At 72.5% G+C, this 57,671-nt stretch carries 50 protein-coding genes (2 of these 50 running past the window's edge); 35 read left to right on the plus strand and 15 right to left on the minus strand.

The features are described from left to right. On the minus strand, positions 1-1,022 hold the 5' portion of the coding sequence (locus IW245_RS37615) for a COG1470 family protein (RefSeq protein WP_197007821.1). 229 nt of this gene lie to the left of the window's left edge; 1,022 of the gene's 1,251 nt are visible here — the first part of the coding sequence; the start codon lies at positions 1,020-1,022; its stop codon lies off the left edge, out of view. 153 nt (positions 1,023-1,175) lie between these two features. Between IW245_RS37615 and IW245_RS37620 the strand changes: the two genes are divergently transcribed. Genes IW245_RS37620 through IW245_RS37635 form a run of 4 tightly spaced genes read left to right on the plus strand, consistent with a single transcriptional unit; the run spans position 1,176 to position 5,274 of the window. Further along, positions 1,176-1,805, plus strand: a complete 630-nt coding sequence (locus IW245_RS37620) for a helix-turn-helix transcriptional regulator (protein ID WP_231399065.1) — start codon at positions 1,176-1,178, stop codon at positions 1,803-1,805. Beyond that, positions 1,805-2,464, plus strand: coding sequence for a Pvc16 family protein (locus IW245_RS37625; protein ID WP_197007822.1), 660 nt, complete (start codon positions 1,805-1,807; stop codon positions 2,462-2,464). The genes IW245_RS37620 and IW245_RS37625 overlap by 1 nt, the downstream gene beginning before the upstream one ends. Continuing rightward, a complete protein-coding gene (locus IW245_RS37630) occupies positions 2,461-4,518 on the plus strand; it encodes an ATP-binding protein (protein ID WP_233472984.1) in 2,058 nt (685 codons plus the stop codon). The genes IW245_RS37625 and IW245_RS37630 overlap by 4 nt, the downstream gene beginning before the upstream one ends. A gap of 42 nt (positions 4,519-4,560) precedes the next feature. Further along, positions 4,561-5,274 carry an eCIS core domain-containing protein gene (locus tag IW245_RS37635; RefSeq protein WP_197007823.1) on the plus strand — a complete coding sequence of 238 codons (714 nt, stop codon included), beginning with the start codon at positions 4,561-4,563 and terminating at the stop codon, positions 5,272-5,274. A gap of 65 nt (positions 5,275-5,339) precedes the next feature. Here IW245_RS37635 and IW245_RS37640 read toward each other — a convergent pair whose 3' ends face one another. Both IW245_RS37640 and IW245_RS37645 read right to left on the minus strand, forming a co-directional pair. Continuing rightward, positions 5,340-6,143: an MOSC domain-containing protein gene (locus tag IW245_RS37640; protein ID WP_197007824.1), complete on the minus strand. Its 804-nt coding sequence runs from the start codon at positions 6,141-6,143 to the stop codon at positions 5,340-5,342. A gap of 70 nt (positions 6,144-6,213) precedes the next feature. Next, positions 6,214-7,776, minus strand: a complete 1,563-nt coding sequence (locus IW245_RS37645) for an FAD-binding oxidoreductase (RefSeq protein ID WP_231399066.1) — start codon at positions 7,774-7,776, stop codon at positions 6,214-6,216. Positions 7,777-7,793: 17 nt separating this feature from the next. On the opposite strand from IW245_RS37645, the gene IW245_RS37650 reads away from it, so the two are divergent. Next, positions 7,794-8,378 carry a TetR/AcrR family transcriptional regulator gene (locus IW245_RS37650; protein ID WP_197007825.1) on the plus strand — a complete coding sequence of 195 codons (585 nt, stop codon included), beginning with the start codon at positions 7,794-7,796 and terminating at the stop codon, positions 8,376-8,378. Continuing rightward, on the plus strand, positions 8,375-9,883 hold the full coding sequence (locus tag IW245_RS37655; RefSeq protein ID WP_197007826.1) for a glycerol-3-phosphate dehydrogenase/oxidase: 1,509 nt from the start codon (positions 8,375-8,377) through the stop codon (positions 9,881-9,883). The genes IW245_RS37650 and IW245_RS37655 overlap by 4 nt, the downstream gene beginning before the upstream one ends. Before the next feature lie 17 nt (positions 9,884-9,900). On the opposite strand, the gene IW245_RS37660 is transcribed toward IW245_RS37655, so the two are convergent. The 3 genes from IW245_RS37660 to IW245_RS37670 form a co-directional block, all read right to left on the minus strand. Beyond that, entirely contained in the window at positions 9,901-12,564 is a 2,664-nt protein-coding gene (locus IW245_RS37660; protein ID WP_197007827.1) for a WD40/YVTN/BNR-like repeat-containing protein, read from the minus strand. A 134-nt stretch (positions 12,565-12,698) separates the two neighbouring features. After that, entirely contained in the window at positions 12,699-13,523 is an 825-nt protein-coding gene (locus IW245_RS37665) for an SGNH/GDSL hydrolase family protein (RefSeq protein WP_233472983.1), read from the minus strand. 103 nt (positions 13,524-13,626) lie between these two features. Then, complete coding sequence (locus tag IW245_RS37670; protein WP_197007828.1) at positions 13,627-14,454, minus strand: GDSL-type esterase/lipase family protein; 828 nt, start codon at positions 14,452-14,454, stop codon at positions 13,627-13,629. A gap of 283 nt (positions 14,455-14,737) precedes the next feature. Here IW245_RS37670 and IW245_RS37675 point away from each other — a divergent pair, with 283 nt between their 5' ends. The 3 genes from IW245_RS37675 to fxsT are packed head-to-tail and all read left to right on the plus strand — an operon-like array spanning position 14,738 to position 21,952. Next, the gene (locus tag IW245_RS37675) at positions 14,738-16,780 is read left to right on the plus strand and encodes a VMAP-C domain-containing protein (RefSeq protein WP_197007829.1); all 2,043 of its coding nucleotides are present in this window, start codon (positions 14,738-14,740) and stop codon (positions 16,778-16,780) included. 13 nt (positions 16,781-16,793) lie between these two features. Then, the gene (locus IW245_RS37680) at positions 16,794-17,804 is read left to right on the plus strand and encodes an AAA family ATPase (RefSeq protein WP_231399069.1); all 1,011 of its coding nucleotides are present in this window, start codon (positions 16,794-16,796) and stop codon (positions 17,802-17,804) included. After that, positions 17,801-21,952 carry an FxSxx-COOH system tetratricopeptide repeat protein gene (fxsT, locus tag IW245_RS41915; protein WP_197007830.1) on the plus strand — a complete coding sequence of 1,384 codons (4,152 nt, stop codon included), beginning with the start codon at positions 17,801-17,803 and terminating at the stop codon, positions 21,950-21,952. Before IW245_RS37680 ends, fxsT begins: the two co-directional genes overlap by 4 nt. On the opposite strand, the gene IW245_RS37690 is transcribed toward fxsT, so the two are convergent. The 3 genes from IW245_RS37690 to fxsA are packed head-to-tail and all read right to left on the minus strand — an operon-like array spanning position 21,859 to position 25,047. Continuing rightward, positions 21,859-23,679 carry an HEXXH motif domain-containing protein gene (locus IW245_RS37690; RefSeq protein ID WP_197007831.1) on the minus strand — a complete coding sequence of 607 codons (1,821 nt, stop codon included), beginning with the start codon at positions 23,677-23,679 and terminating at the stop codon, positions 21,859-21,861. The genes fxsT and IW245_RS37690 overlap by 94 nt on opposite strands. Then, positions 23,676-24,872, minus strand: a complete 1,197-nt coding sequence (locus IW245_RS37695; protein ID WP_197007832.1) for an FxsB family cyclophane-forming radical SAM/SPASM peptide maturase — start codon at positions 24,870-24,872, stop codon at positions 23,676-23,678. Before IW245_RS37695 ends, IW245_RS37690 begins: the two co-directional genes overlap by 4 nt. 7 nt (positions 24,873-24,879) lie before the next feature. Further along, positions 24,880-25,047: an FxSxx-COOH cyclophane-containing RiPP peptide gene (fxsA, locus tag IW245_RS37700; RefSeq protein ID WP_197007833.1), complete on the minus strand. Its 168-nt coding sequence runs from the start codon at positions 25,045-25,047 to the stop codon at positions 24,880-24,882. 309 nt (positions 25,048-25,356) lie between these two features. Here fxsA and IW245_RS37705 point away from each other — a divergent pair, with 309 nt between their 5' ends. From IW245_RS37705 to IW245_RS37735, 8 genes are all read left to right on the plus strand, one after another. Next, positions 25,357-26,511 (plus strand): trypsin-like serine protease, encoded by a 1,155-nt coding sequence (locus tag IW245_RS37705; RefSeq protein ID WP_233472982.1) that lies wholly within the window; start codon positions 25,357-25,359, stop codon positions 26,509-26,511. 478 nt (positions 26,512-26,989) lie between these two features. Further along, positions 26,990-28,273, plus strand: a complete 1,284-nt coding sequence (locus IW245_RS37710) for a helix-turn-helix domain-containing protein (protein ID WP_197007834.1) — start codon at positions 26,990-26,992, stop codon at positions 28,271-28,273. Next, on the plus strand, positions 28,270-28,884 hold the full coding sequence (locus IW245_RS42510; protein ID WP_197007835.1) for an HAD family hydrolase: 615 nt from the start codon (positions 28,270-28,272) through the stop codon (positions 28,882-28,884). Before IW245_RS37710 ends, IW245_RS42510 begins: the two co-directional genes overlap by 4 nt. A 243-nt stretch (positions 28,885-29,127) precedes the next feature. Then, positions 29,128-30,204 (plus strand): alpha-hydroxy acid oxidase, encoded by a 1,077-nt coding sequence (locus IW245_RS37720; protein ID WP_233472981.1) that lies wholly within the window; start codon positions 29,128-29,130, stop codon positions 30,202-30,204. Further along, entirely contained in the window at positions 30,201-31,493 is a 1,293-nt protein-coding gene (locus IW245_RS37725) for an aminotransferase-like domain-containing protein (protein WP_233472980.1), read from the plus strand. Before IW245_RS37720 ends, IW245_RS37725 begins: the two co-directional genes overlap by 4 nt. Positions 31,494-31,559: 66 nt before the next feature. Continuing rightward, positions 31,560-31,694, plus strand: a complete 135-nt coding sequence (locus tag IW245_RS41920; protein ID WP_267920042.1) for a hypothetical protein — start codon at positions 31,560-31,562, stop codon at positions 31,692-31,694. Positions 31,695-32,034: 340 nt separating this feature from the next. Next, positions 32,035-32,187 carry a hypothetical protein gene (locus tag IW245_RS37730; protein WP_197007836.1) on the plus strand — a complete coding sequence of 51 codons (153 nt, stop codon included), beginning with the start codon at positions 32,035-32,037 and terminating at the stop codon, positions 32,185-32,187. A gap of 83 nt (positions 32,188-32,270) precedes the next feature. Then, positions 32,271-33,503, plus strand: coding sequence for an ATP-grasp domain-containing protein (locus tag IW245_RS37735; RefSeq protein WP_197007837.1), 1,233 nt, complete (start codon positions 32,271-32,273; stop codon positions 33,501-33,503). Positions 33,504-33,590: 87 nt separating this feature from the next. Here the strand turns inward: IW245_RS37735 and lipP1 are convergent, their stop codons facing one another. Further along, the gene (lipP1, locus tag IW245_RS37740) at positions 33,591-34,529 is read right to left on the minus strand and encodes a LipP1 family hormone-sensitive lipase (protein ID WP_504739611.1); all 939 of its coding nucleotides are present in this window, start codon (positions 34,527-34,529) and stop codon (positions 33,591-33,593) included. Positions 34,530-34,914: 385 nt separating this feature from the next. On the opposite strand from lipP1, the gene IW245_RS37745 reads away from it, so the two are divergent. The 11 genes from IW245_RS37745 to IW245_RS37795 all read left to right on the plus strand — a co-directional run bounded on the left by IW245_RS37745 (position 34,915) and on the right by IW245_RS37795 (position 45,743). Further along, positions 34,915-36,324 carry a class I adenylate-forming enzyme family protein gene (locus IW245_RS37745; protein WP_231399071.1) on the plus strand — a complete coding sequence of 470 codons (1,410 nt, stop codon included), beginning with the start codon at positions 34,915-34,917 and terminating at the stop codon, positions 36,322-36,324. 46 nt (positions 36,325-36,370) lie between these two features. After that, positions 36,371-36,619 (plus strand): acyl carrier protein, encoded by a 249-nt coding sequence (locus tag IW245_RS37750; protein WP_197007839.1) that lies wholly within the window; start codon positions 36,371-36,373, stop codon positions 36,617-36,619. A 35-nt stretch (positions 36,620-36,654) separates the two neighbouring features. Further along, positions 36,655-36,849 (plus strand): hypothetical protein, encoded by a 195-nt coding sequence (locus IW245_RS37755; RefSeq protein WP_197008907.1) that lies wholly within the window; start codon positions 36,655-36,657, stop codon positions 36,847-36,849. 112 nt (positions 36,850-36,961) lie between these two features. Further along, a complete protein-coding gene (locus IW245_RS37760) occupies positions 36,962-38,053 on the plus strand; it encodes a beta-ketoacyl-[acyl-carrier-protein] synthase family protein (protein WP_231400777.1) in 1,092 nt (363 codons plus the stop codon). Further along, the gene (locus tag IW245_RS37765; protein WP_197007841.1) at positions 38,050-38,526 is read left to right on the plus strand and encodes a beta-ketoacyl synthase chain length factor; all 477 of its coding nucleotides are present in this window, start codon (positions 38,050-38,052) and stop codon (positions 38,524-38,526) included. Before IW245_RS37760 ends, IW245_RS37765 begins: the two co-directional genes overlap by 4 nt. Beyond that, positions 38,523-40,148 carry a class I adenylate-forming enzyme family protein gene (locus tag IW245_RS37770; RefSeq protein WP_197007842.1) on the plus strand — a complete coding sequence of 542 codons (1,626 nt, stop codon included), beginning with the start codon at positions 38,523-38,525 and terminating at the stop codon, positions 40,146-40,148. The genes IW245_RS37765 and IW245_RS37770 overlap by 4 nt, the downstream gene beginning before the upstream one ends. 73 nt (positions 40,149-40,221) lie before the next feature. Beyond that, positions 40,222-41,490 carry a beta-ketoacyl-[acyl-carrier-protein] synthase family protein gene (locus IW245_RS37775; protein WP_197007843.1) on the plus strand — a complete coding sequence of 423 codons (1,269 nt, stop codon included), beginning with the start codon at positions 40,222-40,224 and terminating at the stop codon, positions 41,488-41,490. Between the two features lie 159 nt (positions 41,491-41,649). Next, positions 41,650-42,720 carry a 4-hydroxyphenylpyruvate dioxygenase gene (gene hppD, locus IW245_RS37780; RefSeq protein WP_197007844.1) on the plus strand — a complete coding sequence of 357 codons (1,071 nt, stop codon included), beginning with the start codon at positions 41,650-41,652 and terminating at the stop codon, positions 42,718-42,720. A gap of 17 nt (positions 42,721-42,737) precedes the next feature. After that, positions 42,738-43,649, plus strand: a complete 912-nt coding sequence (locus IW245_RS37785; RefSeq protein ID WP_197007845.1) for a phytanoyl-CoA dioxygenase family protein — start codon at positions 42,738-42,740, stop codon at positions 43,647-43,649. Positions 43,650-43,791: 142 nt separating this feature from the next. Then, positions 43,792-44,775 carry a thiamine pyrophosphate-dependent dehydrogenase E1 component subunit alpha gene (locus IW245_RS37790; RefSeq protein WP_197007846.1) on the plus strand — a complete coding sequence of 328 codons (984 nt, stop codon included), beginning with the start codon at positions 43,792-43,794 and terminating at the stop codon, positions 44,773-44,775. Further along, on the plus strand, positions 44,775-45,743 hold the full coding sequence (locus IW245_RS37795; RefSeq protein WP_197007847.1) for an alpha-ketoacid dehydrogenase subunit beta: 969 nt from the start codon (positions 44,775-44,777) through the stop codon (positions 45,741-45,743). The genes IW245_RS37790 and IW245_RS37795 overlap by 1 nt, the downstream gene beginning before the upstream one ends. A 53-nt stretch (positions 45,744-45,796) precedes the next feature. Here the strand turns inward: IW245_RS37795 and IW245_RS37800 are convergent, their stop codons facing one another. The 3 genes from IW245_RS37800 to IW245_RS37810 are packed head-to-tail and all read right to left on the minus strand — an operon-like array spanning position 45,797 to position 49,298. Then, positions 45,797-46,474, minus strand: a complete 678-nt coding sequence (locus IW245_RS37800) for an SGNH/GDSL hydrolase family protein (RefSeq protein WP_197007848.1) — start codon at positions 46,472-46,474, stop codon at positions 45,797-45,799. Further along, a complete protein-coding gene (locus tag IW245_RS37805; protein WP_197007849.1) occupies positions 46,471-47,757 on the minus strand; it encodes an MFS transporter in 1,287 nt (428 codons plus the stop codon). Before IW245_RS37805 ends, IW245_RS37800 begins: the two co-directional genes overlap by 4 nt. A gap of 17 nt (positions 47,758-47,774) precedes the next feature. Continuing rightward, a complete protein-coding gene (locus tag IW245_RS37810; RefSeq protein ID WP_233472979.1) occupies positions 47,775-49,298 on the minus strand; it encodes an AMP-binding protein in 1,524 nt (507 codons plus the stop codon). A 340-nt stretch (positions 49,299-49,638) separates the two neighbouring features. Between IW245_RS37810 and IW245_RS37815 the strand changes: the two genes are divergently transcribed. The 7 genes from IW245_RS37815 (at position 49,639) to IW245_RS37845 (ending at position 55,974) form a co-directional block, all read left to right on the plus strand. Beyond that, on the plus strand, positions 49,639-50,856 hold the full coding sequence (locus IW245_RS37815) for a cytochrome P450 (RefSeq protein ID WP_197007851.1): 1,218 nt from the start codon (positions 49,639-49,641) through the stop codon (positions 50,854-50,856). A 53-nt stretch (positions 50,857-50,909) separates the two neighbouring features. Further along, on the plus strand, positions 50,910-51,335 hold the full coding sequence (locus IW245_RS37820) for an OsmC family peroxiredoxin (protein ID WP_197007852.1): 426 nt from the start codon (positions 50,910-50,912) through the stop codon (positions 51,333-51,335). Positions 51,336-51,379: 44 nt separating this feature from the next. After that, entirely contained in the window at positions 51,380-52,753 is a 1,374-nt protein-coding gene (locus tag IW245_RS37825) for an MFS transporter (protein ID WP_197007853.1), read from the plus strand. After that, positions 52,750-53,697, plus strand: a complete 948-nt coding sequence (locus IW245_RS37830) for a TolB-like translocation protein (RefSeq protein WP_197007854.1) — start codon at positions 52,750-52,752, stop codon at positions 53,695-53,697. The genes IW245_RS37825 and IW245_RS37830 overlap by 4 nt, the downstream gene beginning before the upstream one ends. A gap of 30 nt (positions 53,698-53,727) precedes the next feature. Further along, complete coding sequence (locus IW245_RS37835) at positions 53,728-54,369, plus strand: DivIVA domain-containing protein (protein ID WP_197007855.1); 642 nt, start codon at positions 53,728-53,730, stop codon at positions 54,367-54,369. Between the two features lie 62 nt (positions 54,370-54,431). Continuing rightward, positions 54,432-55,607 (plus strand): aminotransferase class V-fold PLP-dependent enzyme, encoded by a 1,176-nt coding sequence (locus tag IW245_RS37840; RefSeq protein WP_197007856.1) that lies wholly within the window; start codon positions 54,432-54,434, stop codon positions 55,605-55,607. 4 nt (positions 55,608-55,611) lie between these two features. Next, the gene (locus IW245_RS37845; protein WP_197007857.1) at positions 55,612-55,974 is read left to right on the plus strand and encodes an ArsC/Spx/MgsR family protein; all 363 of its coding nucleotides are present in this window, start codon (positions 55,612-55,614) and stop codon (positions 55,972-55,974) included. Positions 55,975-55,979: 5 nt separating this feature from the next. On the opposite strand, the gene IW245_RS37850 is transcribed toward IW245_RS37845, so the two are convergent. Beyond that, a complete protein-coding gene (locus IW245_RS37850; RefSeq protein ID WP_197007858.1) occupies positions 55,980-56,912 on the minus strand; it encodes a LysR family transcriptional regulator in 933 nt (310 codons plus the stop codon). 91 nt (positions 56,913-57,003) lie between these two features. After that, positions 57,004-57,671, minus strand: the 3' portion of a protein-coding gene (locus IW245_RS37855; RefSeq protein ID WP_231399072.1) for a GDSL-type esterase/lipase family protein. 463 nt of this gene lie beyond the right edge of the window; only the last 668 of its 1,131 coding nucleotides appear in the window; the start codon falls outside the window, past its right edge; it ends in the stop codon at positions 57,004-57,006.

Below are 57,671 nucleotides of genomic sequence, written 5' to 3' on the forward strand. Positions count from 1 at the left end.
TCGCCCTGCGGCGCCTGGAAGATCATGTCGGTGACGCTCAGTGACGTCTTCGCGCCGAGGGTCAGGGGCGTTCCGGAGGCGGTGGCGCCGTTGGCGGCGAGGTTCTCCAGCCGGAACCGGTAGTTCGCGTGCACGGTGGCCGGGGGCTGCACGGGCGGCGGGGGCGGCGGTGGTGAGCCCTCGGCCTTCGCCTTGGCCTCCTTGGCGACCTGCTCGGCGTTGTCGGCCTTCTCCGCGACCTGGGTCAGCGGCGCCCTCACCGACTCCTTGGCCGTGGACTTCACAGCCGGCTTGAGCAGCAGGAACCAGACGGCGGCCCCGGCCAGGACCAGGGCGAGCGCGCCGGCGACCAGGCGGGCCAGGGTCCGGGAGAACACCGGGTTCTGCACGATCGCGCCGTCGAGCGCGATCGGCCGGGAACCGTCGTCGGCGGTGACCGTGACCTGGAAGGGGTGCGTCACGGGCTGCCCGCGCCACAGCCGGCTGTTCGCGCGCACCACGACCCTCGCGAACACCGCCTGGCCGGGGGGCACCGTGAGGATCGACGGCCGGGGCGAGACCAGCAGCTTGCCGTCCGGGTCGCCGCCGGCCACCTGGACGGTGACGGGCACGTTGCCCCGGTTGTCGACCGCCAGCTCGTGCCGGGCGCGCCGGCCCTGCGAGGTGCGCGGGGTGAGTTCGGCCCCGGTGTCGGTGAACGGGAGGACGTGCAGCACGCCCTCGGGGGCGACGGCGGACCCGGGGTGTTCCGTGGGCAGTACCCGGACGGCGAAGGGCAGCTCGCCGGCCGGTACGGACCCCGAGCGGGGCGGGTGGAAGGAGACCACGACGACGGTCTCCGCACCGGGGTAGAGGCTCACTACCGCCGGTTCGACGGCGGCGAAGGGCGCGGCGTCGCCGACGACCTCGAACCGGTACTCCTCGACGACGTCGCCGTTGTTGCGCAACGTCAGTTCGCAGGTGGTCTGCGAGCCAGGGGCGACTTCGAGCATGGTGGATGTCAGTACGGCCAGGGTCGTCATGATCACGAGGTTATGAACCGTTTTGGCGAGCCGGTACGGGCGACCGGGAACACTTTCGGGCATAAGTTCTGCCCGTTGACCCCACGTTGACTGGACGCTGAGGGGCATCGGTCATGCTCTCCCCAGGTGTCCCTCTGGCACGGGGAGCAATTCATGTTGATCAGTAGAATCCCGGTGTACCTGCACGCCGTCGACCCGATCTCGCACGCGGGTGTCGCCGGCCAGTTGCGCCCCCGCCCGGAGATCCAGATCCTCGGCGAGGCGGAACTCGATCTGGCGAAAGTAGCACTGATGGTCGTCGACACGGTCGACGACGAGGTTCTGCGCCTGCTGCGCAGCCTCCGGTGCGGCGGCGTGCACCAGCTCGTCGTCGTCGCCCGGCAACTCGCCGACTCCGACCTCGTCTCGCTCGTCGAGGTGGGCGTCGGCGGCCTGATCCGGCGCTCCGAGGCCACCTCGGACCGGCTGGTCTCGGTGATCATGAGCGCGGCGGCCGGCGAGGGCGTCATCCCGCCGGACCTGCTCGGCCGGCTGTTGTCCCAGGTCGGCCAGGTGCAGCGCCAGGTGCTCGGGCCGCGCGGCCTGACCTTCTCCGGGCTCGCCGAGCGCGAGATCCAGGTGCTCAAGCTCGTCGCCGACGGCCTGGACACGGCGGAGATCGCGCTCAAGCTGTCGTACTCGCAGCGCACCGTGAAGAACGTGCTGCACGACATCACCAGCCGGCTGCACCTGCGCAACCGGTCGCACGCCGTGGCGTACGCGCTCCGGCACGGGCTGATCTGATGATCCACGAGGTGGACGACGGGCTGCGCAGGCTCCTCCGCGAGGAGGCGCTGCGCGGCACCGAGGTGGAGATCGCGCTCGACGCGCCCACGAAGGACTGGGCGGCCCGGCGCAACGCGCCCACCGTGAACATGTACCTCTACGACATCCGCGAGGACATGCGCCGCCGGCAGCGGGGCATGCTCAACGAGTACGGCGGGGACGGGAACGTGGCGGCCCGGCACGCGCCGCCCCGGTACCTGAAACTGTCGTATCTCATCACCGCGTGGACCCAGCGGCCCGAGGACGAGCACCGGCTGCTGTCGAACCTGCTCGTCTGCCTGCTGGGGCACGAGGCGCTGCCGGCGGCGGTGCTCAGCGGGTCGCTGGTGGCCTTCGGGCTGCCGGTGCCGCTGACGTGCGCGCTGCCGCCGCCGGAGGACCGGGCGTTCGCCGACGTCTGGACCGCGCTCGGTGGCGAGCTGAAGCCGTCGTTGGACGTGGTGATCAGCGCGCCCGTGGACCCGGGTCGCCGGTTCCCGGTCGGGCCGCCGGCCGAGGGCGGAATGCTGCTGAAGATGGGTGGGGACAGTGTCGGGCACGAGGTGCCGGCGGACGCGACGCCGGGGGAGCCGAGGGTGGCGATGATGCGGTCGCGGCAGGGGAAGGGGACGACGTGAGCGCCACCTCCGGGCCCGCCTCCGCGTCGGGCCTCGTGCCGGGCCCGGTGCCGGTCGATGACGGGCTCGCCCAGCTGCTCGCCCTCCTCGCCGGCCTCGAACAACGCGTCCGGGTGGCCGTCGCGGCCCGCCGCGCCGCCGACCCGGCCCCCGACGACCCGTTCCGCGGCCTCTACCTCTCCGACGAGGCCATCGACGCCCTTCTCGACGCCCGCCGCGACCCGTGGCCCGCCGACGGGCCCGGCCCGACGCACGGTCGGCTCGCCGCCCTGGTCACGGCCGCGGCCCTCGAGCCGCTCGACGGGGAACTCCTCCTCGTCGCGCTCGCCCCCGACGTGGACAGCAGGTTCGAGCAGTTCTACGGGTACCTCAACGACGACGTCACCCGGCGGCGGGCCAGCGTCGGGCTCGCGCTCCGGCTGGCCGGGCTCCCCGAGGGGGCCGGCGCGGGCCGGGCCCGGTTCGACGCGGGCGCCCCGCTGCTCACCGCGGGCCTGCTCGTCGTCGAGGAGCCCGACCGGCCGCTGCTGTCCCGGCAGCTGCGGGTGCCCGACCGGGTGGTCGCGCACCTGCTCGGCGGCGACCTGCTCGCCCCTGCGCTGACCGGGCTGCTCGCCGACGCGCGCCCCGAGCCCCTGCTCACCGCCCAGCCCGACGCCGTCCGGCTGGGGCGGGCGCTGTCGGGCGGGGCTCTTTTGGCGTACCTGCGGGAACGCGGCGGCGGCTCCGGTCAGGCCCTGGGCGTGGCGGCCCTCGCCGCGGCCGGCCGGCCGGCGCTCGCCGTGGACGCCGCCCGGTACGCCGCGGGCCCGGCCGGCACCGCGCTGGTCCGCGAGGCGGTCCTGCGCGGGGCCGGTGTGGTGTTCGGGCCGGTCGACGGCCACGACCCGACGGAGCTGCTCGACCTGTTCGACCGGGTCGGGGTGCCGCTGCTGCTGTACGGCACGGTCGGTTGGGACCCGCGCTGGACGCACCGGCCACCGCTCAACATCACCGTCGAGGCCGTGTCGGCCGCCCTGCGCGCGGAGCTGTGGCGCACCGCCCTCGACGGGGCCGCGCTCGGCGACGGGGTGGATCCGGCCGCCGTCACCGCGCACTTCACCCTCGGTCCGCCCCAGATCCGCAGGGCGGCGCGTGCGGCGACCCTGGCGGCGTACGGCGACGACGGCGTGGTGCGGCCCGAGCACCTGCGGCACGGCGCGCGCAGTCAGAACGCCGCCGGCCTCGAACGCCTCGCCCGCCGGATCGAGCCGGCCGTCGGCTGGGCCGACCTGGTCCTGCCGCCCGCCGTCACCGGCCAGCTCCGCGAGCTCGCCGGCCGGGCCCGGTTCCGCGACCGGGTGCTCGACGAGTGGCGGATGCGGCCCGGCGGCGGGCGCGGCCGGGGCGTGACCGGGCTGTTCGCCGGGGACTCCGGTACCGGGAAGACCATGTCCGCCGAGGTGATCGCCGGGTCGCTGGGCCTGGACCTGTACACGGTGAACCTGGCGACGGTCGTGGACAAGTACGTGGGCGAGACGGAAAAGAACCTCGAACGGATCTTCACCGAGGCCGCCGGGGTGAACGGGGTGCTCCTCTTCGACGAGGCAGACGCCATCTTCGGCAAGCGGTCGGAGGTCCGCGACGCGCACGACCGGTACGCCAACATCGAGTCCGCCTATCTCCTCCAGCGGCTGGAGACGTTCGACGGGCTGGCCATCCTCGCCACGAACCTGCGGGCCAACCTCGACGACGCGTTCACCCGCCGGATCGACATCGTGGTGGACTTCCCGCTGCCGGAGGCCGAGCTGCGCCGCGCCCTGTGGGACGGCTGCCTCGGCCGGCTCGCGCCGCGCGGCGCCGACCTGGACCTCGACTTCGTGGCAGGCGCGTTCGAGTTGGCCGGCGGGCACATCCGGTCGGCGGCGATCACCGCCGCCTACCTCGCGGTCGAGGCCGACCGGCCGGTGGCGATGGCCGACCTGATCGGGGCGGTGGCCCGCGAGTACCGGAAGCTGGGTCGGCTCTGCCTGGAGCGCGAGTTCGGCGGCTACCTTGCCCTCTTGGGCACCTGACTGTGCCCGCCAGTCGGCCGGGACCTGGGGCATCCTGAGGGCATGCGTGGGCATGAGCACGACGTCGAGGAGAGCGCCCGGCCACGGGGCGACCGGAGCACGTCAGAGGACACCGACCTGCTGGGGCGCGCCGCCGCGGCCGGCCGTCCCGACGTGCTCGGCGCCGCCGGGCTCCTCGGGTTGCAACGGGTCGCCGGCAACGCGGCGGTCGGGGACGTGGTCGACGAGTCGCCGGTGCACGGGGTCGTCAACTCCGGCGGCGGGACCGGCCTCGACCCGGACACCCGGGGCGACATGGAGTCCCGGTTCGGCCAGGACTTCGGGGACGTGCGGGTGCACACCGACGGCGCGGCGCACGACTCGGCGAAGGCCGTCAACGCGCAGGCGTACACGGTGGGCTCGAACATCGTCTTCCAGCGCGGCATGTACGACCCCGGGTCCAGCCAGGGTCGGCACATGCTCGCGCACGAGCTGACCCACGTGGTGCAGCAGCGCAACGGGCCGGTGGACGGCACGGACGTCGGTGGCGGGGTGCGGGTCAGCGACCCGGGGGACCGGTTCGAGCGCGAGGCGGTGTCCAACGCCGACCGGCTGATGTCCGGGCCGGCCCCGACGACGGCGGAGGCTCCCGCCGGGGGCGGCTCCGTGCAGCGGCACGCCGAGGAGGACGCCGACGTCCAGCGGATCGAGGACGGGGCCCCGGCGGTGCAGCGCGAGGAGGAGGCCGGCGTGGAGGAGGAGGAAGCCCCGGCCTGAGGACCGAAAACCCCTTCATGCGATTACGGAGGGGCCCGACCCGGGCCCCGTCGGCCCGACCCGCCCTACTCCAGCGTGACGCGGTCGCCCACCCGCACCGGACCGGGCTCGACCACCTTCAGATAGATCCCCATGCAGGCCAGTTTTCCCAGGTCCAGCACCTGGACCCGGTGCTCGGCCGCCACGGTCCGCATCACCGACGGGTCGGCAGGCAGGTCGCCGTGGGCCAGGGTCGGCACCACGCACCGGGGCGTGGGCACGAGGACCTCCAACCGCGCGGTCGACCCGATCCGCACGGTACGGCCCACCCACTCGTCCTCGGGGAACCCGGGACCGTCCGCCGCGACGACCAGGTTCGGCCGGAACCGGGCGGCGTCGCCGGGATACCCGACCTCGGCGAGGCTGGCCGTGCTGACCAGGTGCACCGGCCCGAAGTCGAAGAACGTCCCGGCCGCCGTCCGCCCGGTGGTGATCGCCGCGCCGGTGCCGTCGACCACCGCCCGCGCCGGCCGGTCCTCGACCTCGGGCACGGCGCGTTCGAGGACCCCGACGGCTGGCGGGACCGCCGACAGAGCCACCGGTCGGCCGAGCAGGGTCGACAGCCGGGCGTCGAGTTCCGGCGCGCCGGCGGCGTGTTCCGTGCCGTCGGGGAGCCGGACCCGGGTGGCGCCGTCGACGGTGTTGGCCGTGCAGGTCAGTAGCTGGCCCCATTTGCGGGGGTGCTTGGCGCTGCACACGGTGTCGCCGGCCGTTGCGGCGTAGACGCGGTCGCCGGCCAGTCCTCGCGGGGTGAGCTCGCCTGCGGGGAGCCGCTCGCCGAGCATGGACTTGACCGGGTACCGGCGGATCTCCAAGATCGTTCCCGTCATGGGGCGATCCTGCCACGGGGACGGACCGTGCGACGAGCCTGTTTCGCGGCCCGGCCGCCGCGCGGGTCGATCAGGGGATCAGGACCCCCGGGTTCAGGATCCCGGTCGGGTCCAGGGTGGACTTGACCGCCCGGAGCACGGCCACGCCCAGCGGCCCGACCTCGTCGGCGTACCACGGCTTGTGGTCCCGGCCGATCGCGTGGTGGTGGGTGATCGTCGCCCCGGCCGCCGCGAGCGCGTCGCTGGCCGCCCGCTTGGCCGCGTCCCACTGGGCGAGCGGGTCGGGGCCCTGCGCGGCGGTGACCGTGAAGTACAGCGAGGCGCCGGTCGGGTACACGTGCGAGATGTGGCACAGCACCAGCGGCGGGGTGTCCTGTTCCACGAGCGCGTCGACGAGGGCCTCGCGGACCGTCTCGTACACCGTCGGCAGGGTCGACCAGAAGCCGGCTGTCTCCAGGGTCTCCACCAGCGCGCCGGCGTCGAGCAGCGCGTCGCGCAGGTACGGCGCCGCGAACCGGCCGGCCGCCCACGCGTCGCCCGGCCCGGTGCCGAGCGGCTCGCCGCCGAGCGCCCGCAGCCGGTCGGCGGCGAGGGACTGGCGGGCCGCGACGTCGTCGGCGGTCCCCTCGAAGCCGATCAGCAGCTGACAGCCGCCGGCCCCCGAGCCGAGAGCGCCGGGCCGGGACAGGCCGATCGCCGTCTCGTACTCGTCGGACAGCCGCAGCACCGTGGGGGCCGGGCCGTCCTGGGCGACCGCGCGCATCGCCGCCGTGCCCTCGGAGAAGTCCTCGAAGGTCCACGCCTCGTAGTGCCTGACCTCCGGCACGGGGCGGATCCGCACCGTGAGCTCCGTGAGGATGCCGAACGCGCCCTCGGAGCCGAGCAACAGCTGGCGCAGGTCCGGGCCGGCCGCCGAGCGCGGGGCCCGGCCGGCCTCGATCGTGCCCGTGGGGGTGGCCGCCCTCAGGGCGACGACCAGCTCGTCGAACCGGCCGTAGCCGGCGGAGGACTGGCCACTGGACCGGGTCGCGGCGAACCCGCCCAGCGTCGCGTACTCGAAGCTCTGCGGGAAGTGGCCCAGCGTGAAGCCGTGTTCGGCGAGCAGCCGCTCGGCCTCCGGCCCCCGGACGCCCGGCTCGAACGTCGCGGTCCGCGACACCGGGTCCAGGCTGACCAGGCGGCTCATCCGGGACAGGTCGACGGCGAGCACGCCGGCGAAGCCCTCGCGGTCGGCGACCAGGCCGCCCACCACGGAGGTGCCGCCCCCGAAGGGCACGACCGCGAGGCGGTGCTCGACGGCGACGGCCAGCAGGTCCAGCACCCCCTGGTGGGAGTCGGGCCGGGCCACGGCGTCGGGTGCGTCGGCGGCGTCGCCGGACCGGATCCGGAGCAGGTCCGGGGTCGACTTTCCGCGCAGGTGGGAAAGCCGGTCGGCGTGGGATGTGCTCACGTCGCCGAGCAGGGCGAGCACATCCGCCGGGATCCGGCAGGGCTCCAGCGGCAGGTCGGCGGGGATCGGCGCCCCGGGAGCCTCGACGCCCAGCGCCTGGCCGAGCAGGCCCCGGATGGAGTCGGACAGGGTCGCCGCGCGGTCCGGGTCGCCCCAGCCGCCCCAACGCATGGTCGTATTCATGAGTTACACTGTGACACATGACGTCCAGTCGTAACAACCCGACCCGCGCGGACGAGGACCTCCTTCTCGACGCCGCGCGCGACCGGATCACCGCCGTCGGCCTGCGCCGGGCCACCCTGACCGACATCGCGCGGCGTGCCGGGGTGTCCCGGATGACCATCTACCGGCGGTGGCCGGACATGGCGGCCCTGGTCGGCGACGTGATGACCCGCGAGTGGGTCGGCCTGATCGGCGCGGTCGGCGCGGCCGCGACCGGGGCGCACACCCGCGAGCGCCTGGTCACCGGCGTCGTCGAGGGGGTGCGCACGATGCGCGAGCACCCGATGTTCCGCCGGATCGTCGACCTCGACCCCGAGGTCCTGCTGCCCTACCTCGTGGACCGGCGCGGCGCGAGCCAGGACGCGATGCTCGCCCAGATCTCCGCCGGCGTCGTCGCAGGCCAGGCCGACGGCTCGGTCCGGGCCGGCGACGTGGCGGTCCTGGCCCAGTCGGTGCTGCTCACGCTCCAGTCGTTCGCGCTGTCAGCGCCCATCATGGGCGGGTCCATCGCCGCGCTCGACGCGGAGCTGGCGACCCTCCTCGACCGGTACCTGGCGCCGTGAACACCTCGCTGAACCGGGCCCGGCGGGCGGCGGAGCTCGCGGCCCTCGACGAGGTGGACGTCCTCGTCGTCGGGCTCGGGGCGACCGGGGCCGGAGCCGCCCTCGACGCCGCCTCCCGGGGGCTGCGGGTCGCGGCCGTCGACACCCACGACCTCGCTTTCGGTACGAGCCGGTGGAGCTCCAAGATGATCCACGGCGGCCTGCGGTACCTGGCCCAGGGCCAGCTCGGCGTCGCCTACGAGAGCGCCGTCGAACGCGGCACCCTGCTCACCACCACCGCCCCGCACCTGGTGCGGCCGCAGCCGTTCGTGCTGCCGCTCACCCCGGACGTGAGCGCCGGCAAGGCCGCCGTCACCCGGATCGGCCTGGGGCTCGGCGACGGGCTGCGCCTGCTCGCCGGCACCCCGGGCCGGGTGCTGCCCCCGCCCCGGCGGATTTCCGTCGCCGAGACCCTGCGGCTCGCCCCCGGGCTGCGGGCCGAGGGGCTGCGCGGCGGCCTGCGGCACTGGGACGGCCACGTTGTCGATGACGCCCGGCTCGTCGTCGCCCTCGCCCGCACCGCCGCCGGGCGCGGCGCGTCGATCCTCACCCGGTGCCGGGCGCTGTCCCTCGGCCCGGTGTCCGTGCTCCGCGACGAACTCACCGGCGACACCTTCGAGGTCCGGGCCCGCGCGGTGATCAACGCCGCCGGGGTCTGGGCCGGCCAGCTCGACCCGACGCTGCGGCTGCGGCCATCGCGCGGCGCGCACCTCGTCCTGCCGTCGGCGCTGCTGGGCGACCCGACGGCCGCGCTGAACATCCCGGTGCCCGGCGAGCGGTCCCGGTATGTGCTGGTGCTGCCCCAGGGCGACGGCCGCACGTACGTGGGCCTCACCGACGTGCCCGTCGACGGCGACCCGCCGGACGTGCCGGTGCCCTCCGCCGAGGAGGTGGCGTTCCTGCTCGACGCCGTCCGGGCGGTGTTCGCCACCCCGATCGGCGAGACGGACGTGATCGGCGCGTTCGCCGGGCTCCGGCCCCTGCTCGCCGCCGACGGGCGCACCGCTGACCTGTCCCGCCGGCACGCCGTCCGGGTGTCGCCGAGCGGGGCGGTGACGATCGTGGGCGGGAAGCTGACCACGTACCGGCGGATGGCCGCCGACGCCGTCGACCGGGCTGTGGGGCTCGCCGGGCTGCGGTGCGGGCCGTGCGTGACCCGCCGGCTGCCCCTGGTGGGGGCGGGAAACCCGGATGACGGGTACGACGTCGGTGCCGGTGCCGCCGACCCGTCGGTCCCCGCCCGGCTCGTGGCCCGGTACGGCACCGAGGCCGCGCTGCTGGCCAGGGGCGACCTGACCCCGGTCGCGCCAGGCAGCGACGTGACCCGGGCGGAGCTGGACTGGGGGGTCCGGCACGAGGGCGCCCTCGACGAGGGCGACCTGCTGGACCGGCGGACCCGGATCGGGCTGGTGGACGGGGACCGGGCGGCGGCGCTCCCGGCGGCCCGGGCGGCGCTGGCAGCCTGACCCGGGCCCCGCTCCCGCTACGGCTCCAGGGCCACGCTGTCGTACACCGTGGTCGACAGGTCGTTGGGGTTGCTGTCGGCGTGACTGGTCAGCGCGACCGTGTACGCGTGCCCGGCGACGACCGGCGCGCTGATCCGGGTGAACGCCGACTGGGTCGCGCACGTCTTCGGCAGCACCGTCGTCGTCCCCCCGGTGGTGGTGTCCGTCAGGATCACCGTCGCCCAGTCCCACTGCACGGTGTCGGGGCAGGTCATCCGGTACCACACGGCGAGGGTCGCCGAACCGGTCGGCACCGTGAACGTCTGGGTCAGCGTCGAGTCGCTGTTGACCGCCCCGAGCTTCGCCGCGAACGCGCCGGCCTGCACGGGGGAGCCGACCGCCGCGCCGGTGCCGGTCACCGACCAGCCGGCCAGGGTGCCGGTCTCGAAGCCGCCGTTGGTGAGCGTGCCGCCGCCCGTGGTCAGCGGTACCCGGTAGATCCCCCGGCCGAACGTCGCGGCGAACACGGCTCCGGTGCCGGCGTGGTACTCGAGGTCCGTCACCGGCGCCAGCGGCAACCCGCTGCCCAGCCGGGACCAGTTCCCGGACCGGCCGGCGGCCGTGAACACCCCGACGTCGGTGGCGGCGAGCAGGGTGTCCCCGGGCGCGACCACGAGGTCGTTCACCGGAGCCGGCGGAAGGTTGCCGGTGATGTTCTGCCAGGTCGTACCCCCGTCGGCGGTCGTCAGGACCTGGGGGGCGTTGCTCCCGGAACGGTAGCCGGACAACGTCACGTAGGCGCGGGTCCCGTCGATCCTCACCCGGGAGACCCAGGGCTGGCCGGACAGGACGAGCCGCCAGGTGGCCCCGCTGTCGGCGCTGGTCCAGACCCGGCCGTCGTCGGTGCCGGCGTAGATCGCGGCCCCGCTGGCGGCGACCGTGGTCAGGGTGCCGAACGGGTAGTCGGGGTCCCGGCCGGGGCCGCCGGTCAGGTCGGGGCTGACCACGGTGAAGGACTGGCCGCCGTTCGTGGACCGGTTGAGCCGGTTGCCGCCGAAGTACACGGTGTTCGGGTTGTCGGAGGCGAACTCCATCGGCGTGAACCAGTTGTAGCGGGCCGACGTCGCGGCCCCCAGCGACTGCATCGACGTGCCGCCGTTCGTGGACCGGCCGCAGGAGCCGTTCTGCGAGCACGCGAACACGTTGTTGGCGTTGGTCGGGTTGATCAGGGTCTGCTCGCCGTCGCCGCCGTAGAAGGAGTTCCAGCCGGTGCCGCCCCAGGTGCGCAGCGAGCCGTTGTCCTGGGCGCCGCCGGAGATCCGGGTGGCGTCGGTGGCCGCGACCGCGACGCTGTAGAACTGGGTGAACGGCTGCACCGTGCCCTTGGTCCACCCGCCGCCGGAGTTGTCCGACCGGTACGCGCCGCCGTCGTTGCCCTCGTACACCCGGCCGGCCACCTTCGGGTCCCAGGCCATCGCGTGGTGGTCGGCGTGCAGGCCCGACGCGGACTTCCAGGAGCCGCCGCCGTTCGTCGACTCGCGCACGTCCACCCCGGGCACGAACACGTGCTGGGCGTTGGCCGGGTCGACCCACACCTTGCCGGTCCACCACAGCGAGCCCCCGGCGGCGGGCAGCGCCGTGGTCGCGAAGCTGGCGCCGTTGTCGGTGGAGGCGTAGAAGCCCTTCTCGCCGCCGAAGGGGCCGTATGTGGAGGTGACCACGTAGACCTTGCCGGTGCTCGCCACGCCCACGCCGATCCTGCCGAGCTGGGCGCTGGAGTCCAGCCCCACGGTGTCGCCGGGGCTCTTCGCCGTCACGTTGGCCAGCCGCGTCCAGGTGGCCCCGCCGTCGGTGGAGCGGTACAGGCCGGAGCCGGTGCCGCCGTACCTGCGCAGGTCGGGCTCGCGGAGCCGGTCCCACATCGTGGCGTAGACCCGGTTGTGGTCGCTCGGGTCCACGACGACGTCGACCGCGCCCGTGGTGCCGTTGGCCCCGGTGAGCACCCGCTGCCAGGTCGCGCCGGCGTCCGTGGAGCGGTAGACGCCCCGGTCGCCGCCCGACCGGAACAGGGAACCGGTCGCGGCCACGAAGATCCGGGCCGGGTCGGTCGGGTCCACGCTGATCGCGCCGATCGTGGCCGAGGCGGGCAGGCCGACGTTGGTCCAGGTCACGCCCCGGTCGGTGGAGCGGTAGACGCCGTCGCCCTCGTACGTCATGCTGCCGCCGCCGGGGTTGGCCTCCCCGGTGCCGGCGTAGAGGGTCCCGTCGCCGGCCGCCGCGACCGCGCCGATCGCCTGGGGGTTGTCGGCCGGCCACAACGGCTGCCAGGTGCCGCCCTTGTCGGTGGAGCGCCAGACGCCGCCTGTGGCCGCGCCCAGGTAGACGGTGTCGGCGAGCGCGGGGTCCACGGCGAGCCCGGTCACCCGGCCGCCGACGTTGGTGGGGCCCTGGGTGGTCCAGGCCGGCCCGACCGTGGGGAGTGCCCGCGCCCGGGCGGCAGCCCGGAGCAGTGCCTGCCGGGGGAGGCCGTGTCCGGCGGAGGTGTCCTGTCTGGCCTTCCACTCGCCGGGGGCCTGCGGGCCGCACCACTGTTCGCAGTCTTCCTCTGCGAGGGTGTGGGCGGCCGGTGTGGCGGCGGCCGGGAGCGTTCCGGCGAAGGTCAGACCGCCGGCGAACAGGAGCAACGCGAGAATCCGACGCACCGGACACCTCATCTCATAGAGATTCGTCGATGCGTGAGTATGTGAGGCCCCACCGGGCGAAATCAAGATGGTTGGCATGATCCGTGCGGAACCGGTCACGGCCCGCCAAGGTCACCCCTGGCGGGCCGGCCGGACTACCAGCCGAAGCCGGCGGCGTACGTCGTCTCCGCGAGCACCCGCTGGCCCTCGGCGTTCGGGTGGAAGTAGTCCCAGGTCGAGACCTGCGACAGCTGGAACGGGTAGTTGAACACCGCGTTGCCGTCGAACTTGCACAGCGAACCGTACGCCGCGCAGGCCTGGGCGAGCTGGGCGTTGTAGTCGGCGACCCGCTGGCGGACCCGGTCGCGCCGGGCGACGTCCGCCGCCGCCGTCGAGGTCGGGTTGGCCAGCAGCGACTGGCAGATCCCGAACGTCGACCAGGCGGTACGCGCCGAGCCGCTGTCCTTGCCGACCTGCCACAGCCGCTTGACGTCCGGCACGCTGGCGATGAAGACCGAGGAGTTCGGCACGCCGGACTTCAGCGTGGCCAGCGCGGCGTCGAGCTGGGCCCGGTAGGTGGCCACCGGGGTCATCGCCGACTCCGAGGAGGTGCAGGCGTCGTTCGCGCCCATCAGGATCGTGACGTACCCCGCGCCCTGGGAGACCGCCGAGCCCGCCTGGCCGTTCAGGTCGGCCATCTTGGCGCCGGTCTTGGCGTCGTTGAACCAGTTCCCGTCGATGTCCGGGTTGACGGTGTCGATCCGGTCGTAGTGCGACTCGATGTAGCCGTCGATCCCGGTACTCCACGAGCGGCGCGTGCAGTCGCTGTACCAGCCGCAGGCGTTGAAGCCGCGCGTGATCGAGTCGCCGAGGCTGGCGATCGAGGTGGGCGCGGGCGGCGTGGCGTACGCGGCGGCCGGTGCCGCGACGGCCATCGTGACCGCCGCGGCGAGGACGACGAGGAAACGCGTGGATCTCACTGGGCCTCCTGGGGTGCGAGTCCACTGTGTTCAGTGGGCTTCCGCACGATATGGCCCGGTGGGGATCAATAGCGATGCCCTGAACGGAAATTCACCTGGTTGCCTACCAGCCGAAACCGGCCGCGTAGGTCACCTGGGCGAGCACCCGCTGGCCCTCGGCGTTCGGGTGGAAGTAGTCCCACGTCGATACCTGGGAGAACAGGAACGGGTAGTTGAACACCGCGTTGCCGTCGAACCTGCACTGGGATCCGTACGCCGCGCACGCCTGGGCGAGCTGGGCGTTGTAGTCGACGACCCGCTGGCGGACCCGGTCGCGCCGGGCCACGTCGGCCGCCGCCGTGGACGTCGGGTTGGCGAGCATCGACTGGCAGATGCCGCCGACCGACCAGAAGAACCGGGCGCTGCCGCTGTCCTTGCCGATCTGCCAGAGGCGCTTGAGGTCGGGGACGCTCAGCAGGTACACGTAGGCGCCCGGTGTTCCGCTCTTGATCTTCGCCAGCGCGGCGTCGAGGTTGGCCCGGTAGGTCGCGGTCGGGGTCATGCCGGCCTCGCTGCTGGCGCACGCGTCGTTCGCGCCCATCAGGATCGTCACGTAGCCCGCGCCCTGGGACACGGCCGTGGCGGCCTGGCCGGGCAGGTCCGCGCTCGCCGCGCCGGACACCGCGTCGTTGTAGTTCTTCCCCGTGATGGCCGGGTTCACGGCCTTGATCCGCAGGTAGTGGCTGTTGACGGTCGCGTCGGCGCCGGTGGACCAGGACTTGTCCGTGCAGTCGCTGTACCAGCCGCAGGCGTTGAACCCGCGGGTGATCGAGTCGCCGAGGCTGGCCATCGAGCCGGGCGGCGGGGGCGGGGCGGCGACGGCGGCGGACGGGCTCGCAAGGGCGACGGTGGCCGCGACGGCGAGGACGGCGAGGTGACGAGTGAGTTTCACTGTGCCTCCCAGAGGGGTGCCCACTGTGTGGAGTGGTTACCGCACGGTAATACAACGTATAGATCAACGGCAATGGCTCGTGTCGCGCCTCCGACACGGCGGGTGGTGATCGGCCCATCGGGACCGTACTATGTGGGGACTGGCATCTTTGGGAGGTTTCGGGTGCTTGACCTGGTGCGATGCGAGTTCGAGTGCGGATCGTCGATCGACGCGTCACCGGCCATGGCATCGGCGGAGGGGCATGTCCAGGTGTGTCCCACCTGGAAGAAAGTCGTGCGGTAGCGTGTCGGCGCCGCGGCGCGACACCTGGCGGGTGCGGATCCTGGGCGCCGACGGCCGGGTGTGCGGGGGTGGCGTGCTCGTCGCCGACGACCTCGTCCTGACCTGCGCCCATGTCGTGACGGCCGCGCTGCGCGCCGATCCCGGGCCGGCGCTGCCCCGGTCGTCGGTGCTGGTGGACTTCCCGGCGTACGGCGGGCAGTCCCGCCAGGCCTGGGTCACGGCCGGCGGCTGGTTGCCGATCGCCGCCAACGGCTCCGGTGACCTCGCCGTCCTCAAGCTCCAGGGCCCGGTGCCGGCCCAGCCGGCCACGATCGGGAGCTGGTCGCAGGTCGCCGACAACGCGGTGCGGGTGTACGGGCATCCGCGCGCGCTCCCCGAGGGCGTGTGGGCGAACGCCACCCTGAGCGGCACCGGCGGCCCCGGCGGGGAGCTGGTCCAGCTGATCGGCCGGCTGGAGGGGCGCAGGATCGAGCGCGGCTTCAGCGGCTGCGGGGTGGTGGACTCGGGTACCGGCGCCGTGATCGGGATCCTGGTCAGCGCGGACAGCTCCGAGGGCTCGCGCAACGCGTGGATGCTGCCGATGGAGCTGGCCCGTCGCCTCGCCCCGCTCGCCGGGCCGGCCGACGACCGGGAGGAGCCCCGCGACTACCTCGACGAGCTGCTGCACGAGCTGCTGTCCGTGCCCGGCCTCGACGACCGGGTGAATCGGGGTTTCCTGGTCGACGAGCTCGAACGCGAGCTCGACCGCCGGGTCGAGTTCACCAGCAGCGACCACGCGGCCCGCGACCTGCTGCAACTGCTGCGCGGCTGCCTGGCCGACCCCGACGACGAGGCACTCGACGCGCTGGTGCGGGCGCTGCGCCGGCTGTACCGGGGGCACCCCGCCGTCCACCGCCTCACTGAACTGGCCCAGGAGCGCCCCCTGCTGCTCCGCCAGGAACGCCAACGCCTGATCCGCACCCTCGGCCGGCTCAGTCCCGACCTGATCACCCGGGCGGTGCGCAGCGCGCTCGGGCCGCTCGGCGTCCGGCACGGGCTGGACCCCGCGGACCTCGGCGGGGTCGTCGACGAGCTGGCCGAGCTGGGCCGACCGCTGCTGCTGTTCCTGCTCCGGGTCGCCGAGCAGTCCGAGGTGACCGTGGCCGACGACCTGCGCGAGCACTACGTCCGGTGCGCCCGGCGGCTCGGGATGAGCGACCGGGAGATCGACCGGCTCCGGGTGTCCGAGCCGTTCCAACCGGCCAGCCCGCGCCGGTCCTACGTGGTCGTCGAGCTGCACGAGTACTTTCCGAACCCGGAGAAGTACCTGCTCGCGGTGTGGTTGCAGCACGACACCGGCGGCGGCGACCGGCCGCTGCGCACCGGGGACGGCGAACCGCTGGGCCTCGACGAGCTGCCCGGCAAACTCAGCGAACTGCTCCGGGAGCTGGCGTCGGCGAGCCTGGAGGCGCTCGGCGAGCTGACCATCGAGTTCGTGCTGCCCGACGAGTTGCTCAGCCACCCGGTCGACCAGTGGGAGGTGACCCCGATGGGGTTCTCCCGGGAGCTGGGGATGGAGTACCCGGTGGTGGTCCGCAGCCTGGAGCGGGTCCGCAACTCCCTCACCCGGGGCCGGTGGAGGCGCCGCTGGTCGTGGCTGCAGCGCAACGGCGCGCACGACTCCGCCGTGCAGTGGCTGCACCTCGGGGCCGTCGACCAGGCCATGCTCCTGGCCGACCTGCGGATCAGCGGCGACGACCACCCGGTGTGCCTGGTGCTGTGCGGCCAGCCGGGGACGGACGAGGCGCTGAAGAAGGCGGTCGGCGCGGTCCTGGAGGCAGGGGTGCCGGCGGTGCTGTGGTGCCGGGACGCGCGGACCGCGAGCCGGTTCGAGGAGGAGACCACGGCGATGCTCGGCGGCCGGGAGGTGCTCGACCTGCCGATGATCGTGCTGCGGCACCGGCAGGACGCCGTCCGCCGCGGCCGGCCCGCCGAGCACCTCGGGCTGCACCTGTCCCTGTTGTGGGAGGACGCCGAGCGGCTGCCGCCGGCGGGCCTCCGGTGAGGAGAGAGGGTCGATGACGCAGACACCACGCGAGGCGCCGGACGGGTCCGAGCGGGACTGGCGGATCTACCGGGGCAACGGTCGGCCGCATACCGACATCGACCAGCTGCCCGCCCCGCCGCGCTGGCGGCAGTTCGACGGCGGGCCGCTGGTCGCCGACAGCGCGCCGCAGGACGCGGCGGAGGCGGGGGAGCGGGCGACGTCGTACCAGGCGGGCGACGACGTGATCGAGATGGTCAACGCCGCGCTGTACCTGCGCCGGCCGCTGCTCGTCACCGGCAAGCCCGGCACCGGCAAGTCGAGCCTCGCGCACAGCGTCGCCTACGAGCTGGGCCTGGGCCCGGTGCTGTACTGGCCGGTGACCAGCCGCACCACCCTCGCCGACGGCCTGTACCGCTACGACGCCATCGGCCGCCTCCAGGACAGCGGCGCCGACGCCCCCGACATCGGCCGCTACCTGAGCCTCGGCCCGCTGGGCACCGCGCTGCTGCCCCGCCACCGGCCCCGGGTCCTCCTCGTCGACGAGCTCGACAAGAGCGACATCGACCTGCCCAACGACCTGCTCAACGTGTTCGAGGAGGGCAGGTACGAGATCCCGGAGCTCACCCGGCTCCCCGCCGACCAGGCCGAGGTCGACGTGATGACGGCCGACGGCGTCGACCGGGTGCGGGTGACCCGCGGCAGGGTCAAGTGCCGGGCGTTCCCGATCGTGGTGATCACCAGCAACGGGGAGCGCGAGTTCCCGCCGGCCTTCCTCCGCCGCTGCGTGCAGCTGACGATCGCGCCGCCGGACAAGGACAAGCTGCTGCGGATCGTGACGGCGCTGCTCGGTCCGGAGGTGGCCGCCGACAGCGACGAGCTGGTCAACGCGTTCCTGGAGCAGCGGTACCGCAGCGAGGTCGCCACCGACCAGCTGCTCAACGCGATCTACCTGGTCACCTCGGGAATCCGGCCCCCGGAGGCCACCCGCGAGCGGTTGCGGGCCGCGCTGCTGCGACCCCTCGACCAGACGGGCACGGGATGATCGAACGCCTGATGGCGGCGCTGGACGCCGCGGCGCTGGAGCTCACGCCCGTGGAGGTCGCCGAGACCCTGTGGTTGGCCGAGTTCCTGCCGGAGGGCCATGCCCTCTGGCGGTCCCGGCCCGCCGTGGAGGAGCCCCCGCGACCCGTCGCCGAGAAGATCAGCCACACCGAACCGAACGTGCCCCGGATCCGGGAACCCGTCGGGATCCCGCCGCAGCCGAAGGGGCCGGTGCCCCGGCGCGGCGACTGGGGACAGGCCGCCGGGCTGTACCCGCCCGGGGACGGCCAGTCCCCGCAGGACTCCCCGGTGCTCACCACCCGGGTGCCGGCCGTCCCGGCGCTGCCCGGCGCGCTGGAGATCTCCCGCGCGCTGCGGCCACTGCGCTGGCGGGCGGCGTCCCCGTGGGAGGAGGCCCTCGACGAGGAGGCCACGGCGGAGGCGAGCGCCGCAGCCGGCCACGGGAACTGGCTCCTGCGGTACGCGGCGGCCCCGACCCGTTGGCTCGACCTGGCCCTGGTCGTGGACGCCGGCCCCTCGATGGCGGTGTGGCAGCGCACCGTGGTGGAGCTGCGCCGGGTGTTCGAGCGGCTCGGCGCGTTCCGGGACGTGCGGACGTGGTACGCGCACCCGACCGGCGACGGCCTCGCGCTCGGGCCGGACCCGGGGCGGGGCACGGCGGCCCGCAGCCCCGAGGAGCTGGTCGACCCGACCGGCCGCCGGATGGTGCTGCTGGTCAGCGACTGCGTGGGCCCTGCGTGGCGGAGCGGGGAGCTGGCCGGCTGGCTGGAGCTGTGGTGCCGGTCGGGGCCGGTGGCGATCATCCAACCGTTGCCGCAGCGGCTGTGGGACCGCTGCGCGCCGGAGTTCCACCGTGCGCACGTCACGGCGGGCCGGCCCTGGGCGGCCAACGCCGCGCTCGAGGTGCGGCTGCGCGCCACCGGGGAGTCCCCGAAGGGACTGCCGGTCCCGGTGCTGGAGCCGGAGGCGAGCTGGCTGGGACCGTGGGCGTCGCTGGTGTCCGGCACGAGGCGCGGCGGCATGTGGGGCGCGACCGTGTACACCGGCGCCCAGGTGCGCACCGCCGAGCCGGAGGCCGGCCCCCAGCTGCCGGCGCTGGAGCGGGTCGCGGCGTTTCGGGCCACGGCGTCGCCGACGGCGTACGAGCTGGTCCGGTGCCTGTCCGCCACCTCGCTCAACCTGCCGGTGATGCGGCTCGTCCAGAACCTGATGCTGCCCAGGTCCCGGCCCCAGCACCTGGCGGAGGTGCTGCTCGGCGACCTGATTCGGCCCGACCCCGCCGCCGGCGGCCACGTGGCGGAGGAGGTCGGCTACGAGTTCGGGCCCGGGGTGCGCGAGGTGCTGCTGGAGACCCTGAACCGGCGGGACCGGCTGTACATCAACACCCGGGTCTCCGAGTACGTCATGAGCCACCTGGGGTCGACGCTGGACTTCCCCGCCCTGCTGACAGGGGCCGTCAGTCCCGGGACCATCGACGACCGCAGCCGCCCGTTCGCGACCGTGACCCACACGGTGCTGCGGAGCCTGGGCGGCCGATACACCGACATCGCCGACCGGTTGGCGGCGGCCCTGTCGGAGTCACTGAACCTCACCATCACGGACAACAGGGATGGCGTCATGACGGAGCAGGAGCCCGCCGCGGAGCAGCCGGCGGTCTGGGGCAGCAGCATCCCGCCCCGCAACCCCAACTTCACGGGCCGGGTGGAGCTGCTGGTGGGGCTGCGCGACCAGCTCACCAGCAGGACCACGGCCCTGTTGCCGCACGCGCTGCACGGCCTCGGCGGCGTCGGCAAGACCCAACTGGCCGTCGAGTACGTCTACCGGTACGCCTCCAGCTACGACCTCGTCTGGTGGGTGTCCGCCGAGCAGCCGGCGCTGGTCCGCCAGTCCCTCGCCGCGCTCGCCCCGAAGCTGGGCATCGCGCAGAGCGAGGACGTGACCCGCACCCTGGAGGCCGTCTACGACGCGTTGCGCACCGGCCGGCCGTACCGGAACTGGCTGCTGATCTTCGACAACGCCGACCAGCCGACCGACCTGCAGCAGTTCCTGTCGATCCCGGGCGGGCACGTCCTGATCACCTCGCGGAACTGGAGCTGGACGGGCTTCGCCTCCACGGTCGAGGTGGACGTGTTCAGCCGGGCGGAGAGCGTCGAGCTGCTCCGCCGCCGGCTGCGCACCGTGTCGGCGGAGGACGCCGGCCGGCTCGCCGAGGCGCTCGGCGACCTGCCGCTGGCCCTGGAACAGGCGGCCACCTGGCAGGCGGCGACCGGCACCCCGGTGGACGAGTACCTGGACCTGTTGTCCGAGCGGGTCGGCGTGCTGCTGTCCGAGGGGCTGCCCGGCAACTACCCGACCCCGGTGGCCGCGACCTGGGGCGTGGCCTTCGACCGGCTCAACGACCGCTCGCCGGCCGCGGCGCAGCTCCTGGAGCTGTGCGCCTTCTTCGGCGCGGAACCGATCTCGATCCGACTGGTACGCGCCGGCAGGTTCGCGAACCTGCCGTCCCCGCTGGACGCGGTGGTCCGCGACGACATCGCCCTACGCGGCGCGATCCGCGAGATCGGTAAGTACGGCCTGGCGAAGGTCGACGCCGGCCGCAACAGCATCCTGATCCACCGGCTCGTGCAGGCTGTGCTCCGCGACCGGCTCAGCCCGGCGGAGCGCGACGCGTACCTGGCCAGGGCGCACGAGCTCCTCGCGGCGGCGAGCCCCGGCGACCCGACCGACGACCCCTCGGACTGGCCCCGGCACGTGGAGCTGGCCCCGCACGTCATGCAGGCCGGCCTGATCGGCAGCGAGTCGGAGGAGGCCCGCAAGGTCGTGCTGGACCAGATCCGGTTCCGGTACGTGCGCGGCGACTACGAGAGCAGCAGGGTGCTGGCGGAGACGGCGTACGAGGACTGGCGGGTCCGGCTCGGCCCCAACGACCAGCAGACCCTGGTCTGCGGCCGGCACCTCGCCAACGCCCTGCGTTCGGTGGGCCTGACCGCCAGAGCCCGCGAGGTGAACCACGAGGTCCACACCCGGGCACTGGCGACGCTGGGGCCCGACCACGAGCACACGTTGATGATCGCGACGAGCGTGGGCGCCGACCTTCGGCACGCCGGGGCCTGGTCGGAGGCGCTGGCCCTCGACGAGGACACCTTGGAGCGGCACAAGCACACGTTCGGCGAGAACGACCCGAACACGCTGCGCGCCGGCAACAACCTGGCTGCGGGGCTGCGGCTCCTGGGCCGGTACCAGGAGGCGCGGGCCATCGACCAGGCGGTGGTCGACGGGCGCAGGGAGGTGCTCGGCCTCGACCACCCGGACACCCTGTTCTCCGTGAGTTCGCTATCGCGGAACCTCTTCGGGCTCGGCAGATACCAGGAGGCCCGCGACATGCAGCAGCCGGTCATCGCCACCCTGCGGGGCCGGCTCGGTCCCGACCACGCGAACGTGCTGATCCCGACGCGGATCCACTCCGTGACGCTGCGCTGGCTCGGCTCCTACGAGGAGGCCGCGACGATCGACGAGGAGACCCTGGAGCGCTACCGCCGCAAGTACGGCGACGACCACTACAACACGATCTCCACGATGATGTCCTACGCCAACTCGCTGCTGCTGCTCGACCGGTTGGGCGAGTCCCGGGACATGGGTGAGGACGCCCTGGCCAGGTTCCGTCGGCTGTTCGGGGAACAACATCCCTTCGTGTACGTGTCGATGACCAACCTGGCCGCGACCCTGCGCGCGCTGGGCGACTACGCGATGGCCCGCCGATTGGACGAGCGGGCCCTGGCCGGCCTGCGGAACTCACTGGGCGAGGGGCACCCGCACACCCTGTGCGCGGCCGTGAACCACACGAACAACCTCGCGCTGAACCGGGAGTACGCGGCGGCCCGCGAGCTCGGCGAGGCGACGTACGCCCGGATGCTGGCCGCCGGCGGCCGGGAGCATGCCGAGACGCTCGCGTGCGCGCAGAACCTGGCGATCGACCTGCGCTCGACCGGCGACCGCAACCGGGCCCGCCAGCTCGCCGACGAGACGGCGACCCTCTACCGGGAGGTGCTCGGGGCCGCGCATCCGGTCACGCAGTCGGCCGTGTCGGGCAAGCGCGCGTTCATCCTGGTGGAGCCGCCGGCGTTGTGACCAGCGGACATCCAGCGCAGCACCGCCAGCGGATCCGGACCGGTCTCCGCCGGCCGCCGCAGCGCGCGGTGCACCGCGAGGAGCAACTCGGGCGTCGGGCACGTCTCGCCGGCCGCGTGGCCCTCGGCGAGAACCATTCCGGCCCAGTGCTCGACCCGTTCCGGGTCCTCGCGCAGCAGGTCCCGGTAGCCGGCGGCGGCGACGGGGTAGTCGGCGCGGGCGTGCGCCAGGTCCGCGGCCGTGGCGCCGGGGACGAGGCGTGCCTGTTCCGCCGGGTCGACGCTGAGGCGGACGAAGCGGCCCGGGTCGGCGATCCTGAGCCCGGTCAGATCCAGACGCACATTGTGTACGAGCGCACGGCTCGTGCTCGGCACGGTCTCGGTGTCGACCGCCGCCCGCTCGGGCCAGTCCTCCCCCCGCGCGTACCGGGCCGCGAGCGCCGCCACCGCCACGCGGTCGGGCCGCAGGTTGCGGAGCCGCCAGCCGATCTGGTGGTCCTCGGCGGCGTCTGCGGCGAGTGCCTTCGCCGCGTCGGGGACGGGCTCCTCGCTCCACCACCGGCCCATGGTGTCGCGCATCCCGGCGAGCACGGTGCGACCGTCTTCCGTCAGCCGACCGGTCGCCAGAACCTCCAGCACCCGGCTGACCCGTTCGCGCCACCGGGCGAACTCGAACTGCGCGTACAGGCCGCCGGTCGACCTGCGGACCCGCCAGAAGTCGGCGACCCCGAGAAACGCGTAAGCGCCGTGCAGCAGGCCGTCGAGCGGGCGCGGGTCGTCGCGCCACGGGGCGTAGTACAGGGACGTGTCGTGCTCGTGCAGCGGGATCAGGTCCATCAGTGCGCCGAGCTTGGCGTGCTGGAACTCGTGCACCACCGCCACCGCCAACCCCGCCGCGTCCGCCGGCGGGCTGAGCAGCACCGCCCCGAACGCGTCCATCGACGTCGCGTTGACCCCGTGGCTGTTCCCGTCGGCGCGCAGGGGCACCAGGGTGCGCAGCCCGGCGGCGATGGCCTCCGCGTACGGCCGGTGGTCGGCGACCAGCATGTCCCAGCCGGCGTGCAGCCGGTCCTGCCAGCTGGCCACCTCGTCGGCGGTCAGCCGGGGGGCCGCCCCGAGGCCGTGCAGATCCCGGTACGGGTCGAGGTCGTCGAGCGCGAGGTGCACCGTCAACCCGCCGGCCGTGGCCCGCAACCGCCACACCGCCTCGACCCCGTCGCCCGTGCCGGCCGCATGGGCCGAGCCGGATGCACCCGGTCCGGTGGAGTCCTCCGCCATCGTGGCCAGGACGGCCACGTCGGCCCCGGTGACCGTCCCCGCGGGGCGCCGTCCCAGCGTGGGCAGGTAGGCCACACCGTCCCGCCCGGGGACGTCGATCCGGAAGTCCAGCCCGGCGCGGTGCGCGGCGACGGCGGCGACGGCCGCGGCGTACCGGGCGTCCGCGGGGTCCAGGGCGCCGCGGCGCCGGACGCAGTGCGCGGCCCAGGCTCCGACCCCCGGCTCGGCGAGCAGGTCCGTGACCGGGCCGGGTGCCGCCTCGTGCGCGGTGGTGAGCAGCTCGAACGCCGCCGGCGGCAGCAGCGGGGCCAGGACGTGCAGCTGGAGCAGCCGCTTGCTGATCTGCCCGTCGAGCAGGTGACGCACGGTCCCGGCGTCGCCGTGCCCGGCGGCGAGCAGCCCGAAGTCCCGTCTGGGCAGCCGATGGGTCGCGGTGCCGGTGGTGGTCATGGCGTCCTCGTCAGGGCACGTAGGTCGGCCCGGAGCCGGCCGCTGATGTGGTCGATGAGCCGGCGCATGTCCGCGCAGTACACCGAGGGGTTGCGGAAGCCGCTGCCCGCCCGGTACCGGTGCGGGTAGCACCCCCCGCCGCACACGTCCCGCACCGGGCACCCCATGCAGGTGGCCGACAGCGCGTCCAACCCGATCTGCCGCGCGACCATCGCCGGGTGCCGCAGGGCCGCGTCGAACGGGTGGTCGAGCACGGACAGCCCGGTGTGCGGCGCGCCGTGGTAGGCGGCCTTGAGCGTGTCGACCTGTTCCACGGCGCCGTCGGTGTCGATCACCACCACCCCGGACGGGCTGAGGCCCACGACCTCCGTGCGGCTCGGCCGGCCGAGGACCAGCCGGATGATCTCGTCGAACAGCCGGATGTCGGTCTCCCAGCGCGGGGCGTCGTACCAGCGGTCGAACACCGCGATCAGCCAGTCGGCGTAGGGCGTGCTGGCGTCGGCGGGCCGGCGCGGCGGCGGGGAGCTCCAGGTGCCGTGCGGCAGGAGCAGGTCGATCGCCGGGGGCCGGTGGGACGCGAGCGCCTCGTAGGTGCCGACCGGGTCGTTGGAGAGATCCACTGTGCACAGGAGTCCGGCGAACATCCCGGGGCGGGCGGCGAGCCGGGCGAGCGCCGCGACGACGGCGGCGTGGCTGCCGCGCCCGCTCGCGTACCGCCGGTGCCGGTCGTGCGCCACCTCGTCGCCGTCGAGGCTGAGGCCGACCCGGTAGCCATGCGCGGCGAGCGTGTCGAGCAGGGGGTCGGTGAGGAGCACCCCGTTCGTCTGGACGCTGAGCTCGACCCCGGTGGCCGGCGGCAGCGCCGCGCGCAACGCCGTCGACGTCCGGACCAGGGTGTCCGCCCCGGCCAGCAGCGGCTCGCCGCCGTGCAGGACGACCCTGACGGACTGCAGCCCGTGCGCGCGGACGTGCTCGCCGATCCGGGCGCAGGTGCTGTCGATGATCTCCGGAGACATGACCGTGGGCTTGTCGCGCCAGGTGGTGTCGCCGAGCTCGTAGACATAGCAGTAGTCGCAGGCGAGGTTGCACCGACTCTGCACCTTCACCACGAACTGCTGGAAGGGCGTGGGACGCCAGCCGCTCGCCTCCAGCGCCGCGACGTCGAGGTGCTCGGGCCACTCGGTCAGCAGCATCGGTGCGTCAGATGGCGGACTGGAACCCGGCGATAGCGTCCTGGGGTCTGTCGGCGTCGTCGAGCAGTCTGCGCAGGGACCGGGCGAGCACCGTGTCGTCCAGCTCTCTCAGATGGGACAGGCGCACCTGGGTGAGATCGAGCAGGTCGGACTCGCGGTCGCTCGTGGCGTCCATCGGCAGAGCACCCTTCCCCGGTCTCGAGGGGGACCGCGCGTGAGGAAAAACCCAAAAAGGGGAGTCTAGCGCCGCGTCGGCCCTTGCTCAACATCCGGCACGCCCACCCTAGTCGCCGGCTCGACGCCGCACTGTCGTGTACTCGACGTCTCTTGTGGACGAAACCCTGTCAGGAGTGTGAACGCGGAGTAAAAGTGATCGATAGTTTTCTATTGTCTGTGATCTTTGGCGTCGCTATGTTCCAACCAACCGCCAGGCGGTCGGCCGACCCCCGGCCAGGCCGGCAGCGGTGGAATGAGGGAGGATTCCGTGGCACTAGCACTGCGCATCATGTCCCGTCTCGGCATCGCGGCCGTGACGGGAGTTCTCCTGGCGGGTGCCTTCTCGGCACCGGGCCAGGCCGCTGACCCGACCCCCACTGTCGTCGGAGGCACCCAGGCCGCCCAGGGCGAGTTCCCGTGGATGGTCCGGCTTTCGATGGGGTGCGGCGGCGCCATGTACACCGAGCAGATCGTGCTGACCGCGGCGCACTGCGTCAGCGGCACCGGCGCGAACACCAGCATCACCGCCACGTACGGCGTGGTCGACCTGCAGTCGACCAGCGCGATCAAGCGCACCTCGAAGTACGTCCTGCAGGCCCCCGGCTACAACGGCACGGGCAAGGACTGGGCGCTGATCCAGCTGGCCTCGCCGATCACGGGCGCGTCGCTGCTCAAGCTGAACACCGACATCGCCAACGACAACGGCACCTTCGACATCATGGGCTGGGGCGCGGCCACCGAGGGCGGCGGCCAGCAGCGCTACCTGCTCAAGGCCAGGGTTCCGTTCGTGGACGACACCACGTGCAAGGCCTCCGGCGGCAGCTACAGCGGGCTGGTCGTGGCCGAGGAGATCTGCGCGGCGTACCCGCAGGGCGGCACCGACACCTGCCAGGGTGACTCCGGCGGCCCGATGACCAAGGTCGTCAACGGCGTGCCGGTGCAGATCGGCATCGTGAGCTGGGGCGAGGGCTGCGCGCGGGCCGGCAAGCCGGGCGTGTACACCCAGGTCTCCAACTTCGCCGCCGCGATCAAGGCGGCCGCAGACAGCATCGGCGGCACCGTCCCGCCCGGGGGCTGCGGCAAGTCGTTCACCAACGCCACCGACGTGGCGATCCCGGACAACACCACGGTGACCAGTTCGGTGGCGGCCAGCGGCTGCACCGGCAACGCGTCAGGCTCGGCCACGGTCGCCGTGGACATCAAGCACACCTACCGGGGTGACCTGGTGATCCGGCTGATCGCGCCGGACGGCACCAGCTACCTGCTGGAGGACTTCCCGAACGGCGACAGCGCCGACAACGTCCTCAAGACGTACACGGTGAACCTGTCCAGCGAGGTCGCCAACGGCACCTGGAAGCTGTCCGTGCAGGACACGGCGTCGGCGGACACCGGCAAGATCGACAGCTGGACCCTGACGGTCTAGCTCTCCGGCGCCGCCGCGGCCCAGGTCCCCGGGTCGCGGCGGCGCCCTTTCCGCAGTCCGACGCCTGCACACCGGGTACGGCCCTGGGCACCGGCGCGGAGCGGGCACCCAGCCCGGGCCCGCCCCGAAGGGTGCACCGAGGACCCGGCGCCGGCCCCGCGACCCACCCCGACCGCCGACCCCCAGGCCACGGACACGTCCTGACGACCGTCGACCCCAGCCGCGGACGCGCCCTGACGACCGCCGGCCCTCCGGCCCCGGACACGCCCTGATAGGGGCGCAGTCGCCGACCCTCTGTCATCCGACGTCCACGCCCCCGGCCCCTGCCAGGGCGGAATGTTGATGCTACTGCACCGTAGCGATCATCCGTCCCTTCTGAGTAGCGTCTTCCTTACGATCCGTGTTCCGGAAGTAGGCCGATGTTGGTCCGGTGTTGGTCGGCCGGCATCGACCGGTAGGTGAAGACGCGAGGTCCACGATGGATGGTGAGACGTTCGGTCAGGCGCTGCGCCGGCTGCGCACCCAGGCGGGGTTCTCCCTGCGCCAGCTCGGGGCCGCGACCAGCTTCGACTACACCTACATCGCGCACGTCGAGCACGGTCGCCAGCCGGGTTCGCTGCGCCTGGCGGAGCGCTGCGACCGGGCACTGTCGGCCAACGCGGAGTTGATCTCCATCTATCGCGGTCACGTGTCCGGCGCGGATAGAATTCCCGGGAGCAACGTCGGCGACTGGAGTGAGATGCTGCGGCGCACGTTCGTCATCGGAGCGGCGGCCACGGCCGCCGGGCTCGCCGACATCGATCCCGCGCTCGTCCGGCCGGAGTCCGGGCAGCGGGTCGGCGCCGAGGCCCTCGAACACCTGCGGGACGTGGCGGCCGGCTACCGGCGGTCCTACCGTTCCGTGCCCTCCTCCGAGCTGGTGCCCGCGGCCCGGGCCCACCTCGACCTGGCCGTGTCGCTGCGCCCGGCGGAGCAGCCGCCGGACATCCGGGCGGCCCTGGTGCGCACCATCGGGGAGATGGCCGCGCTGACCGGCGTCCTCCTGATGATGGACCTGGGCTGGCAGGAGGCGGCCCTGCCCTATCTGGACCTGGGCTGGCGCGCGGCCCGGGCCCTCGACGACCCCGAGCTGCAGGCCGTGGTGCTCGGCGGCAAGAGCTTCGCCGTCTCCTACGGGGCCGGCCGGCACCGCGACGGCCTGGAGTACGCGACGCTGGCCTGCGAGCTCGCCGCCACCGGAGCCTCGTGGGAGACCCGGGCCTGGGTGGCGGCGGTGGCCTCGGAGCGGTGCGCGTCCCTGCGCGACGAGGCGGGCTGCCGCGAACACCTGGCCCGGGCCCGCAACGCCCTGGACCGGGTGCCCGACGACGAGACGGCCTGGCTCGGGCTCGGCGGCTTCAACCACGACAAGCTGCTCGCCTACGAGGGCGGCGACCTGGTCCGCCTCGGCAGGTACCGGGAGGCGGAGCCCCTGCTGGACTCCGCGATCGAGCGGTTCGACGACTCGATGGCCCGGCACCGGTGCACGGCGCTGCTCGACCGGGCCGAGGCCCGGTTCGGGGCCGCGGAGGTCGACGGGGCGTGCACGGACGCGCTGGCGGCGCTGACTCTGGCGTCGCGGGTCCAACACGCCCAGAACCTGAGCCGGCTCGACCGGCTGTCCCGCCGGGCCCTGGCCACCGGGGCGGCGTCCGGGCGTTCTTTACGCCGGGAGCTGATCGCCGTCAAGGCCGAATCCCTCGCAGCGAAGGGCGACCCGTGACGGCACCGCCGAGCGCACTGATCCTCGACTTCGGCGGGGTGCTCACCACCGACTTCTGGGCCTGCCTGCGGGCGTTCGAGCAGCGCGAGGGGCTGGCCCCGGGCGCGCTGGTCGACCTCGTCACCCATGACCCGGCCGGCCACCGGCTGATCTGCGACCTGGAGCGGGGTGCGATCGGGCAGGCGGTCTTCGAGCGGCGGGTGGGCGACCGGCTGGGGGTGGACCCGGCCGGGCTGCTGGCTCGGATGGCCGCCGACCTGCGCCCCGACAAGGAGATGCTCGACCTGGCCGCCGAGTTGCGGGCCGGCGGCGTCCGGGTGGCGGTGCTGTCCAACTCGTGGGGTTCGGACTACTTCGACCCCTACGCGCCGTGGCAGCTCGACGACCTGGCCGATGTGGTGGTCATCTCCGACCGGGTGGGCCTGCGCAAACCGGACCCCCAGATCTTCACGCTCACCGTCGAGCGGCTCGGCGTGCCGGCCGGGGCCTGCGTGTTCGTCGACGACATCGCCGCCTACCTGGTCCCGGCCGCGGCCTTCGGCATGCGCGTCCTGCACCACACGGACACCGCCCGGACCGTCCCGGCGCTGCGCGCGGCCTTCAACCCCTGACAACCTCCGACGGTTACGACACGCACCTGATCCGATAGCGTCGGCACCGCCCCGCGCGTCGGTCACCGGATCTGTCGTGCAAGGTCCCGCCCCGTGTGTTCGGGCGTGGCACACGGCCTAGACCAGCGCGAACGCCCCGCCGCGCACCAACGCACGACAGATCAGGCGAAGAGCCACCGGTGCGCGACTGGCCATTGGTCCTGGGTGGACACCCGGTTAGATTGACTCCCCAGAGGAGGCCACGTGTCCATACTGCGCGTTGAGGACTACCAGCCGATCGCCCGTGATCGGCTCACTCCCGAGGTCTGGGACTTCGTGGAGGGCGGCAGTGGTGCCGAGCGCACCCTGGCCGCCAACCGGCAGGCGTTCGAGGACATGACGCTGCGCCCCCGGGTACTGGTCGACGTGTCCGACCCCGACCCGGGCACCGCCCTGTTCGGCACCCCGCTGGCCACGCCGGTCGGGGTGGCCCCGACGGCGTACCACCGGCTGATGCACCCCGACGGCGAGCTGGCCACGGCACGCGGAGCCGGCGCCGCCGGTGCCCTGTACGTGGTGAGCGTCTTCGCCAGCCAGCCGCTGGAGGAGATCGCGAAGGCCGCGACCGGCCCGCTGTGGCTCCAGCTCTACTGGCTGCGCCGCCGCGACGCGCTGGTCGCGCTGGTCGAGCGCGCCGAGGCCGCCGACTTCCGGGCGCTGGTGCTCACGGTCGACGCCCCGCGGATCGGCCGCCGGCTGCGCGACGCGCGCAACGGGTTCGCGATCGACCCGGACGTCCGCGCCGTCAACCTGGACGCCGCGCTGACGGCGACGAGCCACGAGCGTTCCGAGGGGTCCTCGGCGTTGGACCGGCACGCCGCCGAGGAGTTCGACCCGACGATCACCTGGGCGGATCTGGCCTGGCTGCGGGCCAGGACCCGGCTGCCGATCGTGCTCAAGGGCATCCTCACGGCCGAGGACGCCCAGTTGGCCCTCGACCACGGGGTCGACGCCGTCGTGGTGTCCAACCACGGCGGCCGGCAGCTTGACCAGGCCCCGGCCAGCCTGCACGCGCTCGGCGAGGTCGTGGCCGGGCTCGGCGGCCGGATGCCGGTGCTGGTGGACGGCGGGGTCCGCACGGGCACGGACGTGTTCTGCGCCCTGGCCCTGGGCGCCAGCGCCGTGCTGCTCGGCCGCCCGGTGCTCTGGGGCCTGGCCGCCGACGGCGCGGACGGGGTCGCCGGTGCGCTCGACCTGGTGACGGCGGAGCTGGTGCACACGATGACCCTGACCGGCCGCCCGCGCCTGTCCGACATCGACGGAACGGCGGTGGCCCGGTGAGGATCAGTCGCGAGTCCCTGCACGTGTCGATCTCGGACCCGGTGTCCGCGTCGATGAACTTCCTCAACGAGGTCGCCGGCCGGTTCCCGGACGCTGTCTCCCTCGCCGCCGGCCGGCCGTACGAGGGCTTCTACGACGTCGGCGACGTGCACAAGTACCTCGACGTGTACACCGACCACCTGGCGGCCCAGGGGCGCTCGCCGGAGCAGGTGCGCGGAGCCCTGATGCAGTACGGCCGGACGAACGGGCAGATCCACGACCTGATCGCCCGGCTGCTCGCCACCGACGAGGGCATCGACGTGCCGGCCGAGGCGGTCGCGGTCACCGCCGGTTGCCAGGAGGCCATGGTCATCGCGCTGCGTGGCCTGTGCGCCGGGCCGCGCGACGTGCTGCTCGCCGTCGAGCCCTGCTACGTGGGGATCACGGGCGCGGCCCGGCTGCTCGGCATCGAGGTCGTCGCGGTGCCGGAGTCCCCGGACGGGGTGGACCCGGAGGCGGTGGCCGCGGTGGCCCGCGCGGCCAGGGAGCGCGGACTGCGGCCCCGCGCGGTGTACACGGTGCCGAACTTCTCCAACCCGTCCGGCGTCTCGGTGAGCCTCGCCGTCCGCCGCCGGCTGCTGGAGGTGGCCGCCGCCGAGGACCTACTGATCCTCGAGGACGACCCGTACGGGCTGTTCGGCCTCGCCGACGCGCCCACGCCGAGCCTGAAGTCGCTGGACACCGACCAGCGGGTGATCTACCTCGGCTCGTTCGCGAAGTCGGTGTTCCCCGGGGCCAGGGTCGGCTTCCTCGTCGCCGACCAGGAGGTGGTGGACGCCGCGGGCCGGCGGACCCTGCTGGCGACGGAGTTGTCGGCGATCAAGAGCATGCTCACGGTGAACACGTCCCCGATCGCGCAGGCCGTGATCGGCGGGGTCCTGGTCGAGTCCGGTTTCAGCCTGCGCACCGCGAACAGGGACAAGATCGCTTTCTACCGACGCAATCTGGTGACGACTCTCGATGCGCTCGACCGGTATTTCCCGGAGCCGGCGCGTACGGAACGCGGCATTCGATGGAATGTGCCGGATGGCGGTTTCTTTGTGGTGGTCGATGTGCCGGTGCTGGTGAATGAGGAGTTGCTGGAGTTCTCGGCCCGCGAGTTCGGCGTGCTGTGGACCCCGATGAGTTTCTTCTACGCCGACGGCGGCCACCACGCCCTGCGACTGTCGTGCAGCTGGCTGTCCCCGACCGAGATCGACGAGGGGGTACGCCGCCTCGCGGCCCTCATCGAACACCGGTTGACCACTTGACGACAGTCCGCAGTGGAGCGATGCTGGATGTGAACGTGCACTTTCCCAACTGAAAGGAGAGCTACCATGGCTCGTCGTGAGGTCACCCCGGGTAGCTTTGAGCTCAACTTCGAGGTCAACCCGGGCACTTTCGATGTCAACTTCGAGGTCTCCGGTAGCGTCGCCCTGAACTTCGAGGTCGAGCCCCAGGCTGCGCTCTAACATATATAAGGCAGTTTTAAGAAAGGCCCCCGGTCTCGACCAGGGGCCTTTCTCCGTGTCCTGCCCCGGTGGGCGGTTGGGCATAGTTGGGAAAACTTGAAAGTCGTTGGCGACAGTCCACTGTTGACATGGATCCCTTGTGGATGGATGCTGGGTCGGCGACCATGGAAGTTGTCGGCCGGGCGCTTCGGGCGTTCTCAGTCCTGTTTGGGCATTGATCTGATTGAGATCATTTCGATCGATCAGAATCCAGACATGGGAATGCTTGACAGTAATTCGGCGGATCGCAATCCTGGTGGTGTAAGGCACGTTTCCTGAAAAATATGAGAGGAGAGTCGTCATGGCTCGCTTTGAAGTTGACCCGTCGGGTGCGCTCACCAAGTTCTCCGAGGTCGACCCGTCGGGTGCCCTCACCAAGTTCTCCGAGGTCGACCCGTCGGGTGCCCTCACCAAGTTCTCCGAGGTCTCCCCGGGCCGCACCCTCAGCCTGTAAGTATCTCGTGCGTTGAGTTCCACCGATGGGGTCCCGCTGCGCGGGGCCCCATCGCCATCGGCCTACAGGAGAGGAACACCCAGATGAGCGCGGTCCGCCCGGAGAAGCCACTGGTGCTGTTGTTGCGTTCCGGCCCCCGCACCACCCGGGAGTACCTGCTGCGCTCCATGGTCTCCGAGTACCGGGTGCATCTGTTCACCGGCCTCGAGCCCACCTGGGAGCTGGAGTACATCGACGGCTATACCGTCCTGGAGACCCGCACGAACGAGGAGACCCTGGCCGGAGCCCTCGCGGTGCACGAGCGTGACCCGATCAGTGGCGTGATCACCTGGGACGAGGCGCGGGTCAACCAGACCGCCTACGTCGCGGAACAGCTCGGCCTGCCCGGCCCGGGCACCGCCGCGGCGCTCGCGTGCCGGGACAAGAACCTGACCCGCACCCTGCTCGCCGCCGCCGGCGTCCCGCAGCCCGCGTCGGTGCTGGTCGGATCGCTGGAGGAGGCCCGCGCCGCCGCCGAGCGGATCGGCTACCCCGTGATCGTCAAGCCCAGCGACCTGCTGCTCAGCATGGGCGTGGTCGTGGTCCCCCGGCCGGAGGACCTGGACACCGCGTACGCGACGGCGGTGGGCGTCGAGGTCCCCGGCCGCGACGACTACGAGTGCCACCCCCTCGTCGAGGAGTTCGTCTCCGGATACGAGATCAGCGTCGACTCCGCCGTGCACGAGGGCGAGGTGACGGTGTTGTGCATCGCCCGCAAGCAGGTCAGCCCGCCGCCGCACCGCGTCGAGGTCGGGCATGTCGTCGATCCTGAGGACCCGCTGCTCACCGACGAGGAGCTTTTCGCGGTCGTCCGCGCCGCGCACGCCGCGCTGGGGTTCCGGTCCGGCAACACGCACACCGAGATCATGATGACCGCCGACGGCCCGAAGATCATCGAGGTGAACGGCCGGTTGGGCGGGGACCTGATCCCGTACCTCGGACTGCGCGCCACCGGCGTGGACACCGGCCTGGCCTCGACCCACGTCGTCACGGGCCGCGCACCGCAGCCGGTGGTGGACCGCAAGCTCGTGGCCGGGGTGCGGTTCTTCTGGGTGGCCGAGGACAACACCGTCCTTGAGCGGGTGTACTTCGACGAGGCCGCCCTGCCGCCGCAGATCGACATCGCGTTCGCGCACTTCACGCCCGGTGAGATCCGGCACAGGCCGAGGGGTGTCTACGGCGGCCGGATCGCCACGGCGACCGTGCTCACCGAGACGGTGGCCGAGTGTCACGCCGCGCTGGACGCCGCGGAGGCGGCGCTGCGGATCAATCCGTAGCGACCCGCGAGTCTCCGTGGGGCTGGCCTGTTGGGAGGCCAGCCCCACGGCTGCGTTCCGGGCCAGGTCGGCCCGGGCCCGGTCGGGTCAGGCCGGGGCGAACCAGGTGCGCAACTGCGCAGCGGCCTGCGCCATCGCCCGCTTCCCCCCGTCGAGGGTGCTGGCCATTGCGAAGAACCCGTGCACCATCCCGTCGTACCGGGTGAGCTCGGTCGCAACCCCCGCGTGCCGCAGCCGCTCCGCGTACTGCTCGCCCTGGTCGCGGATGGGGTCGTACTCCGCGGTGATCACCAGCGCCGGCGGCAGGCCGCTGTGGTCGGCCGCGCGCAGTGGCGAGGCGAGCGGGTCGCGGCCCTGCTCGGGGTCGGTGAGGTAGTGGTTCCAGTACCAGCTCACGGACGTCTGGTTGAACAGCCACGGGTCGGTGTTCTCCCGCAGCGACGGCGTGTCGGAGAAGTAGTCGGTGTTCGGGTAGACCAGGAGTTGGCCGACCAGGGCCGGCCCGCCGCGTTCGCGGGTGAGTAGGGTCACGGCCGCCGCGAGGTTGCCGCCGGCGCTGTCCCCGCCGACGGCGAGCCGGGCCGGGTCGGCGTCGATCTCTTTCGCATGCGCATCAATCCACCGGAGTGCGGCGTAACAGTCCTCAATGGCACCTGGGAACTTTGTTTCCGGTGCGAGTCGGTATCCGATTGTCACCACCATGCAGTCGGCCGCATTGGCGAGGGAGCGACAGATACCGTCCGAGGTGTCGATGCTACCCAAAGTCCAACCGCCACCGAAGAAATAGGTCAGGGTGGGGAATGGTCCGGGGCCTTCGGGCTGGTAGATCCGGATCGGTAGTTCGCCGCCCGGGCCGGGAATCGTCATGTCAATGACCCGGTGCACCGGTTCGCCGATGCCGCCGGACGCCCGGATTGAGGCGAGATCGGCCTCTCGCGCCTCTTCGAGAGAGAGCGTGTAGAGCTGCGGAGTACTGTTCCGCATCCTTTGGGTGCGCATGTCCTGGACTTGTGGATCGAGCGGCACGGGGGTCTCCTCCACGGGGTCGGTGGAAGGTGACAGTACACAGCGGATAGTGACCGGTAAAGCCGCATTGCCTGCCTGCTATCGGCGTACCTGGGTGGATTCGCACACCGATCCGGCCGGCAGGACATAAACAGCTTTCGATGTGAACTGACGGATCGTAAACGAGGGCTTGCCAATATCCACTATTGCCGGACCAAGAAATCCGTTGGTACGCTGCGCACCAATGGAGATCGGTCCAGTTTGGATTTACGATCACCGGCGACGAAAGTCCAGAGTGTGCATACCGGATAAGTAGATGATTGTCACTGCGGTGCGCGGGCTGGTCAAATCAAGATCAGCTGTATTCGTGTACCCGTAGTGCGTCACGAGAGGCACGGAGTTTTCGATGACCGACACGGGATCGCGGGGCTCGGAGTCCATGGTCGGCCCGGAGTGGGTCGACGAGGTGTTACTCGCCGGTGATGACACCGAAATCTGTCTTGTTCTTGACAGTCCCATTGATCGACTGACTCTCCGCCGGCTCGTCGGCGAGCGCCAGGTCCGGCTCGCGGCGTCCGGGTTGTCCCGGGGCGGCTCGGTGGCGCTCCAGTTGCCGCCCTCACTGTCCTATGTGGTGAATCTGCTCGCCGCGTGGCGAATCGGGGCACAGGTGACGCTCCTCGACCACCGGCTGACCGCCCACGAGATCGACCGGGCCCTCGACCGGGTGCTGCCCCAGGTCGTCGTCTCCCCGGAGAAGGTCAGCGGGGGAGCGCTCCGCGCGTTCGTGGACGTCGTCGAGGCCGTGCGCCCCTACCCGGGCCGGCCGGCGACCAGCGACCACGCCGTGATCCAGCTCAGCTCCGGCTCGACCGGCCCGTCCAAGGTGATCGGCCGCACGGCGGCGAACCTGGTGGCCGAGATCGAGCGGTACACCCGGATCGACGGGGTCCCGCTGCCGGGGGAGCGCGTCGTGCTGCTCGCCTCGATGGTGCACGTGCTCGGCCTGGTCGGCGGCCTGCTGTACGGCCTGCACGCCGGGATCGAGCTCGTGCTGCCCGGCCGGATGACGGTCGACGGCATCCTCAAGGCCGTCGCCGCCGGGGACGCCCCGACCACCCTGATCGGGGTGCCGTTCCACATCGAGCTGCTCGCCTCGACGAACACGCCGCCGAAGCTGCCGCAGCTCAAGCGGATGACGACGGGCGGCGAACTGGTCCGCGCCGAGGTGTCCGCGGCGTTCGTGGACCGCTACGACGCGATCCTCGGCAACATGTACGGCATGACCGAGGTCGGGGTCATCGGCACCGACCTGTACGGCGCGCACCGGCCCTCGATCCGCCCGGCCCCGGGCATCGAGGTCGCCGAGCGCGACGGCGAGCTGTGGATCGGCATGCCCGCATCCCCCTACCTCGGCCTGTCCGACCCGACCCGGTGGGTCGACGGGTGGCTGTGCACGAAGGACGCCGGCACGGTCGACCCGGCCACCGGCCTGGTCACGGTGCGCGGGCGCAACGACTCCCAGGTCTCGGTCGGCGGCCTCAAGGTCGACCTGACCGAGGTCGAGCACACCCTGGCCGCGCTGCCCGGGGTCGCGCACGCCGTGGTGGTGCACGACGCCGGCATCGAGGCGTACGTGGCGCTGAGCGACCCGGCCGCCGCCACAGGTCTGGAGGCCGCGATCGCCGAGCGGCTCGCCCCGTTCAAGCGGCCCCGGGCGCTGCACCTCGTGCGGGAACTGCCGCGCACCGCGACGGGCAAGCTCGTCCGGAACGTGGCGCAGCTGCGCGAGGCGGCGCCGGCCGACGAAGCCTGATCGACGTAAACATCCGAGATCTCCCGTAAGTAAAGGAAGTAAGAACATGAGCACCGACATCCGCGAGTTCGTCGTGAAGGCCCTCGAAGAGATGAACTACGACGTCGAGGGCCTCGACGACGAGACGACGCTCGGCCCGGCCGGCGTCGACCTGGAGTCCCTCGCCCTGGCCGAGTTGGCCGTGCGGGTCGAGGAGCAGTACGGGGTCAAGTTCAACGAGGACGAGTCCGAGCGGATGGCCGTGATGACCGTCGGCGAGTTCTCGGCTTTCGTGGGTTCCCGGGTGGCGGCGTGAGTGTGGCCGTCCCTGAGCGCGGCGACGTCGTCGCCATGCTCGCCAGCTACGGCAACCGCCCGGTGGAGGCGGTGGCCGAGCGGATCGACTCGCTCGAACTGGCCTGGCTCGTCCACCAGGTCGAGCAGCGCTACGACGTGGAGCTCGACCTCTCCGACGACAGCCTCGGGCGTATGTCCACAGTAGACAGTGCGGTGGATGTCCTCCGCGAGGCCCTGACGGGAATCTGACATGACAGAAGTGACGCGAGGCCCGCAGGCGCCGCCCGGCGGGGTCGCCGCGACCCGGGGCGACGCCGGGCGGCCGAGCGTCGGGGGCCGCCGGGACGTCGTGCTGACCGGCATGTCCGTGACCAGCGGCTACGGCCGGGGCGTCGCCCCGCTGCTGGCCGGTGTGCTCGCCGGCACGCCCGCCTTCGGCCCGGTCGAGCGGTTCGACGTGTCGGGCCGCCGGGTGCGGGTCGCCGCGGCGATGCCGGGCGCGCCGGTGCTCGACGAGGACCTGGTGTTCGCCGCCTTCTCCGCCACCGGTGACGCCGGGGTGCCGGCGGCGGAGCTGGCCGGTACCCGGCTGCTGCTCGCCGTGCATGCCGACCCCGACCAGCCCCGGGTCGAACCCGGGCACCGCAGGGACCGGTCCGCCGCCGCGCTGGCCCGCCGGGTGGCCCGGGGCGCGTGCCTCGGCGACCCGCTGCGGGTCTACACCAGCGCGTGCGTGGCGGCGAGCACCGCCGTCGCGGACGCCGCGGCCCTGATCAGCCGGGGCCGGTTCGACCGGCTGGTGGTCGCCGGCGGCTACCTGGTGGACGCCGACCAGTTCGCCCTGTTCGACGCGGGCCGGGCGATGGCAACCGACGGCCGGGTCCGCCCGTTCAGCGCCGGACGGACCGGGCTGCTGCTCGGCGACGGGGTGGCGGCCGTGGTGCTGGAGTCCGGCGACGCCGCGCGGGCCCGGGGCGCGACCCCGCTGGCCCGGCTCGCAGGCTGGGGCCGGGCGGGCGACGCCTACCACGTCTGCCAGCCCCGCCCGGACGGCGAGGGCATGGCCCGCGCGATCGGGACGGCCCTGGACCGGGCCGGCGTCCCCGCCTCCGAGGTGGGCTACGTCAACGCGCACGGCTCGGGCACCGGGTTCAGCGACGTGTCCGAGACGGCGGCGCTGCGGCTGGCTGGCCTCGCCGGTACGCCGCTGAGCTCGACAAAGGCGCTGCACGGCCAGGCCCTCGAGGCCTCCGGGCTGCTGGAGCTGGTGTTGACCGTGGCGGCGGTCCGGGCCGGGCAACTGCCGGTCAACGCCGGCTACCTGGGGCCCGACGAGGAGTGCGCGTTGGACCTGATCCTCGACGCGCCGCGGCCGCCGAAGACGCCGTACGCGCTGAGCCTCAACGCCGCGTTCGGGGGCGCCAACACGGCACTGCTGGTGGAGGCGCTATGAGGACGCTGGAGGTGCTCGCCGAGGTCGTCTGGCCCGTCGAGGAGAAGCCGACCCCGATCGCCGGGTTCGTGATGTCGTCGTTCAGCCCGCTGGCTGCCGCCGCGGCCGAGCGCTGTCTGTCCGGGTACCCGATGACAGGTCTGGGGCGCACGGCGGTCGTGATCGTCAGCACCAGCGGCGACCTGGGCACCGCCTCGGGGGTCGCCACGGCCGTGGACGCGGCCAAGCGGGTCGGGCCGCTGCTGTTCTTCCAGTCGGTGCCCAACGCCGTCGCCGGCCACATCGCCGCCCGCTGGGGCCTGACCGGGCCGGTGGTGTCCGTGTGTCCGCTCGGCGAGCCGCTGGACGACGGGCTGGAGCTGGCGGCACTGCTCATCGAGGACGGCGACGCCGACTCGGCACTGATCGTGCACGTCGAACAGGAACCGGACAGCGCGCAGGCCGTGCTCGTGCGTGGAGGAGAACAACAGTGACAGTCAAGAGCATCCGGGGCGCGCTCGCCGCGGACCCGAACATCGGGGCCGGCAACGTGCTGGCCACCGTCCTCGCGCACGGCGTGGACCGCGACGGGCCGGGCCTGACGTTCGACACGGACGTGGACGGGCACCCGGCCTGGACCCCGATGACCATCGGCCAGCTCGACGAGCGGGTCGCTGCCCGGGCTGCCTGGCTGCACGCGCACGGCGTCGGCCGGCGCGACGTGATCGCGATCTGGACCGGCACGGCCGCCCACCACATCCTCACCTTCCTCGCGCTCACCCGGCTCGGGGCGATCCCGGCCCTGATCAACGGGAACCTGAGCGGGGAGATCGCCGCCGAGTACATCCGTCGGCTGCGGGCCAGCGGGGTGCTCACCGACGCCGCCCACCGCGAGTTGCTCGGAACAGCTGAGTTGAACGCCGCCCACCTGGGAGATCTTTCTGAGCTGGGTACCGGGGACCCGGCCGCGGCACCGGCGCACTACCGCCACCACCAGGACGACCCGATCGCGATCACGCACTCCTCGGGCACCACGGGGCTCCCCAAAGCGGTCGTCGCCTCGCACAGCAGCCTGTTCGCCGCCACCCGGCACCTGCTGACCATGCCCCAGGCGCAGGGCGTCAACCGGATCCTCAACGCGCTGCCCGCCCCGCACACGGCCACGATCCTCATGGTCAACCAGGCGCTCGGCAACCGGGCGGAGTTCCTGGCCCTGTCCTCGCAGGCCGGTCCGTACGTCCTCGACGCGATCGAGAAGTGGCGGCCCGCCGGGGTGTTCGGGTTCGCCGTCACCTGGGCCGAACTCAGCCGGATCGACCTCGCCAAGCACGACCTGGACTCGGTGCGGATCTGGTTCAACACCGGCGACTGCGCCCACGAGGCGCACATCCGGCCCCTGGTCGCCGTCGGCTCGCACGACACCGTGACCCGCCAGGGCGTGGTCCGGGTGCCCGGCTCGCGGTTCATCGACGGGCTCGGCTCCACCGAGATGGGCCACTCGATGTTCCACATCACGCACGGCACGGACACCGAGCGGTACGGCCGGTGCATCGGCCGCCCCTACCTCTTCGCCGACATCGCCGTCCTCAACCTCGACGGGGACGTACTCGGCACCGACGAGGTCGGCCACCTCGGCGTGAAGTCCCCGTCCCTGGCCCCCGGCTACTGGAACGACTCGGTGACCACGTACAAGGCCCGGCTGAACGGCTACTACCTCACCGGCGACCTGGTCTACCGCGACGAGGCCGGCTACTACTACCACATGGACCGGGCCGTCGACTCGGTCGAGCTGCCCGACGGCGGCTACCTGCACACCTCGATGTCGGAGGAGCGGATCCTGGCCGCGTGCGCCGAGGTGCACGACTGCACCGTGGTGGCCGTCCGGGAGGACGACGCCGTCGTCACCGACGTGCTGGTGGTGCTCGCCGCCGACGCCGACCCGGCGGCCGACCGGACCGAACGGGTCCGGGTCGCGCTCGGGGAGCGGGTCGGCGCGACCCTGCGCAGGGTGGTGGTGGTCGGCGAGGACGACGTGCCGACCGGGGCGACGGGGAAGGTCCGCAAGCTCGTGCTGCGCGAGCGGCACCTCGCGGAGCTGCGGGGTTCCCAGTCATGAGCGAGCGTGAGCGAGTGACCGGGAAACTCAGTTGGCTGCCGGGCACGCTCGCCGAGCGCAGCGAGGTGACGGCATGACCGGCGTGTCCATCACCGGGATCGGCCTGGTCACGCCCGTCGGGCGCGGGCCGGACGCCGTCTTCGACGCCATGCTCACCGGCAGGTCCGGGATCACCCGGCCGGCGGAGGACCACCCCGTGCTGGGGTCGTTGGAGGTCGCGGGCTTCGCTGAGGCGATCGACCCGAAGTCGCTGTTCTCCGGCCCGGAGGTGCGCACCATCGACCGGGTGACCCTGCTCGCGGTGCTCACCGCCGGTGACGCCCTCGCCGACGCGGGGATCGAGGTGGGGCGCGACGTCGACCCGTACCGGATCGCCGTGATCGGGGCCGGGGTCGGCGGGATGGCCACCCTGGAACACCAGGTCACCCAGCGGGTGGCGCGGGGCAGGGCAGCCGTGAGCCCGTACCTGCTGCCCGGCATCCTGCCGAACATGGCCGCGGCCAGGATCGCCATCCGGTACGGCATCCGGGGCTACTCGTCCACGATCGCGACCGCGTGCGCCGCCGGGGCGCAGGCCATCGCCGAGGGCATGCGCCTGATCCGCTCCGGGGACGCCGACGTCGTGGTCTGCGGCTGCAGCGAGGCCCCGCTGTTCCCGACGTTCGCCGAGACCTTCGACAACGCCCGGGCCCTGGCGCGCGGCTGGGAGGACCCGGCCCAGGCATCACGGCCGTTCGACAGCCGGCGCAACGGGTTCGTGCTCAGCGAGGGGGCCGGCTACCTGGTCCTCGAACGCACCGGGCACGCCGACGCCCGCGGTGTCGCCGGGTACGCCGACGTGGCCGGCTGGGGCGGCACCACCGACGCGCACCATCCGACCACGCCGCGCCCGGACGGGGCGAGCGCCGCGGAGTGCGTGCGCCGCGCGTTGGCGTCGGCCGGCATCGCGCCGGGTGATGTCGGTTACCTGAACGCGCACGGCACGAGTACGAAACTCGGCGACGTCGCGGAAACCATTGCCACCCATGAGGTATTCGGCCATTCGGGGCCGCCGGTGAGTTCCACGAAATCGGTCACCGGTCACCTTCTGGGTGCCTCCGGAGTGGTGGAGGCCGCCGCGTGCGCGCTGGCGATCGGGCGGGAAACACTGCCGCCCACCCACAATCTCGACGATCCGGATCCCGCCTGCGAACTGGACCATGTCCGAAAAGGACCCAGGCAGGTCAGGATCGACTACGCGCTGTCCAACTCCTTCGGGTTCGGCGGACAGAACATCAGCCTGTTGTTGGGGCGGGCTGGTACGCGGAATACGCGCTCCCATGAACGGAGCGCCACCGTGTGACTCCATATTGGACACCTCCACAAAGGTCGGCCGGAGGTCGTATTGAGAAAGATTCACGACGTGGTTATCGTCTGTTTAACCCGCGAAAGCTGGCGCACGGGGTTGTCGTGCGCGCGAAACCCCAACTCGCAGCGCACGGCAAACTGAAAGAAGGTTGCAGTGAACATCTCTGGAATTGACCACGTAGAGTTCTATGTCGGTGATGCGCGACAAACGGCCTTTTACCTGTGCACCGCGTTCGGATTCCGGATCAGTGGCCAGGGCGGCCCGGAGACCGGGTTAGCCGGGCAGCGCTCGCTGCTGCTCCGCCAGGGGGATGTCCGGATCGTGCTCACCTCCGGGCTCGTCCCGGACCACCCGGCCACCCGGTACGTCGGGCGGCACGGCGACGGCGTCGCGATCATCGCGTTCGAGGTCGACGACGTCGAGGCGGTGTACGCGGAGACCGTCGGCAGGGGAGCCGAGGCGCTCGAGGCCCCGACCACGTACGCGGACGACGAGTCCAGAGTGGTCGTCGCCACGGTCTCCGGCTTCGGCGACGTCGCGCACCGCCTGGTCGAGCGGCACGGCCCGACCCGGACGTTCCTGCCGGGCGCGATCACGATGCTCAAGGCGGACAAGGCGGCCGACGAGGGCCTGCTGGACCTCATCGACCACGCGGCGATCTGCGTGCCGGCCGGCGAGCTGGCCAGCACCGCGCGGTTCTACGAGCGGGTCTTCGGTTTCTCCGAGATCTTCGAGGAGTACATCGAGGTCGGCGGCCAGGCCATGGACTCCAAGGTCGTGCAGAGCCCCTCGAAGGGCGTCACCTTCACCCTGATCGAGCCGGACACCAGCCGCCGACCGGGGCAGATCGACGACTTCCTCCAGTGGCACGCCGGTGCGGGGGTGCAGCACCTGGCCTTCCAGACCAAGGACATCGTGCACACCGTCGCGACGCTGGCCAGCCGGGGCGTGAAGTTCCTGTCGACGCCCGACAGCTACTACGACGCGCTGGAGAGCCGGCTCGGCCCGGTCGACCTTCCCCTCGCCGAGCTGCAGAAGCTCGGGGTGCTGGTCGACCGCGACCACTGGGGACAGATGTTCCAGATCTTCACGCAGTCCATGCACATCCGCCGGACCCTCTTCCTGGAGGTCATCGAGCGGCACGGGGCGCTCACGTTCGGCAGCGGCAACATCAAGGCGCTGTACGAGGCCAAGGAGCGGGAACGCTCCGGCGCGGCCAGTTAACGAGGAGGACCTTCCCAATGCTGGACACATTCGCACTGACCGAGGCGGAGCGCGCGCTCCTGCCCACCGACGAGGACGTCGCCTTCTACGCCGAGCACGGCTGGTACCTGTCGAAGCAGCTGCTCACCGACGACGAGGTGGACGAGCTCGTGGCCGCCAGCGAGCGGTACTACGGCGGGGAGCGCGACCGCCTGCTGCCCGTCCGCCCGCCGAAGCTCGCCTACTGGGAGCCCTCGCACGGCCCGGTGCAGCGGCACAACGACTACGTGCACTACGAGCACGACGCCCTCGGCCAGATCCTGCGCAAGCCGCTGATCGGGGCCGTCGCGGCCCGGCTCGCGGAGGCCGAGGAGATCCGGATCTTCCAGAGCACCCTGATCATGAAGCCGCCGATCGACGGCGAGCCGTCGAACATCGTGCCCTGGCACTTCGACAAGCACTACTGGGCGTCGTCGACCTCGGAGAAGATGCTCACGGCGTTCATCCCTTTCCACGACTGCACCGTCGAGATGGGCACCATCACGATGGTCGACGGCAGTCACCGGTGGAAGGAGATCGGGCTGCGCGACAGCGTCGTGAAGCACTTCGCCGAGCGGGACCGCTCCGAGCTGGAGCAGATGTTGGAGGAGAACGCGGCCTACAACAACGTCGAGGTCACCAAGATCCCGGTCGTGATCCCCAAGGGCCACATGAACTTCCACCACTGCAAGACGTACCACGGCAGCGGCGCGAACGTCAGCGGCTCGCCGCGCCGCGCGGTGTCTCTGCACCTGCAGGACGGGGAGAACGAGAACCGCCGGTACGAGCTGTCCGACGGCTCGCTGGCCGCCTACAACCACGACGCCCTGGTGCGCCGGACGGCCGATGGCCGGCCGGACTACGCCGACCCCGAGTTCTGCCCGACGCTGTGGCGTCGCGGCGACCGGTAGGGGGAGAAGTCCGATGTCGCACCTCGCGTTGTGGGGCGGCATCCTCGCGGCCATCCAGAGCCGCTAGCGGAACCGGCCGGGGACCTGCGACACCGCGCCGGGCCCCGGCCAACCCGCTCACAGATCCGCTGAAAGGATTCACATGGACTCCGCTGAGCTGTACCGGACCGTGCGGCTGATCCGCCGGTTCGAGGAACGCGCGATCGAGCTGGTCCGCTCCGGCGAGATCGTCGGGGGCATCCACCCGTACATCGGGCAGGAGGCCATCGCCGCCGGGGTCTGCGGCGCGCTGCGGCGCGACGACATCATCACCAGCACGCACCGGGGACACGGGCACGTCCTGGCCAAGGGCGCGGACCCGGTCCGGATGATGGCGGAGCTGGCCGGGCGGAGCACCGGGCTCAACCAGGGCCGGGGCGGCTCGATGCACGCCGCCGACTTCAGCCTCGGCATCTTCGGGGCCAACGGGATCGTGGGCGCCGGCGGGGCCATCGCCGCCGGGGCCGCCTGGGCCCGGCGGGCGCAGCGGCCGGCCGACTCCGAGACCGGCGACGTGGTCGCGGTCAACTTCTTCGGCGACGGGGCCGTCAGCCAGGGCGTGCTCCTGGAGGCGTTCAACCTCGCGGCCCTGTGGAAGATCCCGGTCATCTTCGTCTGCGAGAACAACGGGTACGCCACGACGATGCCCGTCGAGGCCGGCGTCGCCGGCACCATCACCGGCCGCGCGGAGGCGTTCGGCATCCCGGCCACCACTGTCGACGGCCAGGACCCCGAGTGCGTCCAGGCGGTCTCCGAGGCCGCGGTGATCCGGGCCCGCTCCGGCAACGGCCCGAGCCTGATCGAGTGCATGACGTACCGGTTCGACGCGCACCACACCTTCGAGCACAAGGCGCGGCTGAACTACCGCTCCGAGGACGAGCTGGCCGCCGGCCGGTCCCGCGACCCGCTGGACATCCAGGGCGCCCGGGTACCCTCCGAGGTGCTGTCGCGGATCGACGCCGAGATCGAGGAGCTGCTCGCCGAGGCGGTGCGGTTCGCGGTCGAGAGCCCCAAGCCCGACCCGGCCGACGCGCTCGACCATCTCTACGCCACCGGCCTGCGGGTACGCACGGGAGTGAACAACTGATGCCGAAGCTCTCCTATCTCAAGGCCCTCAACCGGGCGCTCGGCGACGAGATGGCCCGGGACGACTCCGTGGTCGTGCTCGGCGAGGACATCGGCGTCGGGGTCGCCGGGGTCACCACCGGTCTGCTGGCGAGGTACGGCGACCAGCGGATCGTGGACATGCCCCTGTCGGAGCAGGCGTTCACCAGCTTCGCGACCGGGATGGCGATGGCCGGCATGCGGCCGGTGATCGAGTTCCAGATCCCGTCGCTGCTGTTCCTCACCTTCGAGCAGATCGCCAACCAGGCGCACAAGTTCTCGCTGATGACCGGCGGGCAGACGAAGGTCCCCGTGACCTACGTCGTGCCGGGCTCGGGGAGCAGGACCGGATGGGCCGGGCAGCACTCCGACCACCCCTACAGCCTGTTCGCGCACGTCGGGGTGAAGACCGTGATGCCGGCGACGCCGAGTGACGCCTACGGGCTGCTCGCCTCGGCGATCCGCGACGACGACCCGGTGGTGTTCTTCGCACCGTCCGGCGCGCTCGCCGTCCGCGACGACCTGGACTTCGCGACCCTCGCGCCGGTCCCGATCGGGGTCGGGCGGGTGGCCAGGCCCGGCACGGACATCACGGTCGTCGCCCTCGGCCACCTGGTGCACATGGCGCTGGAGGTGGCCGAGGAGCTGGCGGGGGAGGCGTCGATCGAGGTGTTCGACCCGCGCACCGTGTACCCGTTCGACTGGGCCGGGCTGTCGGCCTCGGTGGCGAGGACGGGCCGGCTCGTCGTCGTCGACGACTCGAACCGGTCCTGCGGGATCGGTGGCGAGATCATCGCGACCGTGGTCGAGGACCACCGGCTGCTGGCCCCGCCGAAGCGGGTCACCCGGCCGGACGGGGCGGTGCTGCCGTTCGCGTTGGAGCTGGACCGGGCCGTGCAGCCGACCCGGGAGCAGCTGACGGCGGCGATCCAGGCCGTCCTGAAGTCCTGAGGTTCCGCATGAGGGGGAGGCCGTCGCGCCTCCCCCTTGACCGGGGCACCACCTCAGCCCCGGCGGCGCGCCAGTTCCGCGCCCAACCGGCGCACCCCCTCCGCCGCGGCGATCGCCGCGCACCGGGCGTTGCCGTGCAACCCGTCCTCGCTGTACAGCGACAGGTCGGCGACCAGTGGGTGGTCCCACAGCTTGATGTGCAGCGTGCCCAGCTTGGCGGCCAGCGCGTCCGTGCGGTCCGCGAGGGTCTGGTTGCGTTCCTTGAGCCCGGGCCGCAGCCACGCCGGCACCTTCGGGCTGTGCGAGATGTCGAACATGCTCACAGTGAGCACGTCGGCGCCCGCACCCTGCAGGGCCACGATCATCGTCTCCAGGGCGGAGTCGACGGCGTCGGGGTCGTAGCCGCGCACGAACGCGTCGTTGCCCCCGCACACCACGAGCGCCAGGTCCGGGCCGAAGGCGAGCGCCGGCTCCAGCTGGGTGGCGGCCACGTCGGCGGCTTTCAGGCCGTGCTTTCCCAGGTTGAGATAGTCGGGTACCGCGAGTTCCGCGGCGATCCTCGCGCACCAGAACAGCGTGCTGTAGCCCTCCACCGGGTCGCCGTGCCCCTCGGCCACGCTGTCGCCGAGCACGGCGAACCGCCGCCACGGGTGGCCGGTCAGCAGCGCCGCGGTCTCCCCGGCGCGCAGACAGTAGGGGTCGGTGGACTCCACGGTCGGTACCCCTCTCATGCCCTGGCCGGGCTCGGTTCGGTGTCGGTCTCCGGCTCGGCGTCGGTCTCCGGCTCCGCGTCGGGGACCGGGACGGGCTTGTAGTCCAGCTGCCGCCAGGTCTTGGCCCCGATCACCGGGGTGAGGGTGGCCAGGAAGTAGAGCACGCCGGTCGCGATGGCCGTGACGTGCAGCCCGTACTCCTGGGCGACCCAGCCGCCCACCAGCCCGCCCACCGGGATGCCGCCCCAGGCGACGGCCGTGAACACGCCGAACAGCCGGGCCTGCATCCCGGCCGGCGCCTTGTCGAGCAGCAATGCGCCGATGATCGGGTTGATCGAGGACATCGCGAAGCCGGCGACGAAGATGACCACGATCAGGACGGTCAGGTCGTCGGTGAGCGCGAAGATGAAGAACCGCGGCGACCCGCCGATCATGTACCCGAGCACCAGGGTCATGTACTTCGGGATCCGGGTCACCAGCGCGGCCATCCCGATGTTGCCGAGCACGGCGCCCAGCGCGAAGGACGCGGCGATCGTGCCGATTCCGGCGGCGTTGTCGAACGTCTGCTTGATCCACAGTGGGATGAGGATGTTGTGGATCTGGTTGCACAGGTTCGTCACGAACAGCATGAGCACCATGCCGGTGAGCAGCCGGTCCCGCCACACGTAGGAGAAGCCGCCGCGCAGCGCGACGAGGTAGGGCTCCTTCTCGTCGTCGGCGACCTTGTCGATGTGCCCCGGCGGGTTGCGGACGATCGTCAGCATGATCAGGCCGCAGATCGCGAACGAGGCGGCGTTGATCAGGATCGCGGTCGGCGAGCCCATCAGGGCGATCACCAGGCCGCCGATCGGCGCGCCGACCAGGGTGATCACCCGGGAGATGCCGTCGTAGATCGAGGTGATCCGGGCCGTGTCGACGCCGGAGACCTTGATCTGGGCGGACAGCACCACCCGGCGGGCGTGGTCGGCCAGCCCGTTGGTGATCCCGGCCAGCACGATCAGGGTCATCATCGGCGCGATGCCGAACCGGTACGTCAGCGCGATGCCGGCGATCAGCACCGCGTTGGTCAGGTCGGAGGCGATGGTCAGCCGGCGCGCGCCGATCCGGTCGATCAGGGGCGCGCCGAACGCTGCTGCCAGCACGTAGGGCAGGGCGGCCGCCGTGCCGACCAGGCCCATCAGGACGGCGTCCCCGGTCTGGATCAGGACCAGCCAGGACACTGCGAACGCCGCGATCCTGCTGCCGGCCATCGAGACCGTCTCGGCCACGAGCAGCCCGACGAGGCCGACCTTGTTCGTCATGTCCGGCATGCGCATCCTCATGACGCGGCCGCGAGGTCGGCGACGTAACGCTCGCGGAGGGCCTTCTTGTCGACCTTGCTGGCGCCGGTGAGCGGCAGGGCGTCCACGAAGTCGACGCCGGCCGGCGACCACAGCTCGTTGAGCCGGTCGACCACCACGGCACGCAGATCGTCGGCGGTGACCGTCGAGCCGGGGGCCCGCACGACGAAGGCGTGCACGGCCTCGCCGTACCGGTCGCTGGGCACCCCGACCACCGCCGCCGCCCGCACGTCCGGGTGGGTGGCCAGCGCGTCTTCGATGGGGCGGGCGAACACGTTCGAGGAGCCCCAGCCGGTGAGGATCATGTCCTTGACGCGGTCGACAAGGAAGAGGTTGCCGTGCTGGTCGAGGTAGCCGACGTCTCCGGTGCGCAGCCAGCCGTCGACCAGGGTCTCGGCGGTCAGCTCGGGCTGGCCCCAGTAGCCGTCCATCATCACCCCGCCGGTGACCCACACCTCGCCGGTCCCGCCGGTCGGCACCGGGGCCCCGTCGGGGTCGCGGATCTCCAGGCTCAGGTCGCCGTAGGGCTGGCCGACGGAGGCGAGCACCGCCGGGTCGTCCGGGATGTTCTGGTACGCGGTGATGATCGGCGCCTCGCTCATCCCGTACGCCGGGCGCAGCACCGGGCCGAGCCGCCGGATCGCCTGGGCCAGCCGGGTGGGCGCGATCGAGCTGCCGCCGATGTTGACCCGCAGCAGACTGGAGCAGTCGGCCTTCTCCAGGACCTGGTGGTCGAGGATGTAGCCGAACAGGGGCGGCGGGATCAGCGTGTCGGTGATCCGCTCGGCGGCGATGGTGTCGAAGAAGACCGCGATGTCGAAGCCGTCCTGCATGTGGAACGAGCCGCCGGTGAACAGGCACATGTGGCCGGGCATCTGGGCGCTCACGTGCCAGTACCCCGACATGGCCAGGTGCTTCATCGGGTGCTCGCCCGCCTCGAGGTACTGCTCGGCGAACCGCAGCGCCGTGACGAAGAACCGCTGCCGGTGGTGCACGAGCTTCGGCTGGCCGGTGGTGCCGCCGGTCTGGAACAGCGCCTCGGGCTCGGTGGCCACGTCGGCGGCCGTGAACGGCAGGTCCTCGATCCGGTCGATCCGGTCGCCGGCGCCCAGGTCGGGGCCGAGCCCGCCCCCGCCGAGGCAGAACACCGGCAGCGGGGCGGCCGAGCGGGCCATGTCCAGCGCGAAGTCGACGTAGGCGTTGGTCTCGTAGACGAACGCGTCGACCCGGGCGATGGTGAGGAACTGGTCCCTGAACGTCGCCGGCGCGTTGGGCGCGACCCACGCCGTCCGGCCGCCCAGGAGGTGCACGGCGAACTGGAGCACGATCGTCTCGGCGGGGTTGCCAGCGAGGATGCCGACGGCGAGACCCGGTCGCATACCGTGGTGGTGCAGGGTGGCGGCCATGGTGAGGATCTCGGCGCGCAGGTCCGTGTAGCTAATCCGTCGACGTTCGTCGACAATTGCCTCCGCCTCGCCGTACCGGGCGAATAGATCGAGCACCTGCCAAACGTAATTCCCGTTCGCACTCGCCTGGCTGTCCATGCCGGATCATCCCTCCCAATTGAACCGTGTCCCCGCGTCCCGCGACGCCTATTGCGCATTGCTCTTTCGCGGACACCCGTCGGCAGCATAGCCGTGCAATCAGGAGCGTGGCTACATCCACTATGGACGTCCTATTTATACATACTATTCAAGGACGTCCCGACATAACAGGTAAACCTTGCGTCACGACTATGCAAGCCGATAACCGGCGTTCTTGACTGAAAGGCTGACTCGTGGTCGTCTGATCGGTGGGCCGTATGACCCGAATGGACAGTCGACTTTCTGATCCGAGGGAACCATGGACGCAGTCGCCGCTCTGAAAGCTCTCCGCGCGCCGGAGGGCTGCCCCGATCCCAATCCGCTCTATGCCGCCATGCACGCGCATGGTCGGGGTGCGGTCGCAATCGACGTACGGGAACACAACTACGACGCCGTCGCGTACGGCTATGACACCGTGAACCAGGTGCTGCGCAATCCCGATCTCCGGGTCGTCGACGGTGAACTCCTGGACATGGGCAAGTCCAACTGGCGCGCGTCCCCGGCGCTGTTCACGTTCTTCCACTCGATGCTGTTCTCCAACGGCGCCGACCACACCCGGTTCCGCAAGCTGTTCGCCGGCGCGTTCACGCCCCGGCGGACGGCAGCCCTGGAGCCGGGCATCCGCCGGATCGTCTCCGACCAGCTCGACGCGCTGGCCAAGCAGGGCGCCGACGGGCGGCCCGTGGACTTCATGCCGTTCGCGTTCAAGGTGCCCAGCGACGTGCTGGGGGAGCTGGTCGGGCTGCCGGAGGAGGACCGCGACTGGTACCGGGACCGGGCCCTCGCCGTGCACCACGCCCTCGAGCTGGGGGTCGGCCCGGACGGGGCCCCGGGCGACGCGGCCCTGGAGCTGACCGCGTACTTCGAACGGCTCGTCGCCCTGCGCCGGGCCGAACCGCGCGACGACCTGATCAGCAGCATCATCCAGTCCAGCGACGCCGACGGCGGACGGCTCAGCGAGGCGGAGCTGTGCGCCAACCTGATCGTGCTGTTCAACGCGGGGTTCCTCACCACCACGCACCTGATCGGCAACGGGCTCAACCTGCTGTTCGAGCACCCGGAGCACATGGCCCGGCTGCGGGCGCACCCGGATCTGACCGGGCAGTACGTGGAGGAGTTCCTCCGGATCGAGCCGTCGATCCACTTCGTCGCACGCTGGGCGGCCGAACCCACGGAGGTGGGCGGTGTGCCCGTTCCGGCTCGGGGTCGGGTGCTCGTGCTGTTCGCGGCGGCCAACCGGGACCCCGGGCGGTTCCCCGAACCGGAGGTGTTCGACCCGGACCGTCCCGACCTGGTCCCGTTGAGCTTCAGCGGCGGCGCGCACTTCTGCCTGGGCGCGGCGCTCACCCGGCTGGAGGCCGGCATCGTGCTGCCGATGCTGCTGGAACGGTTCCCGGACCTCGCCAGGGCCGAGCCGCCCGGGCCGCGGATGCACCTCGCCCTGCGGGGCTACGAGCGGCTGATGGTGACGATCTGACACGATTGGGTGGATCCGGTGCCCGCCGGGTCACCTGTCGTGAAGGAGCACCGATGGCCACGACCCGTACCGCGAGGACGCACTGGGAAGGTTCGCTGCTGAAGGGGGGCGGCTCCGTGGAGCTGGCCTCCTCCGGCCTCGGCACGTTCGACGTGACCTGGGCGGCGCGGACCGAGCCCCCGAGCAGCGGCCGGACCAGCCCGGAGGAGCTGCTCGCCGCCGCGCACTCGTCGTGCTTCTCGATGGCGTTCAGCAACATCCTGGACAAGGCCGGCCACGCGCCGGACAGCCTGGAGGTGTCGGCGGAGGTCGGCTTCCAGCCCGGGGTGGGCGTCACGGGCAGCGCGATCAGGGTCCGGGGCGTCGTCCCGGGCATGTCCGAGGACGAGTTCGTGGCACTCGCCCACGACGCCAAGGAGAACTGCCCGGTCAGCAAGGCGCTCAGCATCGAGATCACCCTCGACGCGGCGTTGGCCTAGACCGGAGAGGGCGGCCCGGTCCGACCGGGTCGCCCCATTCTTCCGTGTACCTCGCGACCCGCTCACCGACGACGGCCGCCCGGACCCGGGTCCGGGTGTCGGGCACGGTCCTGGGCCTGGGCCTGGTCTCCTTCTGCACCGACGCGTCCTCGGAGCTGGTGACGGCGTTCCTGCCCGTCTACCTCCTCTACGGCCTGGGCCTGTCCTACGTCAGCTTCGGCCTCCTCGACGGCCTGTACACCGGGGCCACCGCCGCGCTCCGGCTCCTCGGCGGGCACCTCGCCGACCGGCTGGGCCGCCCGCGCGCCGTGGCCCTCGTCGGCTACGGCCTGTCCGCCGTCACCAAACTCGGCTTCCCGCTGGTCGGCGGCTCGGTCCCCGGGATCGGGGCGCTGCTCGCCGCGGACCGGGCCGGCAAGGGCATCCGGACCGCGCCCCGGGACGCGATGATCACGGCGGCGTCGCCGGGCCTCGCGCTGGGCCGGGCGTTCGGGGTGCACCGGGCGCTGGACACCGCCGGGGCGCTCGTCGGGCCGCTGCTGGCGTTCGGGCTGCTCGCGGGGGTGGGGCGGGCGTACGACGCGGTGTTCGTGACGAGTTTCAGCCTGGCGGCGGTGGGGGTGCTGATCCTGGCGTTCTTCGTCCGCGACCCGACCGGCGGTGCCGAGGTGGGCCGCCCGGCGGTCGCGGCCGGTCGCGCGGCGGACCCGGTCGGTGGCCTGGCGGTCGAGGCCGGTCCCGCGCCCGGGTCGGGCGGGGCCGAGGGACGGCGGGTCGCGGAGGGAGCCGACGCCGCGCGGCCCCGGCTGCGGAGTCTGTTCCGCCACCGGGGGCTGCGGCGGGTCACCGGGTGCGTCGTGCTCCTCGGCCTCGGGGTCTCCGGGGACGCGTTCCTCTTCGTCGCCCTCACCCAGCGCACCGGCGTCGGTGGCACCGCCCTGTCGCTGCTGCCGGTGGGCACCGCCGTGGCGTTCCTGCTCGGGGCGGTGCCGGTGGGCCGGCTCGCCGACCGGCTCGGCGCGTGGCGGGTGTTCCTGGCCGGACAATTCCTCCTGGTCGGCGCGTACGCGCTGGTCGGGTTCGGCTCGCGCGGCTGGTTCCTGCTGCCCGTCGTCCTCGGCCTGCACGGCCTATACTACGCGGCCACCGACGGCGTCCTGATGGCGCACGTCGGCGCGCTGCTGCCGGCCGGGAGCCGGGCCGGCGGGCTCGCGGTCGTGCAGACCGGGCAGGCGCTGGCCCGGATGGTGGCGGCCGTGGCGTTCGGGGCGCTGGCCCAGGCGGTCACCCCGCACCGGGCGTTCGGGTGCTTCGCCGTTATCCTGCTGCTATCCACCCTTCTGGCCGCCCGCCTCCCGGGCGGCACCGCCGCCACGGTGGCGGTTGACTCGGCCACGTTCCAGGAGGGGAATCCATGACCCGCCGCACCGCCGGCCTGCTCGCCATCGTCGCCGTCCTCGCCGCCGGCGCGACCTTCGTCGGCTGGACCGTGGCCCGCCAGCCCCCGGCCCGCGCCGCCGGCCCGCTCGACCCGGCCGCGCATGGCGGGCTGCTGTTCGTGGCCGGCTCCGGACAGGTCGGCCAGCTCCGCCCGGACGGCACGACGGAACTCGGCGGCCCGTACTGCCTGCGGATGTACTCGGCCGGCGGCACCACCGTCTGCCTGCGCCCCCTGACCGTGCCCGCCGGCTACGAGGCCGCCGTCTACGACCGGCGCCTCGCGGTCACCCATACGGTGCGGATCGACGGCACGCCCAGCCGGGCCAGGGTGTCCCCGTCGGGCCGGCTCGTGGCGTGGACGGTGTTCCGGACCGGGGACTCCTACCAGCCGGGGGAGTTCTCCACCACGGCCGGCATCTACGACACGGCGACGCGGACCCTGTACCCGTCGCTGGAGGACTTCACGCTCAGCGTCGACGGCGACGGTCGCCGCCGGGCGGACGCCAACTTCTGGGGCGTCACGTTCGTCGACGACCGGGTGTTCTACGCGACGGTCGGCTCGGCCGGCCACACCTGGCTGGTCCGGGGCGACCTGGCGACCCGCGCGCTGGTGGGCGTGCGCGAGAACGCCGAGTGCCCGTCGGTGTCGCCGGACGGGACGCGGGTGGCGTACAAGAAGAGGGTCGGCGGGGTCTGGCGGCTGCACGTCCTGGACCTGCGCACCGGCCGGGAGACCCCGCTCGCCGCCCCGACGGGAACTGTGGACGACCAGGCGGTGTGGCTGGACCCCCGGACCGTGGGCTACGCGGCCCCGGTGCCCGGCGGCGACCCGCGCCCGGGCGTGTTCGCGGTCCCGGCCGACGGCTCCGGCGCGCCCCACTTGATCCGGTCAGACGCGTCTTCCCCCTCCCCCTTGTACTGATTAGGCAAAAGGTCCACACATGCTGTGACGATGTGTGAGCATCGATTCATGTGGGGGATGAATGAAGGCGCACCCGCCGAGTTCGATCTCGTGATGCGGGGCTATGACCGGCAACAGGTCGACCGCTGCTTCGCGCAGCTGGAGGGCAGGCTCATCGAGGCCCTCGCGGAACGGGAACTGATGGCGGACCTACCCGCCCGGTTCGCAGCGGCCAGGGTCGAACTCGACTCGGCCAACCGTGAACTCGAACGACTCCGATCGCTCGGTTCGACCGGGGACGCCCGGGTGCTCAGCGTCCGGATGGAGGCCATTCTGGCGATGGCCGAGAACGAGGCGGAACGTCTGCGCCAGGTCGCCGCCGCCGAGCTGGCCGAGGCCCGGCACCGGGCTGCCGAGATCCTCGCCGAGGCCGACGAGCGCGCGGTGAACGCCCGGCGCGACTTCGAGCTGGCGTTGCGTTCCCGGCGGGACAAGGAACGACACGCCGACCTGGTCATGCGGCATTCCGCCGAGGCCGAGGCGCGCGAGATCCTCACCTCCGCCCGGCTGGAGGCCAGCAGGCTCCGTGGGGACGTCGGTGCGCCGCCGGCCCGGATCCGCAGCCCCAAACCCGCGCCCAACTTCCTGCGGTGGGTGGCCCGCAGGCGACGCACGGCCGCCTGGGCGCGCTGACACCCGTTCTTCCGGTACGGCGGGCCCGCCCGGCCCGCCGTCCCCCGGCTAGGGTGGGCGGCATGATCGATCTCGATCGCGTCGTCCGCGACACGCCCGCCGCCGCGCACGGCGTGTTCCTGGACAGCGCCGGGTCCTCGCTGCCGCCGTCCGTGGTCGTCGAGACCGTCGCCGCGCACCAGCGCCGCGAGGCCCAGGTCGGCGGCTACCGGGCCGCGGAGGAACGCGCCGCAGACCTGGCGGCGGTGCGCACGTCACTCGGCCTGCTGCTCAACGTCCCCGTCGGCACGCTCGCCCTGACCGACTCGGCGACCCGTGCGTGGACCCAGTTCTTCTACGCCGTGCCCCTCGCCCCGGGCGACCGGATCCTGCTGTGCGGCGTGGAGTACGCGAGCAACGCCGTCGCGGCTCTGCAGCGCGCGGCGGCCACGGGCGCCACGGTGGAGTACGTGCCGAGCGACCCGACCGGGCAGATCGACCTCGACGCCCTCGCCGGCATGCTCGACGACCGGGTCCGCGTGGTGTCCCTGGTGCACGTGCCCACCAACGGCGGCCTGGTCAACCCGGTCCGCGAGGTGGTGGACCTGGCGCACGCGCACGGGGCCCTCGTGCTCCTCGACGCCTGCCAGTCCCTCGGCCAGCTCCGGGTGGACGCCACGGCGCTCGGCGTCGACGCGCTGTCGGGCACCGGGCGCAAGTGGCTGCGCGGCCCGCGCGGCACCGGCTTCCTGTACGTGCGCCCCGGACTCGTCACCGCCCTCGAACCGCCGGTGATCGACCTGTTCGGCGCGTCGTGGACGGGCCGGCAGTCCTACGCGCTGGCCGACGACGCCACCCGGTTCGAGCTGTGGGAGTCCGACGTCGCCGGCCGCCTCGGGCTGGGCGCGGCCGTCGACTACCTGCTGGCGCTGGGACCCGACGCCGTGGAGTCCGCGGTGACCGCCCACGCCGCCACCCTGCGCGGCCTGCTCGCGGAGATCCCCGGCGTGACGGTCCGGGACCGGGGCGTCCGGCGGTGCGGCCTGGTGACCTTCTCGGTCGAGGGCCGCGACCCGGCGGAGGTCAAGGCGGCGCTGCGGGCGCGGGACGTCACCCTGGTCACCACCCGGCGTAAGTCCACCCTGATCGACATGACCGAGCGCGGGCTGGAGCAGTTCCTCCGGGCCTCCCCGCACTACTTCCTGGGCCCCGACCAGCTGGCCACCGCCGCGCGGGCCGTCGCGGACCTGGCACGATAGCCCGATGGAGATCTGGAACAACCCGTCCTGCAGCAAGTGCGCGGCCGCCAGGGACACGTTGTCGGAGGCCGGGGTGCCGTTCACGCTCCGGGGGTACCTGGACCTGCCGCCGACGGTGGCCGAGCTCGGAGCGGTGCTCGACCGGCTCGGCGCCCAGCCGTGGGACGTGTGCCGCACCGGCGAGGCGGCCTACACGGTGCTCGACATGGCCGACTGGACCCGCGACGAGGACAACCGGGGCCGGTGGCTGGCCGCGATGGTCGCGCATCCGGTGCTCATCCAGCGGCCGATCGTCCTGCTCGACGACGGCTCGGCGGTCGTGGCCCGCGACCGAGAGACCCTGGACCGACTGATCGCGGCAACCTGAGTCCGTCAGTGCTCCCGCGCGCTGAGCCAGGCGGCGTAGCGCGGCCGGGACACCGCCAGGTCGTGGTACCACCGGTCGAGCCGCGGCGCGAGGTCGTCGGCCCGGTGCGCGAGCGGCCCGTCCGCGCGCCAGCCGACCACCAGCCGCCGCCAGATCGGCGTGCCGGCCAGCGGCCGGATCGCGTGCCGGGGCCCGTCCCAGGACAGCGGGCTGGCCAGCGACACGTACCCGGAGCGGGTGATGAACTCCTTGGCGAACACCGAGTCGCTGGTCTGGTGCCGGATTCGGGGCGAGAAGCCGGCCGCCGCGCACGCCGCCCGGAACAGCGCCTGCAACCCGCTGTCGTCGGGCGGGCTGGCCACCCACTGCGCCCCGGCCAGGTCCGCGAGGGCCACCTCCTCGCCGGCCGCCAGGGGGTCGTCGGCAGGCAGCCCGACGAACATCGGCTCGGCCGGGACCAGTACCCGGGTGGTCAGCTCCGGCGGGGCGACGAACTCGTGCCCCGGGTACTCCCGCAGCAGCACCAGGTCCAGCTGCCCGGCCCGGACGAGCTGGGCCAGGGCGTGGGTGGACGGGTCGGAGTAGCTGGTCACGTCGCCGACGCCGAGGGACACCTCGATCCCGGCGAGCGGCAGGCCGGGCGCGACCCCGATCCGCAGTTGGCGCGGCGCGACGACCGAACCCTGCCGGCCCCGGTTGAGCCGGTCCAGCTCGCCGAGGACGGCCCGGGCCCGGTCCACGACGTAACGCCCGAACGGGGTGGGCACCGCGCCCGTCGCCGTCCGGGCGAACAGTTGCGCGCCGAGCTCGCGTTCGATCCGTGCGAGTTGGGCGGTCACGGACGGCTGCGGCAGTCCCAGGCGTTGGGCCGCCCGGGAGATGCTGCCCGACTCGGCCACCGCCAGTACCACGCGCAGGTGGCGTAGTTCCAGCTGCATGCGCGGATGCTAGTGCTACTCGCAGGTAGCGATCAATACCTGAAAGTGCTGTCTGTGCGGGCCGGGGACCGCGCGGGTCCCCGGCCCGCGGCTACGCCGCCGCGAGGCGCATGCCGTCCACGCCGGCCCCGGCCGTGTTCACGCACCGGTAGTTCCCCTTCGCCGCGGCGCCGAGCAGGGTCAGGCACCGCGACAGGGCCTTCTGCCCGTACGCGTCCGGGTGGAACGTCTCCTGCTGGCGGCCCTCGGTCTCACTCGACCAGAACTCGCGGACCCATTCGGCGGTCACGTCGCTGGGGGCCTTGGCCGGGGTGACCCGGATCCGGCCGCGGGCGCAGATCTCCCGGCCGTCGAGCGCGTCGCGCAGGTCGAGGAACTCCGCGCCGCCGGCCGAGGCCAGGGTCCGCAGTTCGGTGCTCAGTTGCGGGACGAGCCGGTCGCGGACCCAGGTGGCGTCGTAGTTGACCACGGGGCAGCCCATGTCCCACCGGGTCCAGCCGGAGTCGGCGTAGCGGATGTTCGCGCCGCGCGGCACGGGGGAGGAGTAGGACTGCACGACGAGCCGGTAGTCGGTGTCGGCGTACCCGGCGGCGCGCATGGTGCTCCGGATGGCAGCCAGGGACTGGGAGACACCGCTGCGCATGGCGGGGAGCGCGGCGTCGACTGTCGCCTGCTGGTCGTCGGCGCAGTAGTCGCCCCAGAACCAGGCCTCGATGCAGCTGGCGATAATGGTGCCGAAGCCGAGGTCGTTGCCGCCGA

This window comes from Longispora fulva (assembly GCF_015751905.1).
In the GTDB taxonomy this organism is placed as follows: domain Bacteria; phylum Actinomycetota; class Actinomycetes; order Mycobacteriales; family Micromonosporaceae; genus Longispora; species Longispora fulva.

Bases quoted from the DNA above. Each gene is read 5' to 3' on its own strand.
- IW245_RS37835 (WP_197007855.1), top strand. From the start codon at position 53,728: ATGTGTGAGCATCGATTCATGTGGGGGATGAATGAAGGCGCACCCGCC.
- IW245_RS37695 (WP_197007832.1), bottom strand. From the start codon at position 24,872: ATGCTGCTGACCGAGTGGCCCGAGCACCTCGACGTCGCGGCGCTGGAG.
- IW245_RS37620 (WP_231399065.1), top strand. From the start codon at position 1,176: ATGTTGATCAGTAGAATCCCGGTGTACCTGCACGCCGTCGACCCGATC.
- fxsT (WP_197007830.1), top strand. From the start codon at position 17,801: ATGATCGAACGCCTGATGGCGGCGCTGGACGCCGCGGCGCTGGAGCTC.
- IW245_RS37690 (WP_197007831.1), bottom strand. From the start codon at position 23,679: ATGACCACCACCGGCACCGCGACCCATCGGCTGCCCAGACGGGACTTC.
- IW245_RS37680 (WP_231399069.1), top strand. From the start codon at position 16,794: ATGACGCAGACACCACGCGAGGCGCCGGACGGGTCCGAGCGGGACTGG.
- IW245_RS37640 (WP_197007824.1), bottom strand. From the start codon at position 6,143: ATGACGGGAACGATCTTGGAGATCCGCCGGTACCCGGTCAAGTCCATG.
- IW245_RS37760 (WP_231400777.1), top strand. From the start codon at position 36,962: ATGTCCGTGACCAGCGGCTACGGCCGGGGCGTCGCCCCGCTGCTGGCC.
- IW245_RS37795 (WP_197007847.1), top strand. From the start codon at position 44,775: ATGCCGAAGCTCTCCTATCTCAAGGCCCTCAACCGGGCGCTCGGCGAC.
- IW245_RS37745 (WP_231399071.1), top strand. From the start codon at position 34,915: ATGACCGACACGGGATCGCGGGGCTCGGAGTCCATGGTCGGCCCGGAG.
- IW245_RS37775 (WP_197007843.1), top strand. From the start codon at position 40,222: ATGACCGGCGTGTCCATCACCGGGATCGGCCTGGTCACGCCCGTCGGG.
- IW245_RS37815 (WP_197007851.1), top strand. From the start codon at position 49,639: ATGGACGCAGTCGCCGCTCTGAAAGCTCTCCGCGCGCCGGAGGGCTGC.
- IW245_RS37830 (WP_197007854.1), top strand. From the start codon at position 52,750: ATGACCCGCCGCACCGCCGGCCTGCTCGCCATCGTCGCCGTCCTCGCC.
- IW245_RS37785 (WP_197007845.1), top strand. From the start codon at position 42,738: ATGCTGGACACATTCGCACTGACCGAGGCGGAGCGCGCGCTCCTGCCC.
- IW245_RS37765 (WP_197007841.1), top strand. From the start codon at position 38,050: ATGAGGACGCTGGAGGTGCTCGCCGAGGTCGTCTGGCCCGTCGAGGAG.
- IW245_RS37790 (WP_197007846.1), top strand. From the start codon at position 43,792: ATGGACTCCGCTGAGCTGTACCGGACCGTGCGGCTGATCCGCCGGTTC.
- IW245_RS37755 (WP_197008907.1), top strand. From the start codon at position 36,655: ATGCTCGCCAGCTACGGCAACCGCCCGGTGGAGGCGGTGGCCGAGCGG.
- IW245_RS37710 (WP_197007834.1), top strand. From the start codon at position 26,990: ATGGATGGTGAGACGTTCGGTCAGGCGCTGCGCCGGCTGCGCACCCAG.
- IW245_RS37635 (WP_197007823.1), top strand. From the start codon at position 4,561: ATGCGTGGGCATGAGCACGACGTCGAGGAGAGCGCCCGGCCACGGGGC.
- IW245_RS37800 (WP_197007848.1), bottom strand. From the start codon at position 46,474: ATGAGAGGGGTACCGACCGTGGAGTCCACCGACCCCTACTGTCTGCGC.
- IW245_RS37845 (WP_197007857.1), top strand. From the start codon at position 55,612: ATGGAGATCTGGAACAACCCGTCCTGCAGCAAGTGCGCGGCCGCCAGG.
- fxsA (WP_197007833.1), bottom strand. From the start codon at position 25,047: ATGGACGCCACGAGCGACCGCGAGTCCGACCTGCTCGATCTCACCCAG.
- IW245_RS37850 (WP_197007858.1), bottom strand. From the start codon at position 56,912: ATGCAGCTGGAACTACGCCACCTGCGCGTGGTACTGGCGGTGGCCGAG.
- IW245_RS41920 (WP_267920042.1), top strand. From the start codon at position 31,560: ATGGCTCGTCGTGAGGTCACCCCGGGTAGCTTTGAGCTCAACTTCGAG.
- IW245_RS37645 (WP_231399066.1), bottom strand. From the start codon at position 7,776: ATGAATACGACCATGCGTTGGGGCGGCTGGGGCGACCCGGACCGCGCG.
- IW245_RS37750 (WP_197007839.1), top strand. From the start codon at position 36,371: ATGAGCACCGACATCCGCGAGTTCGTCGTGAAGGCCCTCGAAGAGATG.
- IW245_RS37840 (WP_197007856.1), top strand. From the start codon at position 54,432: ATGATCGATCTCGATCGCGTCGTCCGCGACACGCCCGCCGCCGCGCAC.
- IW245_RS37650 (WP_197007825.1), top strand. From the start codon at position 7,794: ATGACGTCCAGTCGTAACAACCCGACCCGCGCGGACGAGGACCTCCTT.
- IW245_RS37735 (WP_197007837.1), top strand. From the start codon at position 32,271: ATGAGCGCGGTCCGCCCGGAGAAGCCACTGGTGCTGTTGTTGCGTTCC.
- IW245_RS37625 (WP_197007822.1), top strand. From the start codon at position 1,805: ATGATCCACGAGGTGGACGACGGGCTGCGCAGGCTCCTCCGCGAGGAG.
- IW245_RS37805 (WP_197007849.1), bottom strand. From the start codon at position 47,757: ATGACGAACAAGGTCGGCCTCGTCGGGCTGCTCGTGGCCGAGACGGTC.
- IW245_RS37730 (WP_197007836.1), top strand. From the start codon at position 32,035: ATGGCTCGCTTTGAAGTTGACCCGTCGGGTGCGCTCACCAAGTTCTCC.
- IW245_RS37820 (WP_197007852.1), top strand. From the start codon at position 50,910: ATGGCCACGACCCGTACCGCGAGGACGCACTGGGAAGGTTCGCTGCTG.